The sequence below is a fragment of the Streptomyces klenkii genome, from assembly GCF_003626645.1.
GTDB classification, from domain to species: Bacteria; Actinomycetota; Actinomycetes; order Streptomycetales; family Streptomycetaceae; genus Streptomyces; species Streptomyces klenkii.
Window position 1 is genome coordinate 853,020 of the sequence record NZ_RBAM01000001.1, and the last position, 55,742, is coordinate 908,761.

A 55,742-nucleotide genomic window follows, 5' to 3' on the forward strand; every position below is an offset into this window, starting at 1 on the left:
TACGGGACGCTGCGAAGCCGCTGCGGGCCGGGTTCCGGCACGGCGGCCCGCAGGATCACCGCGGTCACCGTCCCGTCGCCCGGCTCCGGCGCGTACACGTAGACCCGCGCCGACGCATCACGCACTCCCGCCGCGTCCAGGGCGCCGCGGATCCTCTCCCGCACCAGTTCGCCGTCCAGCCCCTCGCCGAAGAGCTCCTTGGTGGCCGTGTCCAGCCGGGTGAGGTGGAAGTCCAGCCCGCGCACCCGGCCGTCCCGGATCTGCATGGCGGTCATGTGCCCGTAGCCGCCCATCAGGGCGAGGAAGAGCGGATCGGCGTCGACGACACGCCCGTCGACCTGGACGTACGGGGTGGGAAGATCGTTCATGCCCCCACCGTACGTCGCCGGAGGAGGGCGGCAGCCGGCCGCCGCGCGCTCAGCGAGCGGCCGTGCGGACGACCCGGGCCGCGTCGTGCGCGACCCCGGTGAGCCACGCCTCGGTGTCGGCGATCAGCAGGATCGCGGCAGGATCCGCGTCCGGCCCCCGCGTCTGCGCCTGTGCGACCGCACAGCGCAACGGCGCTGACTCCGCCGCCGGGTACGGTCCGGAGAGCTCCGGCACGTCCGCACCCGCCGAGCGGACGAGCTGAGTGGCCCGCAGGCAGTCGTCCGCCACGCGATCGGCCAGGGTCATGAGCACAGTGGTCGCGTCAGCGGGCACGTCCGGGCCCTCTCCGTTCCGGCGGGCCGCGAGGAACAGTTCGCCGCCGCTGACGGTGTGGTGGCCGGGCTGCATGGCCGTCTCCCAGGGAGGAGCCGCCCGGTCCCGGCCGGCGTGCTCCGTCCGGTACTGGGTGTGGGCCGCCTGGGCGAGCAGCATCGCGGCGTGGGCCGGACGCAGGGGATCCGCGGAGTGGTTGCCGGCGTGGCCGCGGCCGGGACCGTACCCGATGCCGATGCCGTGGCCTTGCTCGGGGCCGGGGCCGGGGGAGGATCCGGAACCCTGGCACAGCCCGAGCGTCACTGCCTTGCACGCCTCCGCCCCCCGGACCATGAAGTTCACCACGGAGCGCCGCAGTTCGCCGCCCGCACCCTTGGGCCAGGCAAGGAGGCTTGCGACGGCACCCAGGGATCCTCCGATCACCACGTCGAGGAGGCGCATCGCGGGCAAATGCCGGTCCGGGGGCAGGATCTGGGCGAAGAGCAGGATGAGGACGAGGGTCAGCGCGGCCTGCGTCCAGGCGGTGCCCAGTACGGGGCCCACGCTGAAGCCCACCAGGAACACGACGGGCGCCGCGGCGATGTAGAAGGCGGGCGTGTCGCCCACCACGACGAGCATCAGCGTCGCGAGCACCGCGCCGACGGCCACCCCGAGGAAGGCGGGCGGCAAGGCACCCCGGGTGTCCGCGGCCGACGTACGCATCAGGCTGATGATCGTCAGCAGGACCCAGAAGCCGTGCGGCAAGTCCAGGGCGCCAACGATCAGCCGTGCGCCCGCCAGTGCGAGGGCGAGGCGCAGGGCGTTCTGGAGGAGGACCGAGCGCGGAGTCAGGTGCAGCCGCAGCCGCCGCCACCAGCGGGAGGGCGCGCGCAGTTCGGCGTACGGGAACGGGCCGCCCGGCCACTGCCACCGGGCGTCGAGCGGCGCCCCGAACGCGATCCGGGCACCCTCGCCGGCCAGCAGCGCGCCCGTGGCAGCCGCTTGGACGACCGAGTCCTGCCGCAGCCGCAGGGCCGTGACACCCGCCAGCCGCCGGGCACGGTCCGCCCGGAAGGAGGACAAGGCCATGGCCAACGCATCATCGTGCGGCCCGGCAGCTCCGGAGCGCAGCACCCGCCCGGCGTCCCGCAAGGCCGCCGCGGCACGGTCCAGCAGCCGCGCGGCGCCGGGGTCCGGCCCCTCGGCGCCGGCGAGCAGCCGGTCCAACTGAGCCCGTACGTGCCGCACGGCCGCCCGGACGTCGTAACAGGCCCGGTCCCGCAGCGAAGCGGACGTCGGGCGCTCCGTCGGCGCCACCCGGGACAGCAGCGTCGCCTGCAACGCCTGGTAGGCCGCTTCCTGGTCCCGCCGCGCGCCGGAGCGGTCCGCGGCTTCGCCGTCACCCCCACCAGTTCCACCGGAACTACCGGAACCGGTCATGAGGCGTGCGATGGAGGCGCAGTAGCCGGCCACGGCGTCCACCGCGTCGGCGAGGAGGACGCGGTACGGAACCGGCTGCTCGTCACGCCACAGGAGCCGGTCGACGAGGGTGGTCAGCAGGATGCCCACAGTGAGTCCGCCCAGCCGCCCGGCCAGCGCCTCGGGGGCGTAGGGCGGGAAGCAGGGGAGCAGGTAGTACAGCTGGAAGGCGGCGGCCAGCCCGCCCAGGCGCGGGCCGCCGACCCCCAGGAACGAGGCCGTGAACCCCACCACGAACAGGCCGCAGGCGGCGCTCCACGAGTGCGCTGCGAGCAGCGTGCCCGCGGTGACCAGGGCCCAGCCGGCGGGCAGCACCGCGAGGAACGTCCGCGTCCGCTGCTCCGCAGGCCCCGGGACCTGCGCGAACAACGTCAGCGGCAGTGCGCCGAACAGGGCGTAGAGGGCCATGTCGGGCGCGCCGAAGCCGTAGCGCAGGACGTAGAAGCCGGTGAGCCCGGCGACAGTGGCCCACACGGCACGCCGGAGATGTTCCGGCCCCTGATCCTGCCGCAACAGCCACCGGAGCGGGCCGGTCACCTCGACGACGGCTTCGGGCCGTAAGGGGGACGCGTCACGCTTGTCACCCTAGGCGCCCCGCGCACCTGCGCAACCGGAGCCGGCCACCTCACGGACGGCCAGGTCAAGCCGGGCCAGGCCAAGCCGAGGCGATGGCTACCCGCACCGCGTGCCGGCCGCACTCGCCCTACTCAGGGGGCTCGGCGAGTGCCCAGAGGGTAGGCAGCCACGGTCTCGTAGCGGGGACGTTCGCCGGCGGCCCCCGTCCGGGTCCCGGTCCCAGGCAGGTGGCTGCGCATCAGTTCCAGGCGCTCGACGCGCCATCGGCGGCCGCGGAATTCGGCGAGTTCCTCCGCGTAGGGCCTGAGGTTCACATGCCCGGTGACTCGGGCGAGGGTGAGGTGGGGCCGGAAGGGCCGGGCATCGCCCATGTGCACGTCGGCCTGCCGGGCCGCGTCGACGGTGGAGCGGGCCAGACCGGCCAGGGTCTCCAGCGATCCGGTCGCCCCGACCCACAGGATCCGGCCACCGAACCGGCCGCCGCCCGCGAACCGCAGCTCGTGCGCCGGATGCCGGTGGGCAGCATGGGCGAGGCACTCGCCCAGCTCGGGGAGCCGGGCTTCGTCGACCTCACCGAAGAAGGCGAGGGTGAAGTGCCATGTGGCGGGATGGGTCCACCGCAGCCGGCCGTGGCGCTCGGGGAGGGCGGCGCGCAACTGTGCCACTTCGGCTGCCAACTCGTCGACGGCGGCCTGAGGAGGAATCACTGCGGCGAACAAACGCATGAGTCCAGTGTGATACGGACCGGGAGAATAACCGTGCGCCCACGGCGGTGCCGCGCCCGGGTGACGACGGTAGTCATCAGGGCCCGCGTCACAACGGCCCATGCGCCGACCAGAGCCGGACCAGGCGCTCCGGTTCCGTACGCGCAACAGCCCTAAAACCCGAAACGCCACCGCTGGTCGTAGTTGCCGTGGCAGTCCCAGATGACGAGCCGGGTGCCGTTCGCCGTGCTGCCGTTGTCCGCGAGGCCCACACACTTGTTGGCGGCGGCCTGGCTGCGCACGCTGTTGTCGCTGTAAACGGCCCACCGCTGGTCGTAGTTGCCGTGACAGTCCCATACGACCAGCCGAGTGCCGTTGGCCGTGCTCCCGTTGTTGGCGAGCCCTACGCACTTGTTGGCGGCAGCCAGGCTTTGGATCAGCCCTGCCGGGGCACTGGGGGCCCACTGCTGGTCGGGATGTCCGTGGCAGTCCCATAGGACGAGCTCGGTGCCGTTTGCGGTGCTCCCGTTGTTGGCGAGGCCCACGCACTTTTCGAATCCGGCGAGGCTGCGCCACAAAGGGACCGCTGCCGGCGCAGCCGACTTGTCGTGGCTGTGTGCCGTACCGGTTGCCATGCCTGCTGCGGCGAAAACCGCCGCAGCGAGCAGGGCAGGGACACGCATGGATCTCATCTCGACCTCCTGGTGCCGTGATGGGCCGATGCCTGCACCATTCCTCACCTGGTGACGCCCGGCCGTCAAGGCGTCGGTACGAGTTGGGCAGAACCGGTCCCTCGGCCCGGAACGTCGCCCTCTGCCCGTACGGCTGGAAGACCCGGCCGCCGTCCCTGGGCTACAGCGCGTGCTGTCAGGCAATGACGATCCATGAGACTCTCCGGAGAACATTTGACCTTGCCCCTGAGGGCAAGGTTTAGCGTTCGTGGAGATGAGCGGCATGAAAATCGGCGAGTTGGCCAGATGCGCCGGAGTGACGATCAAAGCGGTCCGCTACTACGAATCGCTGGGACTGGTCACCCCGCGCCGCCTGGCCAACGGATACAGGGACTACACCGAAGAAGACGTACGTCTGGTGCGCGAGATCAGGACTCTGAGCAACCTCGGCATCCCGGTCGAGAGCACGCGGCCGTTCCTGGCCTGCCTGGCGACCGGACGGCAGCATGCCGACGACTGCCCGGAGTCGCTGGTCGGCTATCGCGAGGCCATTGACGAACTGACCGAACGGATCGAGGCCCTGACCACCCGCCGTGCGGCCCTTGTGCGCCACCTGAAACAGGCTGCTCATCGCAACAGCAGCATCCCTTTGCCCGACAACGGAGAACACCCCACCATGAGCGACTTGTATCGGCTGCCTGAGAATCTGCCCGTTCCGGAAGACGACGGCGCAGCCCGCCATCTCCCCGGCCTGAAGCTGCCCCGGATCACACTCTCCAGTACCTCGGGCGAGACGGTCGGCCTCGATACGCTGGGCACGGGCCGCACGGTGATCTACCTCTATCCGCTCACCGGCCGCCCGGACACCGATCTCCCGCACCACTGGGACTCCATCCCCGGAGCACGGGGCTGCACTGCGGAAACCTGCGATTTCCGCGACCATCACCAAGAGCTCCTCGCAGCCGGAGCACAGGGGGTCTTCGGCCTGTCCAGCCAGGACAGCGGTTATCAGCGCGAGGTCGTCGAGCGGCTCCGTCTGCCGTTCGCCATGCTCTCCGATCCCCGGCTGAGCCTGGCCGCGGCACTCGACCTGCCCACTTTCGAATTCGCCGGGCTGACGCTGTTCAAGCGGCTCACCCTCGTCATCCGCGATCAGGCAATCGAGCACGCCTTCTACCCGGTCTTCCCTCCCGACGCGCATGCCCAGCAGGTGTTGGAGTGGCTCCGCAGCAACCCTGTGACGTAACTCCAGCACGAGGCCGTAGGCACGTTGAACACGTACTCGTCCGCCTGCCGAAGCAGCCTCAGTCCCTGGGCGCGTTCGTGCCTGCTAGATCATCGGCGATCGCGCTGGTTCCGGCGGGGCGGGGCGGGGGAGGGGCGGTCGGCAGCGGAGGCGGTCGATGCGACGCCCATGAGCATGCCGCTGCCGACAGTGAGAGGGAGGAGGTGCGGCGTAGGTCGGTAGGACGAGGCCATGAAGCCGATCATGCAGCCGGGAAGCGGGGAGGGCGCCACTCCCCATCCCTGTGTTCAGGACAGTCCGTCGGCTGAATCTGGTGTCTCTCGCAGGGCACGTCCCCGCAGTTCCTGTGAGAGGTCGATGAGTTCGCCGGCGTAGAGGGTGACGGTGCGGCTGCGGAATTCTTCGGGTGTCTGTTCCACCACGACGTCGTCGCCGATTTGGCCAGTGATGACGCCTGAGGGAGTCTCCGCTTTGGCTTCGTCGTCCCGGTCTGTGGTGTCGAGGGAGTGCGCGAGTGCGCTGCTGACCGCGGACCGGGCTGACTTGGCGACGCTGAGGTCGTCGAGAGCGAGGGCGATGTAGGCGGCGATCAGCGTGCCGGATGCGTCGACGACGCGGATTGCCTTCGGTATGGCGTTTCCGTCGCGTGCGGTGAGCGTGGCGATACCGTCGTCAGCGCCGGTCAGGGAGAGAACCGCCCGTGACGCCCGTGGGCCGGGGATCCGGTTGTCCGGCTCCTTGCCGGCGAGGCGTTCTGCTTCCCGGCGACCTTCGGCGGCTCCTGTGTCCTTCCGCAGCTCGGCTTCCGCCTCTGCAGTTTTCCACTTTTTTACGGCCATGGCGGCCCCTCCCTGCTCGTTTCTCCGTGTGCCCATCCGCCTACCCGGGCATGGGCCAGCGATGCGGAGAGGCTCCCCGGCGCCGCGGAACCCGCCGCTTCGGAGGCACGGCAACGGGCCGTCAAACGGGGAGCCTCTGCAGGACGAGCCAACCGCAGCCGTAGCGGGCGACCGTACGCGCCCTCACCCGTCACCGGCTCGCGGTTACACGTCCCAGGTGACCGGGAGGCTCTTCACTCCGTAGACGTCCGCGGTCTCCGGGCGCAGGCCGACTTCTTCGGCCGGTACGGCCAGGCGCAGCGTGGGGAAGCGGTTGATCAGTGCGGAGAGGGCGATCCGCATTTCGGTGCGGGCCAGTTGCTGGCCCAGGCACAGGTGGATGCCGTGGCCGAAAGCCAGGTGCCCGCCGTCCTGCCGGTGCAGGTCGAGCGCGTGGGGATCGGTGAAGCGCTCGGGGTCACGGTTGGCGGTGTTGAACGACAGGACGACCGTCGTGCCGGCCTCGATCGTCTGGCCGCCCACCTCGACGTCCACCAGCGCCGTCCTCATGAACGTCTTGGCGACGCTCAGATACCGCAGCAGTTCCTCCACGGCCTGGTCGATGAGCGTGGGGTCGGCGCGCAGTGCGGCCAGTTGCGCCGGGTTCTGCAGCAGCGCGAAGGTGCCGAGGGACAGCATGTTCGCGGTGGTGTCGAACCCGGCCGCCAGCAGGATCAGGCTGATCCCCTGCAACTCCTCATCGGTCAGGTCGCTGTCGGTGAGTTCGCTGAGCACGTCGTCGGTGGGGTTTACGCGCTTGGCGGCCACCAGCTGTGCGAGGTAGTTCCGGGTCGCGGTGTAGGCCGCTATCAGGTCCTCATCGCTCGTCTCTCCGCTCATGAACTTGTCGATCTGTTCCTGGAAGGAGTCCCGGTCCTCATACGGCACCCCCAGCAGCTCACAGATGATGATGGTGGGGATGGGCTTGGCGAACGAGGTCACCAGATCCGTCGTCGGCCCGGCCTTCTCCATGGCGTCAAGGCAGTCGGTAGTGATCTGCTCGATGCGTTCGGTGAGCAGTCGCATCCGTCGTGCGGTGAACTTGCCCACCAACGGCTTGCGGTAGCGCCCGTGCTGTGGTTCGTCCATGAGGAGGAACTCGCCGGGCGGCGCCGGAGGGAGCTCGAAGTCGACCACGTTCATGAGCTCTTTGCGCGAGCTGAACCGAGTGTCAGCAAGGACCGACCTCACCAGGTCGTACCCGGTGATCAGCCAGCCGGGCTTTCCGCCGACGTGGGTGTAGCGGCTGATGGGGCCGTGCCGGCGGGCGTCGATCAGCTCTGCCGGCGGGTCGAAGGGGCAGCCGGGCTGACGCTCCGTCGGCAGTGTCGTGACGGCGTGAAGGGATTCGCTCATGACCATTCCTCATCTCGCGACAGTACGTGTTTGGCGTATCGCGAAAGCTACGTTGCATTTATGGTTACGTCAATCACTCAACTGGCGCTCGCCCCGGTGGATGGCGGTAAATTGATGCAATGAGGTGGAGGTTGAATGCAACGATGCGTTGCAATGGATGGCGGACGAAGGCAACGCTGACGGCGCGGCACGCCGGGAAGACTGTTGGCCCCGCAGGACCGCCAGCCGTCCTGGCCGGACTCACCAACGGGCTTTCCTGCGCCGAGAGCGCCCGGCGATTCGAGCGGCCGCCCTCGACGATCAGCCGGTAGGCCGGGTGCAACGGCGCCCCCAGCACCTATCCCGGCAGATATTGGCCGAAGCAGGAACGACGGTCCAGAGGGCGCGGTGCCGCCCGTCGGGCCCTGGTCGACACCCGCACCAGGAGACGCCGCGCCGCTCCCGGCCACCGCATCACGCGTCAAGCTGTCGCCATGCCTCGCCCCCGCGCGATGCCGGGCCGCCTGGACATCTCGCGTGGGGGTAGGGCGGGTTGCGGCGGTATGGCTTTGGTTCAGGCGGTGAGTGCTTCGTACGTGGCTTGGAGGAGTGTGTGGCTGCGTGGGTCGGTGAGGCCCTTGTTGGTCATCTGGTTCATGACGTAAGCGAAGGTCATGCGTGTGTCGAGGTCGTTGACAACGAGTGATCCGCCCCGTCCGCCCCAGTAGCACGTGTGGGGGTTCGTCGTGCTGATCGGCGAGTCGTCGGCGTGGAGGGCGTAGCCGGTGCCGAAGCGTAGGGGGATGCCGAGCACGAGGTCGGTGCCGTGGGACTGTTCGTCGAAGACCATGCGGCAGGTGGTTTCGGAAAGAAGGCGTGTCGAGGGGGTCGGGCTTGCGGAGGTGAGTACGGATTGGATTGCGGCGACGGATCGTGCGTTTCCGTAGCCTGCTGCGGCGGGGATTTCGGCGCGGCGCCACTGGGTGCTCCAGGTGTCCTGGGTGGTGACGTAGGCGCCGACCGGGATGGTCACCCATGGGTTGGGCGCGGGTGCGGGGTCGGGTGCGGGGATGCCGTTGGAGACGCGGTGATCGTGTTCGGCTGCGAGGCCGATGTGGAAATCGGCGCCCAGCGGGCCGGCGATCTGTTCGGCGAAGAAGGTGCCGATCGGCTGCCTGCAGATGCGGCGGACGACTTCGCCGATCAGGAAGCCGTGGGTGAAGCGGTGGTAGCCGGACCTTGTGCCGGGTTCCCAGTGGGGCGCCTGCCGGGCCAGGAGAGTGGTGGCTTTCTCCCAGTCGCACAGGTCGTCCAGGGTCATGGGCCGGTCCCAGTCGGGGAGGCCGGCGGTGTGGCTGAGCAGGTGCCGGATCTCGACGCGGTCTTTTCCTGCGGTGCCGAATTCGGGCCAGTACTTCGCCACGGGCGCGGACAGGTCGAGTTCGCCGCGGTCGGCCAGGACGAGGGCGCATAACGCGGTCATTGTCTTCGTGGTGGACCATACGTTGGTGATGGTGTCGCGCTGCCACGGCCGAGTCCGGGCCTGATCGGCGTGTCCTCCCCACAGGTCGACGACGGGTTCGCCGTCGAGGAAGACCGCCACCGAGGCGCCGACGTCCGCACCACTGCGCAGAGAGTCGGCGAACGCCTCCCGTACCGCGCTGAACTGATCGCTGCAGCTGCCGTGAATCTCCATGCTGGACAGATTCTCCGATCTCAATGTGACGTTGTGGGGCGGCCGGGGGAGTCGGGGAGCTCAAGAGCGACTGCCACACCGGGCCAGGCCCGGATGAGCTGGTCCCGCAGATCGATGACCACCTGGTCGTCCTGCGTGGTCTGCCGTTGCCGTTGCTGTTGCCGTTCGGCGGACGCCGGGCACTCCCGGCTGCTCTCGTGACGGAAGTGCGGCGCCTGCTTGGCATCCGGCTTGATGGCGCGGAGGATCAGGTCCTGGAAGCAGACCCGGCACATGTAACGGCCGCGCAGGATGCCGGAGGAGTCGTAGTGGCTGCGGGCGAGGCGGATGCCCAGGCCGGCCTCATCGCCCGGTATTTCGATCACCTGCTTGGTCTTGCGGTTCCATGCCGTGTCACCCATGCATGTGATCATGCCGGTACGCCGGGTATCCGACAGGGCTTTCCAAGTGCCCAGTGAATCCGCAACCACAGGAATCGCAGGTCCAGCGCTGGCTGGCCGCCGATGTTCGACCCGGAGGACTACAAGGCCCGGCACGCGGTCGAGTGCGGCATCAACCGCCTCAAGGGGCATCGAGCCGTAGCCACCAGGTACGACAACCTTTGTAGTCCGCTACGAGGCTACCGCCCCCGCTGCCGCCATCAACGAGTGGTCGTGGCGTACTGGTCCGACGACAACTCGAACACCCGGACTCGCCGACCGCCGGTGGGATTGACGGTCTCACGGACCGGATGCATCCCCAGTTTGGTCGTGATCCGTTCGGAGGCGTCGTTGCCGACTTGAGTGATGCTGACGATCCGCTCCAGCCTTCGCTCTTCGAACCCGAACCGTACGGCGGCCGCGGCGGCCTCGGTGGCCAAGCCCTGCCCCCAGTGGGAACGTCCCAGCCGCCAGCCGACCTCAACCGCCGGCAGTACCTCCGGCAGGAAACCGGGTACTGAAAGGCCGGTGAACCCGGCCAGCTCGCCAGTGGACCGGATCTGCACGGCGAACAGGCCGAAGCCCTGTGACTCCCACTCGCTCTCCCATGCCTGGATCCCGCCGCGAGTCTGCTGTTCGTCACGGACGCTGCCGTCACGGATCCACCGCATGACCTCGGGGTCGGCATTGATGGCAGCCATGGGCGCAACGTCTTCCTCGCGCCAGCGACGCAGGATCAATCGGGGAGTCTCAAGCGTGACCATCCAATCATTCTGGATCACAAAATTGGCACTCCGTCATCATCAACATGTGCTCCGGCCAAGGAACACACATGTCCAGCACAAGGCCGCGAGGATGAGTCTGCTGCTGCATCGCGATGCCGGGCGAGAGTCATTGGCGGAACTGTCATGCTTCCGGGGTGAGTTCTACGCCATGTCTCGCTGCGCGTGCGGACGCGTTGTTCGAGCTGGCTGATGCCGTTCTGTGCGGCGACGGTCCGGTGAAGTCGTTGGCCGAGTTGTCGCTGGTGGGTGAACACCGCCGAGGCCACGGCGGGCTCAGCGTGCGGGTTTAGGGGGCGGTTCCTCCGGGCGGAGATGCCGCTGTGTCTGCCCTGGAGGAACGGTCGCCCGCGAGTGCGCCCAGCAGGAACCCGGCGTATCCGGCCAGCAAGAGCAGCAGGATGCGTCCGCTGCCGCCCTCGTCGGTCCGTGGGTAGAGTCCGTCGGCGGCCAGGACGAGGGCGACGTCGAGGAGTTGCCCGATGATCACGACGGCGATGCCGAGACGGGTCCCGCGTCCGGCCGGGAGCAGCCGGCCGGCCAGGGCGCCGATGCCTGTGAAGGCGGTCGCGACCGCCGCTGCAGCCGGTGCGGTCGGAGTGTCCGCGAGGGTGGGCGCCAGGGCTATGACCCCCGCCGAGGCGGCCACCCAGATGATGAAAGCCCCTGTTGTCTCAGGCCACACGTGCACGAGCTCAGGCCACACGCGCACGAGCCGTCGTTTTTCCATCGAGCTGCACCGCCGTTCACCTAGGATGTAGCGTATGTAGCGATCGCTACATACGCTACATGGCGCCCGAGGAGGAGGCACGTGTCCCGTCGCGAAGAGTTGCTGAACGCGGCCATGCGCTACGTGGGGAAACACGGCCTCGCGACGCTCACCTTGCGACCCCTGGCCGCCGCGTTGGGCACCAGCGACCGGATGCTCGTGTACTACTTCGGCAGTCGCGAGGGGCTGGTGGTGGCCCTGCTGGACCGGGCCTTCGCGGACTTGGCCGTCGTGTGGCGGGGGCAGCAGGTTACTAAGCCATCCGATCTGGTACGCGCGCTGTGGCAGGCCCTCGCGGAACCACGGGCCCGTGTGGCCGTGCGGCTGTATCTGGAAGCGGCCTCACTGGCCGAAGCGGATGAGCTGTGGCGCGAGCGGTTGGTGCCGGCCACGTCGTCCTACCTCCGCACTGCGGAGCAGTGGCTCGTCGGCGCCGGCATGTCTCCTGCCCTCGCCCCGGGCGCCGCCCGCCTCGCGTCCGCCGCCTTGGACGGCGTGCTGTTGCAGCTGGGTATCGACGGGGACGGGGCCGCGGCAGCGGAAACCGTGGAGTTGCTGGCCCGCCAACTCGACCAGCTGGCCGACTGAGCTCGCCCCACCCCTCGGACACCCGTGGGACGGTCAGGAGCGGGGCCGCCGGGACACTGCTGGGCATGTGCAGCCCGCTCACTGTGACGCGGGACCGGCCGCCCGCGCATGCAGCTCCGGCGGCCACGGCATGACTCCACCGAGGAGTGAGACCCCCAATCCGCCAGTGCCGTCCGGAGGCCAGGCGCATGCCCGTCGCAGCCCCGCGGCTGCGGGCCGACGAAGCGGTCACCATGCCGTATCCCGAAGCAGTCACCATGCCGTCCCCGTTCCTACCAGAACGCGTATAGGGCGCGACACCCTTGCGGGTGCCGCGCCCTATACGCGTCGTGCGCTATCTATTGTGTGAGATGCGCACTGTGTGCTGCCTGAACCGGGTCAGTAGGCGGAGTTGACGTTGTCCATGGAGCCGTACTTGTCGGCGGCGTAGTTGCAGGACGCGGTGATGTTGGCGACCGGGTCGTAGATGTCCCAGGACGTGCCCTCGACGTGGTACGCCTTGAAGGTCGGGTCGATGATCTGCAGCAGGCCCTTCGAGGGGACACCGTTGACAGCGTTGACGTCCCAGTCGTTGATCGCACGCGGGTTGCCGGTCGACTCACGCATCACGTTCTTCTTGATGCCCTCGTACGAAGCGGGGATGCCCTTGGCGTGCAGGATGTCCAGGGACTCCTGGATCCAGCCGTCCAGGTTGTCGGCGTAAGCCTTCTTCGCCGGGGCGGCCGGGGCGGCGGGCTTGAGGGCCTTGCGCTCGGTGGAACGGTTGGCGCGCTCAGCACCGGCCTTCACCTTGCCGGCGGTCTCCGCGGCGGCCTTGGCATCGGCGCCGGCCTTGTCGGAGGCCTTGGCCAGCTCGCCGTCCTGCGTCACACCGAACTCCTGGGCACTCTGCGCCACGGGCTTCACACCGACGCTGGAGACGTCAGCGGCGGAAGCCTGCGGCACCAGCGCGAACGTCAGAGCGGCGGCACCGGCGACGGTGACGAGACCGGCGGCGGAGAACTTGTGAGCCTTGGGCAGAGCGGTATAGCCGGAGATGGTGGAACGCATGGCTGAGCAGAACCTCTTCCAATCGGGGATGTCGCACCGGGCCTCTTCGGCACGGGAAAGGCGCCGCGTCTCGAACGACGGCGCCCTGCGACTCAGCCATTGTTAGCGGCGCGAAACCCGCCTGACAAAGGGTGTGATCTACGAGGTAATGCCGTAATGCATCCACACTCGATGACCGGAATGCCTGATTTGGTGCCCCTGGTGCTACGACCGGGCATCGTATGTGATCGGGCCCACGTGGGTGCCCTCACGCTCCGAGCCTCCGGTGCCGACTCACCGCGACCAGTCGATTACGCGCACGGAGCGTCCGCGGGAAGGGCGCGCTCACAGGCTGTGCACGAGTGGTGCCACTACGGCCCTGCGGCTCTGCGCCGCACCGCCCGCCACTGCTCTACGTCGCCGGCGACCGCTGATGGCCTGAGGGCGATACCCAGGATCCCGCTGGACCGTGTCCACCCCCGGCTGACCATCCGCTCCGCGTGGATTGACCACACCGGAGAGCTGACTCGTTATCGAGGGCACTCTGATCCGTGTCGAGAGCGACCGCCTGTCCGGCGGCAATGACCCGCTTCCGCTGCGGCTGCGGTCGCGTGTCACCAGCAGGGCGCTGCCCCCGCTGGAGCCGGGGGCAGCGCAGACACCGGAGACCGGATACCGGCGCCCGGCCTCTCGGCTGTTGCGTGCTTGTGTGCCGTCTTGTCGTCCGGGCCGGGGGCCTTGGTATCGGCTGCGTTCCGGGGCAGTGGGTGGCTGTCAGCTGCCGATCGTGGCGAGTGCCGGGCGGAAGGAGGCAAGGGCACCGACCTGCTGCGGCCCCGTCCACGTGTAACCGGTGAGCCTGCTCCTCCAGACCTGCTCGTCGCCCGTGACGCCCTTCCACGCCATGAACGTGCTGCCGTCACTGACGCCGTCCCTCCCGTGCGCGGAAGCTCCGACGCATGGGCGCCCGGTGCGGCGAATCTCTGTACCGCGGCCGCCGCCGCGGCCGCCGTGCCCACGCGCAGAATCCGGCGGCGGCTGGGTAACGCGTGTCTCTCTGTCTCTCTCACTGTTCCCCCTCGGTCTATGAACCCCATCGAGCCGCGCCCACGCAGACGCGGGCACGCCGACTATGCCGAGGTACGGGAGGAAGCCGGCGTCCGGTCGACTCAGCTGAACGGGCAACAGGGCCGCCCGTCTCTTTCGGGCCAGGCCGGATCAGCCCGCGGCATCGGACGCCTCGCCCATCGCGCGGCGAAGTCACGGACGCGGCAGCGATGCATGCGCCCGTGCGCGGCATCGACGTGGCCTCCTGCCTGATCCGCCCCCGGGGGGCCGACCGCTGCGCCGCCGCGTGTTCGGCGAGAAGTCGTGGGCGAGTGAGTGTTCGCTTTGTACTGCTTTGCAGGACCTCAGCCGGACGCGGAATCACGGCTCACCATCGTCGAGTGCCGTTCGATCGGCGGGCGTACGGCTCATCCGGGTCATTGTGCGGCCCGGAGCGCGGTGAGTTGCCGGTCGAGTGTCGCCAGGGCGGAGTCGGTGGTGAGGCGGCCCGTCAGGATCTGCATGCTGAGTCCGTCGGCGAGGGCGATCAGCGTGTCCGCCTCCCCGTCGGCATCGGCGTCGGAGCGGACGTCTCCGGATGCCTGCGCCGTACGGAGCAGCAGGGCGATGAGTTCCGCGAGTCCCTCGTAGTGCTTCCGCTGGACGACTGCCACGGCGGGAGTGACGGCGGAGTGGGCGGCGAAGGCGAGCCAGGCCCGGGTCTCCGCCAGGGTCGGTTCGTCGTGCGGCATGATGCCGGCGAGTGTGTGCTTCAGCATCGTCGCGGCCGAGTCCGGGTCGGCGGAGTCGGCGATCCGGTCCCGTGCGCGCGTGCTGACCCGCTCGTTCATGTCCTCCACGACGGCGGCCATCATCTCTTCCTTGCTGGAGAAACAGCGCTGCACGGCTCCGACCGAGACGCCGGCGCGGGTGGCGACGTCGCGCATGGTCATCCCCTCAAGTCCTTGTTCGCTGACGAGGGCGAAGGCCGCCGCCACGATCCGGCGCCGCCGGCTGTCGTAATCCACCTGTCTGGGCATGCCTCCGATTCTAGTGATACTTTCGTATCGATACGAGCGTATCGAATCGGATCCCGGACGACCGGACGACCGGAGGAAACGGCATGACCGTGACACGCACGAGGCAGCTCCGTCAGAGCAGTTGGCAGCGCACCCGCTGGCTCCTGGGGGTGATCCTGTTGGTGCAAGGCTTCGGATCGGCCCTCACCGAGAGGCTGTGGAGCACCAGCTTCGGCGTGGCCGGCCTCCTCAGAGGCGCAGGACTGCCGCAATGGACCGACCTGGCTGTCGGTGCCGTCGGTGCGGCACTCCTCGGCTGGGCACAGGCCGCACGAGGCGCGGAACGGCGAGCCCGTGCCTGAACCGGCCAACGCTTCCTCTCCCGTCGGGACACCCCAAGAGCACGCCCCGACCCGCGGAGTCAGCCGGCGGCGTCTGCTGCGCCGTGCCGGGACGGTGGTAGCCGCAGCCGGCGCGGGCGCCGCGGCGGGAAGCCTGCTCAGCGCACACTCTGGAACGCAGAAGGGCGCGACGCAGAAAGGCGAGACTCAGAAAGCCGAGAGCAGGAAGCAGCCGACCTTCCTCCTTGTGCACGGCGCCAACAGCAACGCCTACGCCTTCGCCCCCCTGATCGCCGCGCTCACCATGGAAGGCCACCGCGCGCTCGCCGTAGACCTCCCCGGCCACGGCGTGCAGGCGAACTTCCCACCCTCCTACCAGACACCACAAGACTTGACCGCGTTCGCCGCCGCCCTGTCATCCGTCCTCTCCAGGACGACCCTGGAGGACAACGCCCGACATGTCGTGAGCGTCGTGCGCCGCATCGCCCGGCAGGGCCCGGTCATCCTGGTCGGCCACAGCATGGGCGGCGCCACGATCACCAGGGCGGCCAATCAGGTGCCGGACGCGATAGCGCGGCTGGTGTACCTGTCGGCATTCTGCTGCGTCCGGATACGGACCGTTCTCGACTGCTTCCTGGTCCCGGAGGGGAGGACGACGCTGCTCCCCACCATCCCGAGCGTGGGAAATCCCGAACGGACCGGTGTTCTCCGTAACAACTGGCGCTCGGCGGACGCCGGCTTCATCGCCAAGGCGAAGGCCGCCTTCGCCGCTGAGTACAGCGATACGGTCTTCCGTAACGCGCTCAACGCCTTCGAGCCGGACGAGTCGGCCTCGCTCATCCGTGACGACGCCCGCGGCCACCCGGCGACGTGGGGTCGCATCCCCCGCAGCTACCTTCGCTTCACCCTCGACCGCAGCATCCCGCCCGCCCTCCAGGACCGGATGATCAGGGAGGCTGACGCGGCAACACCCGGTAACCGGTTCGACGTCCACTCCCTGCCCGCCCCGCATCTCGGACCCGCCGACCCGGCCCCTCTGGCTACGGTCCTCGCGAGTCTGGTGTGACGACGCCTTGAGTAGTGAAGCAGCGGTACGGTGACGTGCCGGCGTCGGGCGCCGCAGTGAGCACGATTGTCAGGACCGCAGGGGCAGGGCCTGCGCCAGCTCGCGGTACTGCCGCAGAAGCTCGGAGTGGTCCTGTCCTTCGGACAGGACGACTTGCACGGCAACGTGGTCGGCTCCCGCTTTCTGGAACTCCTCGATGCGGAAGCGGACCCGTTCGGCGTCGCCGAATGCGAAGAGGGCGTCGACGAGGCGGTCGCTGCCGCCGCCCTTGAAGTCGTCCTCGGTGTAGCCGGCGCGTGTGAGGTTGTTGGTGTAGTTGGGCAGGGACAGGTAGAGGGTGAGGTAGTCGCGGGCGGTGGCGCGGGCGCGAGCCTGGTCGGTGTCGAGGACGACCTTCATCTCCGGGCCGAGGAACGGCTGAGCGCCCAGGGTTTCCCGGGCCTGGGCGGTGAACTCGGGCGTGACGAGGTAGGGGATGGCTCCCGCCGCGCGGTCACCGGCAAGGCGGAGCATCTTCGGGCCCATCGCGGTCGAAGAGGGAGCCGCCTTCGGCCGGGGTGCCGGTGTCCACGGGCTGGAAGCCGCAGCTGAGAGCCGGCTCGGCCACCTTACGCTTCGCCTCGGCGCCGTCGCCCGCGAGCAGGACGGCGCGGCGCCCGCCGCCGACAGCAGGATCCTTGGAAAGAACCTGGTCCAGGTACGTGTTGAAGCCCTCCGCCGGACGTGCCCCCGGCACCAGCGAGGCGACCACCTCACCGGGCTGACGACCTCCGGTGTCGATGACCTCGATACCGTCCGGGCCGTCGCGCAGTGGGTTGACCGGAGTCAGGACGACCCTGCCCTCCCGGGAGGAGACCGAGGCTGCTGCGCTCTCCTTCCGGCTCCACTGCACGGCCAGGAGCACGATGTCACCGAAGTCGGCGGCCTCCTGCGGCGTGCCGGCCGACGCGTTCGCGCCGAACTCGGCGACGAGCGGGGTCAGGGGTTTCCGGGGCGTGGGAGTTCGCCGGCCTCAGCTGATGCCCGGCCCGGGTGACAAGCCCGGCCAGAGCGGTGCCGATGCGCCCGGTACCGATGGTTCCGACCTTCAGGCACCCACCGTCGCACAAGCACCCGAAGCCCGCTTCCCGGGTGGTGCCGGGCCACCGGGGTCACCGGACGCGGTAGAGCTTGCCGGTCATGTGGAAGAATTTCGTCCCGTAGCCGATGCTGTCGGTACGTGCGACGTGCGACGAAGGCCTCCACCTGGGGGACGTACGCCCCGGCCCCGGGCCGAAAGGCATGCACCTTGGGCGGGCGCCGAGGATCTCACGGGCTGCCGGAGTGCGAGATGCTCCGCACCAACTGGCCCACAACGTTCAGGGCACCCTGCCCGAAATCCGTCGGGGCGACCAGCAGGCCGAAAACCAGCACGATGGTCACGGTCAGCCACTGGTCGGCCCGGCTCCGGGCTTGTACGCGTCGGCGTATTCGGAGGGCAATGATGACGGCCAGCAGGACCGCCACATTGATCGTCATCATCACTCGGTCAGCCCCCTGTCAGGCGCATCGTCGGACCTTGCAGTCTTCTGGATAGCCTGAACCAGGCGATTTGATGGGCTGGTTACCCAGGGCTGGCGACAAAGCTCTCGTCCAGGGCTGGATTTGCTGTGTGGAGCGCTACAGACCCAATTCGTACAGGTGGAAGTCCATGTCGGCGCCGTAGGGGGGAACCTTCGTCGTCCCTGTAGGGTTCGTGACTTTGCTAGCGCTGGTTCCTGCGGAAACGCCGGAATCCGGTCTCAGCGGCGGCTACTGACCGTAACTCTTGCTAAGGGAACCCCGGATTTGCTAAGACGGGCCGCAGGTGGTGGGACTGCGAACACGCCTGATGAGACGTTGTTCGCTGCGATCGTGTACGTGCTGGTCAGCGGGTGTGCCTGGCGTCATCTGCCGCCCTGTTCCGGGGTCTCGAAGCCGACCGTCCACCGCAGGTTCCTGAGCTGGCCGCGGGCTGGGGCGTGGGGCCGGCTGCATGAGGCAGTTCTTCATCGCCTCGACGATGCCGGCCTGGTCGACATGACTCGCGCAGTCTCATCGTGGCCGGTACTTCAAGCCCCAGCCACTGCACGCTGACAAGGCCTACGATCAGCCTGTCCTGCGGAAATGGCTGTGGGGCAAGCACATCGGCGTCCGCATCGCCCGCAAAACCATCGAGCCGAGTGAGCGAATCGGCCGTTGCGGTTGGGTGATCGAGTGCACCATCTCCTGGCTCACCGGCTACCGCCGCCTCACCCGCCGCTACGAACGCGACCCACGCAAGTACCGTCCGTCTCACCACATCGGACACGGTCTTAGCCGTGGGCAGAAGGGCCTTGATCTGCGGTGCCGCAGGTTGCATGAGAGCCCCGCCGTCGGAAGCGGGGCCCGCGGGCGGGCGGCCGAGCCGGTTCTGCTCCGGGCAGCACTGAAGACAGTCCGCCTGGTATGTCGTCCGCCTGGTCCGCGCAGTGCGCGCACTCGAAGTCATGCCCCACGTAACCTTTTCCTGTGCCAGCCTCCCCCTTGCGTCGCGTCGCCGTCCTCGTGCTCGAGGGTGCGAAGCCGCTCGATGTCGGTATTCCCGCGCAGGTCTTCACGACCCGCGCGAGCATGCCGTACGAGGTGCGGGTTTGCGGGGCGGTACCCGGCCCCGTCGCCGGCGGCGATGGCCTCGCGTACTACGTCGCCCATGGCCTCGACGCGCTCGCGTGGGCCGACATCGTCTTCGTCCCCGGCTACCGGCTTCCGGATCGCGACGACCCGCCGCAGGCCGTCGTCGACGCACTGATCGCCGCCCACGACCGGGGCGCGCGGCTCGCCGCCATCTCGACGGGCGCCTTCGCGCTCGCCGCCACGGGCCTGCTTGACGGCAAGCGCGCCACGACGCACTGGCACTACACGCGAGCCCTCGCGGCCAGGCACCCGCTCGTCCAGGTCGACGAGAACGTGCTGTTCGTCGACGAGGGCAGCGTGCTCACTTCGGCCGGCGCCGCCTCCGGCATCGACCTGTGCCTGCACATCCTGCGCGGCGACCTCGGAGTGGCCGCGTCCAACCACGCGGCCCGGCGTCTGGTCGCCGCCCCCTACCGCAGCGGCGGCCAGGCCCAGTACGTGCCGCGCAGCGTCCCCGAGCCGCTCGGTGAGCGGTTCGCCGCTACCCGAGAGTGGGCGCTGCACCGGCTCGGCGAGCCTCTCACGCTCGACATACTGGCGCGGCAGGCCGAGGTCTCGCCGCGCACGTTCTCCCGGCGCTTCGTCGAGGAGACCGGCTACACGCCGATGCAGTGGGTGATGCGCGCCCGCATCGACTTGGCCCGCGAACTCCTCGAACGCTCGCAGCGCAGCGTCGAACAGATCGCCGCCGACGTCGGGCTCGGCACCGGCGCGAACCTGCGCCTGCACTTCCAACGCATCCTCGGCACCACACCGAGCGAGTACCGGCGCACCTTCACCCGGGGCGAGTAACCCGCCCGGCCCCGCCCGGCCCCGCCCGGCTTCCACGTGGCGGGATCCTTTTGAACCGTGGCGATCCCGCCACTGTCAGCGGCGCGAGTCGCGGGCGAACCTGATGGCGAAGAGAAGGGACATCACACATGACTCGCATCGCCATCAACGGATTCGGCCGCATCGGGCGCAATGTGCTGCGTGCACTGCTGGAGCGCGACAGCGCCCTGGAGATCGTCGCCGTCAACGACCTGACGGAGCCCGCCACGCTCGCCCGGCTGCTCGCCTACGACAGCACGGCCGGCCGGCTCGGGCGCCCGGTGACCGTCGACGGGAACGCCCTCGTCGTCGACGGCCGCCGGATCACGGTGCTGGCCGAGCGCGAGCCGGCGCAGTTGCCCTGGGCCGAACTCGGCGTCGACATCGTCCTGGAAGCCACCGGCCGCTTCACCTCGGCCGAGGCCGCTCGCGCTCACCTCGATGCGGGCGCGAAGAAGGTACTCGTCAGTGCGCCGTCGGACGGCGCCGATGTCACGCTGGCGTTCGGGGTCAACACCGACGCCTACGACCCGGCCGTGCACACGATCGTCTCGAACGCCTCCTGCACCACCAACGCGCTCGCGCCGCTGGCCGCGGTCCTCGATGAACTCGCCGGCATCGAACACGGGTTCATGACGACGGTGCACGCCTACACGCAGGAGCAGAACCTTCAGGACGGTCCGCATCGCGACGCCCGTCGTGCCCGGGCCGCCGGCGTCAACATCGTGCCGACCACGACGGGCGCCGCCAAGGCGATCGGCCTGGTGCTGCCGCAGCTCGACGGCAAGCTGTCAGGCGACTCGATCCGCGTACCGGTGCCGGTGGGCTCGATCGTCGAACTCAACACGACCGTCGCCCGCGACGTGACGCGCGACGACGTGCTGGCGGCGTACCGCGCCGCGGCGGAGGGGCCGCTCGCCGGCATCCTCGAGTACTCGGAGGACCCGCTCGTGTCGTCCGACATCACGGGCAATCCCGCCTCGTCGATCTTCGACTCGGCTCTCACCCGCGTCGACGGCCGCCACGTCAAGGTGGTCGCGTGGTACGACAACGAGTGGGGCTTCTCGAACCGCGTGATCGACACGCTGGAGCTGCTCGCTGCCGGCTGACCGGACGCGGGGGCGATGCGCACCAGCCTGGGATCGTTCAGCACCATGCCGTGGCGCCGGCTCTCCCGGCCGGCCTGGAATCCCGGGTATGGCTGGACGAAGGGACGCGTGGGCGGCCATGGCGAGGGTGCCGTGGCGGTGCCGGCCGGGGTAGCGGCTGACCTGGTAGTCGTCCAGGCCGCACTTGCCCTTGGCAGTCCGGAAGCATTCCTCAACCGTCCAGCGAACACCGGCGATGCAGATCATGTATGGCGACTCGTCGGCGAAGGGTGTAGCCCTTTCCTGAGGAGGAGCTACACCCTGCTCGCAATAGCCGGCAGCCTGATCTGCTGGCGGTGCCTCAAGAAGACCCACTCATGAACGTGTTGCGACCTTTACGGGTGCGGTGCAAGAACTCACGCAGGAAAGGAGCGGCGGGAAGCCACTGGTGGCGGCGTTCACCCTCGCGTTTCCTGGACACCGGCCGGCCGCTGCCCGTTGGACACCGGCATCCGAACGTGGCCAGCGGCCTTCCCGGCCCCGTCTCTGCGCATGGCTGTCATGCGCAGCTCGGCCAGATGCGGTACGAGGGACACGTCCAGTTCCTCGACCGGGTGAACCAGCCCGCGCGGGCATGTCTCGGCAGTCCGGACCTGGCAGCTTGCCCTGGGGTAGGCGGGGTTGATGCCGATCTCGCCCTTGGGGAGGGTCCCGTTGAAGGGCGTGGGGATGCCGTGCGCGTTCCAGAAGTCCCACGCCTCCATGGCCTTGGCCTGCTCGAACGCCAGGTAGGGCTGGGGGTAGCGGTCGGTGCACGCGCTCAGCTGCCGGCGCAGATGTCCTCGGCGTAGCGGCCGGCGGCGATCAGGCCCCGTAGCCATGCTGTGGCTGAGGCCTCGTCACCGCCCCCGTACTGCACATGCAACTGCTGGAACGCCTCCCGCACACCTGGCGCCATCCGCCTGCCGTCACCGCAGACGTAGATCCGGGCGGGCGCCGGCTTCGAGTACTCGCCACCACGCAGGATCTCGGCATGACAGAGATCGGCGCGAACCCGTTCGCCCGCCTGGCCCAGTCGTTGCGGCAGCGGCCGGGTGTTCAGTGGCCTAGTGCGGCGCGCAGCGTGATCCCGTGGCGGATGCGCAGGCGGCGCACCTCCCAGACTGAGAGCGCGGTTACTGACAGCGGGCCGCCGAGCATGAAGGTGTACAGCACTTCCGGAGGCGCGGCGACGTCGGGACCGTTGAACATCTGGAACGCGAAGAGCGACCAGACCAGCAGCGGTGAGATGAGCGCCGGGAGCAGTTGGTGCACGTCCCTGGCCATGAAGCACGTGAAGACGCAGGCGTAGGTGGCCAGGAGCGTGTAGACGCTCGAGCCGAGCAGGACGGCGAGGGCCGCGAGCCAGCCGATGGCCAGGGCGAGGAAGGCCAGCACGGTGCAGATGATTCCGGGGCCGGCGAAAGCGGAGAAGAGGTCCTTGAGGTCCTCGCCGTTGATGAGGTCACCCTTGAGGGTCTCGACGGACAGCCAGATGAAGACGGGGCCCGCGGCCAGCATGAGGGCGGCTGAGATCGGCCTGCGCAGGCGCCCGGCGAAGTCACGGCGTCTGTCCGGGGTGCTCGCGACGAGGAAGGCGGTGACGCCGATGATGCTTCCCACCGCCATAATGCCGCAGGAGAAGGCCAGTTCGAGGAGTTTGCCGAGGACGAACTTCTGCCCGCCACCGCTCAGCGGATAGGCCGCGACCAGCCAGACGGCGGCGACCAGGCCGAGTATCGTACGCGCGAGCTGCATCCCGGCGATGAGCTTGTCCTCTACGTGGTCGGCCGTGGGGGTATGCGCACGACCCCCTGCCCAGGAGCGGAAGAACGTCTTCAACGCACCGCCGGAGGCCGCACGGTTGCCGTATGTCGCTCTGGACCCGCTCACTTGCTGTCTCCCCGTAACGCGTGCACTCTCTGTGTTCCGTGGGTCACGCGTGCACCGCCACGAAACGTCGAACACTTTATCGGGTCACGCTTGGGTATTTGCACTATCCGGGTCCGGCGCGAGGAGCCGCCGGTCAACCCGCTCGCCTCACCGCGACCTCGTGTGATGTGCACCGTCCCCGGCGCTCTGGGTGAGGGTCCGGAAGGGGGACGGTGTGCCGCGTGACGTGCAACTTGCCAGCCGGTTCGAGGTGTCATGGCGCTGCTCCAGGGCCCTGACATCGCATCACCGGGCAGCGGCGCGACGCTGAGACGCTCCAAGCGCTCGCGCTGCCCGACCCTCAGGGGATCCCCAGCATGCGGTTCCACTTGCGACCCGAGCAGGGGGGAAGGGGAGGTGTAAGGGCTGGTGTCCGGTGGCTGCTTCGCTGTGCCGCGCGAGCGCTGACATTGCGTCGGACCGGAGGGCCGGCCGGTCTGATGTCGGTGGTCTTCGGCAGCGGCTCTCGTATGCGGTCGCGCAGGTGGGTGGGCTTGCGAGCGTGACCCCTTGGCGAAGCTGATGCGGATCGGCGGCCTGAAGTTCGAATCCACTATTGGTTACACCGTACACAGTGTGTACGGTGTAACCACATCGTCGACCGGAGGATCTGATGACTCAGCAGACTGTTGCGCACGCGTTCGCCGCATTGATGAACGGTCACGACCCCGATGCCGTGGACGGCTTCGTGGCTGAGGACTATGTCAACCACAACCCCTACGTGGAGGACGGCCGGGAGGCCAACCGGGCCTTCTGGGGCCGCTGGTTCGCCGCCTTCCCCGACACCCGTGTGACGCTCGAGGACGTCCTGGTCGACGGCGACCGTGTGGTCGGCAGGTTCACCTACCGTGCCACCCACCTCGGGTCGCTGCTCGGTGAGGAGCCCACAGGCCGCTCGGTGGAGATGCGGTCGCTGGACATCTGGCGGGTACGAGACGGCATGGCGGTCGAGCACTGGGACGAGCTCAACACCGTCGAGTTCTTCACCCGGCTGGGCCTTCTGGCGCCGATGAGCATGCCCGGTAAGCCCGCCGGCGTGCAGAGCCGGGAAGAGGACGATGCGTCATGACTCCTCCTGAGCAGGTGCCCGAGCCCTCCCGGTCCCGGCAGCGCCGGGAGCGGGAACGTGCCGAAGCGCGGACCGAGATCCTGCAAGCCGCCCGTGAGCTGGCCCGCGCCGAAGGCTGGGAAGCGGTGAGCATGCGCCGTCTGGCCGACCGGATCGGCTACTCCGCCAACTACGCCTACCGCTACTTCAAGGGCCGCGATGACATCCTGCTGGCCTTTGTCAGGGACGGCTTTGTCAGACTCGTCGGCATCATGCGCTCAAGCGGTACGTCGGTCCAGGCCGCGGCGGCCGCCTACCTGGACTTCGCGCTGGATGAGCCGGACCTCTACCAGGTGATGTACGGTCTCGGCGGCGTTCACGTGCCCGCCGCCGACACCGTCACCGAAGGCGACGCGGTCGGCGCCGTGATCGCGGAAGCCCTGGGGATCACGGACCCCAACGACGACCGCATCGCCCGCATCTGGGCCACCGCGCACGGCCTCGCCGCCCTGCATGCCATCCGCAAACTCCCCATCGACCGCGCCCACCTGCACCGGCTGCTGGCGGCAAGTGTCGACGACCTGCTCCGCACCCCGCAGCAACCAGATGGAGGCGTCCGGTGACCACCACTCTTGCCGTCCCCGGCCGGTGGACGGCCGACAACATCCCCGACCAGACCGGCCGCACGGCCGTCGTGACCGGTGCCAACAGCGGCCTGGGCTACATCACCGCGCGGGAACTCGCCCGCCATGGCGCCCACGTCATCCTCACCGCGAGAAACATGGACAGAGGCGGAGCCGCGCTGGACAGACTCCGTAGCGAACTCCCCGAATCCGCCGTCGAGCTCCGCTTCCTGGACCTGGCCGACCTGGACACGGTCAAGGCGTTCGCCGACGCCCTCGACACACCCGTGGACGTACTCATCAACAACGCGGGCATCATGATGCCGCCGCGCTCCCTCACCAAGCAGGGATTCGAGTCCCAGTTCGGCACCAACCACCTGGGGCACTTCGCACTGACCGGCCTGCTGCTGGAGCGGCTGCAAGCCGGACGCGACCCACGCGTGGTGACGGTCACGTCGACCCTGCACAAGAACGGAACCATCCACTTCGACGACCTCGACGGCGGGCACTCCTACTCACCGCGCGGGTTCTACGCCCAGTCCAAGTACGCCAACGTGCTGTTCGGCCTGGAACTGGACCGGCGACTGCGTGCGAACACCGTCCCGGTTCTCAGTCTCCTGGCCCATCCCGGATACTCGGCCACGAACCTCCAGTCCTCCGGACCCACCGGGCTGCTCAAGACGATCCTCAAGGTCACCAATCGCCTCGTCGCCCAGGACGTCGAGACGGGCGCGCTCAACCAGCTCTACGCGGCCGCTTCCCCACACGCCCAAGGCGGCCAGTTCATCGGACCCGATGGACGCAACGAGGCCAAGGGCCACCCCACCCTCGTACAGCCGGCCGCATCCGCCACCGATCCCGGCACCGCCCGCCGCCTGTGGGACCTGTCGGAGCAGCTCACAGGAGTCCGCTACGACTTCGCTACGAGTCCGGAAGCTGTGCAAGGTCCCTGAACGGGCAACGCTCGACAACAGGCAACGCTCGACGATGGCCGGCGGGCTGGCTACTGGTACCAGTTTCGACCAGAGAACTCGCTGATCTCCGCTATGTAGCCCCCCGGCCGCCGCTCCGCCGACATTATTCGTCACGGGGGAGCGGCCGCAAGGCTCCCTTCTCCCGGAGCCCCGAGCTCCAGACCGACCGCATCGACGCCGCCCTCCAGCGCCCGCACCCCCTGAACGGCGCGGTGGTCTGTGCCGGCTACCGAGGGTGCGCTGAAGCGTACGGGTATGCCTGGCCGTCGTCGCTGGAAGAGTGAGTCACCGACAACTCGTACGGCCCCTGAAGATCCACCCGCTGAGAGTGGTCAGCAGCTCCGGCAGGGAAGCGCCAGCGGCCCGGGAACTCCCAGGCCCGCTCGGCCGCAGTCTGCCCCTTGTCCTGGGAGGCCGGCCCAGCCGTCTCGAAGGTCGGCTCAGGTTCTGGACAGTCCCGTTGCGAGGTTCTTCTCGGCCAGGGCTTCGAGGTGTGTCGAGCGCACAGTCTCCGAGGCCCTCGGCGGCGTGACGGTGACCGGCTCGCCGTAGGCGGGGATTAGGAACTCGATTGGCTCAGGTGCGACGGTAGGCATGTCCACCACGATCTTTCGCACGTACGGCTTGCCGTCGGCCTTGGCGAAGACGGTCACCGAGTTCCCCCGGTCGCCCTGCCGAAGAGGAGTGAGCCGCTCACCCTCCTCGGTGACCTCCGCGTCACGGTACGCCCCTTTACCAGGTGCCGCCATCTTGTCGGCAATCTCATGCACAGGCGGCAGGGCGCACGTATCCACCATGCTCTTGCGGATCTTGCCGTCCTGGCTCAACTCCAGCCATTTGCCGTGCAACCCCTTGAACAGCTCCGGCCCGTCCTTGCTGAAGCCCGCGTTCAGGTAAGCGTCACTCCACGTCATCCAGGCCCGCCCGCCGCGCTCGATGCGGACACGGAAGACCTCGTTCTGAGCAACGACACTGCAGTTCTTCTCACGGTCCACGGAGATCTCGACAAGTCCACCCATGGCCACCGCGGCCTTGGTCGAGACCCGGACTGACGGTGCGTCCTTGAACAGCTGAAGGGACCGCGACAGCAGGTCACGGTTTGCGCGCTCCTTGTTCGCTTCCGCGCTGCGCGCCCCGCCTCCGCAAGCAGTCAGTGTCAGCGACACCCCCACTGCACCCAGCACGGCCAGCCGTCCAGCCCGACTCTTCACTACAGCCCCACCCCTTCGTTACGAAAACTTCATTGGCCTAAACCTACTGATTATCAGTGTTCAAAGGCACCAAAGAAGCCGCGGGCTCTCAACGGCTGCCCGGTCATCGCACAAGGCTGTAGCCCAGATACAGCCGAAACAGCCCTGAGGCCTCGCGCCATGGACAGCTCAGGCGTGGGTGGTGACGGACGCCCGGTGAGCGTGCGCGGGTCCTGCGCCCGGAAATCGGGCCTGTGGGCTCCTGCCCGGGCGAAACGGCGTGCTGGGGGTCGCGGGAGGTGTGGCCGGCCCCGGCTCGACCCGCCCGGCATCCTGCACTGCCCTGGCCTGTCTCGTGGGGGACTTCCCTCGCGAAGGGGTGGAGCAGGGGGCCGCTTCGCGAGGGGACGGCCTTGCGGGGCTGACCCCGCGGTGTTGCACGGCTCCGTCCGGCGGCCAGGACGCGACGCAAGTGCTAACGGCCCGCCATGCTCCGTCCCTTATCGGACTCGTGGAAGGCGAGGATTTACGACGATGTACGACTATGTACTCGCCGGGCCGGTTCTCGATGTGCTCACCAGCCGGGAGGGGGAGACACTCGGCGGCCCTGGCCTCCTGGGGCTGGGCCCGCCGGCGCCGTACCCGTCGCGTCGGCGCCTGCGCTTGGCTGGGCAGCGCCAAGAGGCCGGGGTGGAGATAGGTCTGGCTGATTCGAAGTTCCATCGAGGCCGTGCCGCCGACTCGGCCTTACTTGTTTCACAGCAGGCCCCGGCCGCCCTCCGTGAAGGTGAGCGGCCGGGGCCTGCTGTGAGTCCGGGAGCGACTCTGCTGCGCAATTCCCGTTAGTCATGTGGTGATCACATCGTGAGGCCGTGCCGGCTCGGGAGCGCTCGGTCACTCACACGGATTTGAGGAGCCGTACTCGTGTACGTGTCATGCCGCGGGCTTTTGCAGCCAGTCTGCTTCGGTGGTCCAGAACATGTGGCGCGCACCGAGGTAGTCCTGAGCGAAGTCCGTGAACCGTTCGCGGGTGTACGGCTGACCTGTCTTGGGGTCCTTGGCATTGATGTCGGGTTCCTGGACGGCCATCGCGACGAGGGGAAGGGCATCCTTGTATTCGTGGAGGAACTTGTAGGAGTTCTCCATCTGGTACTTCCGGTCCGGCAGGGTGTCCGGTCCCCCGATGCCGATCTTCTTGTCCCTGGCGAGATCGAACATCTCCTTCATGCGCTTGTGGTCGTCGTCATCCGGCAGGAAGTTGATGTACTGGATGAACTGCGTCTTGGTGAAGACCTTCTTGCCGTAGCGCATGTTGTCGATCTCGGCATCGATGTAGGACTTCGAGGTGTACTTGGTCTGATCCGTCTTGGTGTCCACCTCGACCGCGGTCTCCGGAAGGTTCACCCCGGCGAGCTTTCCGTCGAACTTCCCCGCCATCGCCTTCAGCATGGCCTGGAAGTCCGCCCGCACATCCTTGTTCCACTGCGCGACCATAGCCCCGTGGGTGGTGGGATTGTCAGGGTTCTCATCGATCGTTGGCGCGACCCCGCCCTCGTCCTTCACATACTGGGGGACGTTGGCGTCCTTCATGGCTACGTCAAAGAACCGGTCCTGAACCTGGACGAACAGCTTCTTGTGACGTTCCTGGAGATACTTCAGGGCATTGTCCAGCCGCGACCACTTGTACTCCCCCTTCTTCCCCTCAAGGGCCTTCCAGGGCACCACCACCTGCACGCCGCCGATGTCCGAACGGTCAATCATGGCCTTGACCTTCGGGTTCTCGCCGGACGTGGCATCCTCGAAATCGCCGAGCGACATGTACAGATTGTCCGCCACCTTGCCGTGGGACACGGCGGCGGCCTTGGCGGGGGCGGGAGCCGCGGAGGCGACTCCGGCGCCAGCTGTCAGGGCGACGGCCGTGAGGACAACAGATCCGACTGCACCACGTTGCGTCATCATGAACGAGACGCTAGGGGAACGTTCTTAGAGAAAGATAAGAGCATCCATTAATGGGTGTGGGCACCTTCGGCTTCAGGCTGGACAGGCCGGGGAGCGTCTTCATCTTCATGCGGTGAGGTGGTAGCTGAGGCGGGTGGGGCGTCTGTACTGCGGGGGTCGCGAGACCCGGGTGGAGCTTCACCCTCTCGATCAGTCCCAGGCGCCGCGGCCGTTGCGGCGAGTGGTGGAGTACCGGACGCTGAACGTGCGCCGCTGGGGGCGCGGGGCGGCTGGTTCGGCGGCCCGGGCCGGGAGTGCTTGCCTATGGAGCAGATGCTCTCAGGCCGCGACTGTCGTCGGCTGGGAAGCCGCAAGATTCGCCGCACGGGTGCGGGCATCCCCCACCGCTGCGGTGTCGTACGGGCGGGCGGCGGTCAAGAGGATGTTCAGGCGGGAGGCGGCGAGGGCGGAGTCAACGCGGGCGGCCTCGTCGAGGGCCTGCTGGGCCGCGGCAGCGCCCTGCTCGGCGGCGTCGAAATGCGCGACCCACTGCGGCACATCGCCCAGGCCGTTCGCGACCAGGTCGTCGGCGGCACCGAGGTGCCGCTCGGCTTAGCACTCCAGTTGCAGTTCGCTATTTCTGCTGGTCAGGCGCTTGTTTCTGAGTGCAGCGAGCTGATGCGCCGTCATGTGGCGGGAGTTTGTGACCGGTGGTGCGGCGTTGGTAGTGGCAGTGCATGGCGGGGGCCTGGTGCCGACGGCGCCAGCGGGACCATCTGAGTGCCTGATCGGTGCGATGAGGGCGGTGGTGTTCTGCGCCGGGGCGGCAAGCTGCCATGAGCCGTCTGATTTCTGCCAGTCTGAGCGGGCCGAGGAAAGATCCGTTTCTGCGGCCCCCCTTTCCCTCCCGGCCTGGGTGGTCGTGGCGGCGAGGAAGCCGTGGGCGAGCATGGCCAGGGTGACGTGCCGATACCAGCCCACGTAGCGGCGGACTTCGTACTCGCCCAGGCCGCACTCGTTCTTCACGCTCTGGAAGCACGACTCGATGGTCCAGCGGCTGTCGGCGACCTTGACCGGCTGGTCGACGGTGGTGCCGGTGGGGGCGTGGGCCAGGTAGTAGGCGATCTCGTCGGGGCGGGCGATGCTGCGGTGGGCCATCACCCACCGGCGGTGAGAGGGCTCACCGCTGTCGAAGAACGGGACGGCGGGAAGCTGGGCGGCCGCCCAGTCGTAGGTACTCGCCGGAGCAGTTCCGGCAGGCCGGCCTGGGCGACCTGGTGCCCACCTACACCGGCGCCGACGCGCAGAAGGGGTGCGAGGAGGCGTTGACGAAGCAGGTGGAGGACGCTTACCGGCTGGCGACGAGGAAGTGCCTGGCCGAGTACGAGAAGCGGCTGCGGGACAACGGCCTGTGGGTGGTGCGCGGCCAGTACGAACTGTGCAAGTACGGGGCGGTGACCGAGGCGCTGATTGAGCCGGCCGACGCGGCCCTGTCCGGCACCACCCGCCTGGTCGACCCGGCTCCGGACCGGGCCCGGGTCGGCTGGGGCCGCGTCGGCGGATCCAACGCCCTGGACGGGTGGCGCGCGGACGCTCAGCTGATCGTCGACATCACCCCAGTTCCCGGCACCACCGACGTCACTGTCACCGCCCGTCTGCGCGGTGTGGGCGTGCGCCGCGACAATGCCGGTGTGTGGAACCGCACCGGCCGGCGCCGCGCGGCGCACCGCACGATGGCCGGGGCGGCAGGAGCAGGCCAATGCTGATGACCTGTCAGTCAGACGATCATGTTTATGGCAGGCTGATCGCCGACAGAGCCGCCCAGCAGAGGAGTGAAGCATGATCGAGCTGCACACGAACTACGGCGTCATCAAGATCGAACTGGCCGCCGACAAATCCCCTAAGACGGTTGCGAACTTCCTTAACTACGTCAGGAAGGGGCACTACGACGGCACGATCTTCCACCGGGTCATCAATGGCTTCATGATCCAGGGCGGCGGCTTCGAGCCCGGCCTGCGGCAGAAGCCGGTCGATGCACCCATCGACAACGAGGCGAACAACGGGCTGCGCAACGACATATACACCGTGACGATGGCCCGTACGAACGACCCGCACTCGGCCACCGCCCAGTTCTTCATCAACGTCAACGACAACGACTTCCTCAACCACAGCTCCCCGACCCCCCAGGGCTGGGGCTACGCCGTCTTCGGCAAGGTCGTCGAAGGACAGGACGTCGTCGACAAGATCAAGGCCGTCAGGACGGGCAACGCGGGATTCCACCAGGATGTCCCTGTTGATGACGTAGTCATCGAGAAGGCCGTTATCGTCTGATCCGCCTCCGACCGGGCGCAGCGCGACGCCGGCACCTGCCGCTGAACAGACGGGGCGCGCGACGTCCTGCCACGGCATGCCTGCACAGGCATGACGCCGATTGCCGGCTACCTGCGCCGGGGCGGGATCGGAAGCGGCTGACCAAGGTGCCTCCGCCGGGGGCCTCGGGTTGTCTTGGGTCCGGTCGGCCTGGTCCGGGCGCGCCTGGTCCTGGAAGACAGTCTCCCGCAGGGCTGCTCACTCCTGACCAAAGTGAACCTTATGAAAGTCAATCGCGTCGCTTATTTCGCTTATGGAAGGATGTTGGGTGGTGAGCAGCAGGCCACTCGGGGTCGACATAAGGAGCGGGGCGATGAAGACAATTGGGCTGATCGGCGGGATGAGCTGGGAGTCGACAGCGGAGTACTACCGATTCTTGAACGAGTTCACGCGCGACCGACTTGGCGGGCTCCATTCAGCCCGATGTGTGATCTATTCGGTGGATTTCGCGGAGATCGAGCAGTTGCAGGTCCAGGGGCGCTGGGCGGATGCCGGCGAGATCCTGGCTGCGGCCGCTCAGTCTCTGGAGGCAGCCGGCGCTGACCTGGTGCTCATCTGTACCAACACCATGCACAAGGTCGCCGACGTTGTTGCGGCAGCGGTGTCCATCCCGCTGCTGCACCTGGCCGACGCCACCGCAGACGCCGTACGGGCATCGGGCCTGCGCCGGGTCGGCCTGCTGGGCACGGCGTTCACCATGGAGCAGGACTTCTATCGAGGCCGCCTCGAAGCGGCCGGGCTCGACGTCCGCATCCCGGATACCGACGGGCGCGCGCTCGTGCACGAAGTGATCTATGAGGAGCTCTGCCTCGGAATTGTGCGGGACGAATCACGCACTGCTTATCAGAAGGTCATCAAGGACCTCGTTGCAGCTGGCGCGGAAGGCATCATCCTGGGCTGCACCGAAATCGAGCTTCTCATCGGTCCTGGGGACAGTCCCGTTCCGGTCTTCCCCACCGCAAGACTTCACGCCCAGGCAGCCGTAGACGCAGCTCTTCCGGACGCCCGGAACGACACCGCCACGACGCCGGCATCCCGCTGACTGGAGTGTGGCCATACGCCCGCGAACTGCTGCGCCGCGCCCACCACCTCATCGACCCCGCCCGCGCCTACACCCGGGCCGGCCGCCGCGAGGACGCCGTCGACGCGCTCCTGGACGCCGAACGCGAGGCAGCGGAGGAGGTGCGCTGCCGCCCGCGGACGAAGCGGCTCGTCGAGCACCTGCGCCTGCTCGGTGCGGGCGCGGACGAGGGACGGTTGCGGGCGCCGGCCGATCGTTGTGGACTGCCCCGGTGACCACGACCCGAACTCTGTACCTGATCGCCTGCGCGGCCCCGCCCGCCCGGCGCCTCGATGTCCCCATCCGCGCGGCCCAGGAGGCCGGCTGGGATGTCTGTGCGATCCTCACGCCGTCCGCGTACCGGTGGGCGAGAGAGGACGCAGACGGCGAGATCGAGGCCCTCGAATCCCTCACCGGACACCCGGTCCGCTGGCAGTACAAGCTTCCGTCACAGGCGGACGTGCTGCCCGCCCCCGACGCGATCCTCGCCGCCCCGCTGACGTCGAACTCCCTCAACAAATGGGCGCTCGGCATCTCCGACACCCTCGCCCTCGGACTCCTCACCGAGGGCATCGGGCTCGGTCTGCCTATCGTCGCGCTGCCGCACTGGAACGACGCCCAGGGCCGGCACCCGGCCGCGCAGGGCAGCGTCGAGATCCTGCGCGCCGCAGGTGTGACCGTGCTGCTCGGTGGCGAGCGCGGGTTCGTCCCGCCCAAGCCACGGCAGGGCAACCTGGACGCGTATCCATGGGATGCCGCCATCGACGCGCTCCCGTCCTGAATCACCCCTCACGCGCCCAGAGTGAGCTCCCCGCGCTGTACGGACACCGGTCGCCCCTGAACTCAGCTGATCGAGGTGAACGGGCGGGCTTGCCTGGGTGCTCCTAACCGGCCCGCGCTGACTGCAGAGTGGAAGTTCCTGTGAAGGGACAGTGTTGGCGCGGATGGCTCCTTGATCGTGTGGGGATCATCGGCGACACGGAGCGAAGGGGGAGGGCTGGACGCGGTGGACCTTGGCACACTGCAGCAGCGGGCTGTCCAGATTCATGATCTCTATGATGAGCTGAACCGGCGCGAGCGTGGCCGGGTCTGGAAGCGCGAGGAGTTCATGCTCGGCTTCATGGGTGATGTCGGTGACCTGGCCAAACTCGTCATGGCTGAGGAGGGTGCGCGGACGGTGCCTGGCGGGCGGCCCGCGCTGGAGCACGAACTCGCCGACTGCCTGTGGTCGGTGCTGATTCTCGCGCACCGCTACGACGTTGATCTGGGCCATGCTTTCTGCCGCACCATGCCGGAGCTCGATGAGGCGATCTCTGCACGGCTCGCGAAGACCGGTGAACCGGCCTGATGTCTTCGGTGGGAGGATCCGCCGCTCAGCCGGCGGCACATGGATGGAGCGGCAAGAGATGGATCTCGATGCCTACGTGTTCCGGGCCCGGACAGGGCCCTGCTTCGTCTGTGCCTTCCTGGCCGGGGATCCTGACTACACCCATGAGACGGTCTTCGAGGACGACGAGAACGTGGCGTTCCTGGACCGGTGGCCCACGCTGCCGGGCAAGGTGCTGGTGGCGCCGAAAGCACATGTCGAACATGCCGTCCGGGACCTGGACGAGGCCGCCTACATCCGGCTGATGCTGTTCGTGCGCAGTGTCGCGCAGGCTGTGGAGCAGGTCTTCGAGCCGGAACGGACCTACCTGCTGTCGCTGGGCAGCCAGCAGGGCAATGCCCACCTGCACTGGCACATCGCCGGGCTGCCCCCCGGCGTGCCGTATGAGCGGCAGCAGCATCATGCGTTGATGGCGGAGAACGGTGTACTGACCCATTCCTCACAGGAGAGGGCCGAGATCATGGCACGGCTGCGCCAGGTGCTCGCGACTGCGAGACCGTGATTCCCTTAGGTCATGCGGCCTTTTTCGTACGCGCCTTACAGGTATCCGAGGGGTCGTCAGGCACGTACGGCATATTCGTGACGTACGGCCCACCCCCCAACTTCATTGGCCGGGTCGCCCGGGCGTCTCAGCCCCGGGCGACCCGACCAGTGTCGAATGCGGGTGCGGGCCGTCAGCCCGGGAACCTGCGATGCCGGGAACGAGGAGAAGGCGTCGGGTCAGCCCGTGACGGTACCAGCCGGGTCCTTCGCCTGCCGCACGGGATCATTCGAGAGGTTGGATGCGTGATCTGCGGCCCACTGTGCCAGCGTGCGGCCCGGCTTGCCCAGGACTTGTTCGACGTCGAGCCGGACCTCGGGTGGCTCTTGCGCATACTCGGCCTGGTAGCCCAGCAGGTATTCGGCGATGTCCCACGGCATCCCGGCCGTGATGTATGCGGCGCGGGCCTGGCCGTACGTCACCGGCTCGAAGCTCAGCGGTCTGCCCAGGCCCTGGGCGATCGCCGCGGCCTGCTCCCGGTGCGTGAGCTGCTGTGGCCCGCTCAGCGAGTACGCGTGCCCGGCGTGGCCGTCTGAAAGGAGCGCGGCGGCGGCCACTTCGGCGATGTCCGCCTCATGGACGGGGACACCGAGCGCGTCGGGGAAGGCGCTGCGCACCATGTTCTCCGCGCGGATCGATGCGCCCCACAGGTCCAGTTTGTTGCTGGCGAACTCGCCCGGCCGGATGTGCGTCCATTCCAGACCTGAGGCTTCGATGACCTCCTCGACGTCGCGCAGCATTTCGTAGCTGCCCGGCCGCCGTACGGTGACGGCGAGGCCGGAGAGGTCGACGATGCGCCTGGCCCCCGCGCCCGTGGCGAGCTCTACGAAGGCGCGGGCCTGCTGTATCGCATGTTGCGGGTCGAGTGCTCCGGACATGTAGTAGACGCCATCCACTCCGTCGAGTGCCGTCGCGGCTCCTGTGAGGTCGGTGAGGTTGCCTGCTACCACCTCGACGGCATCGGGAAGTTGAGCGTTTGCCGGGTTCCTGGTCAGAGCCCGCACTCGCTGTCCGGCCCCGAGCAGCCGGTCGACCAGGACTCGGCCGGTCTTTCCCGTCGCGCCCGTTACGAGAATGGTCATGGGTTCCCTTTCGTAGTGGGTGCCGAACCCGTCGGCGGGCGGCCGACGATAGGCCCGTATGGCTCTTGTGCGCACATCTCATTTGGCGGATCAGCAGGGCGGCCCGTCACGGGCGCGTACGATCACGGGAATGGAGGCACTCGCTCAGCGCCTGGTCCCCGACGAGATGTGGGCGGCGACTCGTCCGCTCCTGCCCGCCCTGCCGCTGCGGCCCCAGGGCGGTGGCAGGGCCGCGGCTGACGCACGCAGGGTCATGGTCGCCGTCGTCTACGTGGTCACCAGCGGCTGTGCGTGGCAGCAACTGCCCTCCTCGTTCGGGGTCAGCGTGCCTACGGCCCACCGCTGGTTCACCCGCTGGAGCGGTGCGAATCTGTGGCAGAACCTGAGCGAGGCGACGTCCCATGCCCCGGCGCTTGCCGCCTGGACCAGGACGATCCACGAGTGTGCAGCACGCCGCGTCTACCGCTGAGGAACTCACCAAACGAGACATGGCGCCGACTTTCGGCGCCCGTCACGGGCGGACCGGCTTGCAGTACCTACGCGCCGGCACCACATGTCCCCGCGTCGCACCAGTCGGGTGCCCGTTCAGCGGTTCGACGGCACTGAGGTCGCTGCCGGTGCGGGATGAGTGCCGCTCTCCGCCACCTCGTCACCACTACCTACGCCGCACCCGGCGGTAGCGCCGTCTCGGGCAGAGGTGCTGGCTCGTCCCGGCCGAACGGGAGCCCAGGAAGCGCTAGCTTCCGCGGCCTGGACAACGATGTACACGACCCCGTGATCGTCACCGCTTCCCAGCGACCCGCGCTTGCAAGCTCACCCCCGGGCAGAGGGCCGCAGACCGAGTCCTCGCTATAGGACGCGCACCGGTCGAACATGGCTTCGCCCGCCTCGAGAACTGACGGGCCCTCACCAAACTCCGCACCGACCGCGCCCTTCCTGACAAACCTCGAAGTCAACCGCCGAGAGGACCTGTGTCTGAACCTGTAATGCCTGGTCAGTGGCGCAATAACGATCTTCCCGCGATAAAGCCGTTCGGATGTCCGTCACAGTGGGTTCCCGGGTCGCTGGGAAGAACTTCCCATTCAGGGTGCCAGGCCCGATTGCTTTGCCAGGAGTACGGTGGACACCCGGTTGTTGGTGCCGAGTTTCCTGTAGACCTTCTCCAGGTGACGGTTGACTGTATGCGGGGAGATCAGCAGACGGCGGGCGATGCCCTGGGTCGTCAGGCCCTCCGCCAGCAGTCCCAGCACGGTCAGCTCGCGCGGCGTCAGGTCGTGTGCGACGGGAGCCGGGGGCGGTGCAGCGGCGCGGAGCCGGTGGAGCTCGCGGGCCTGGCTGTCGGCTGTCAGGAGCAGGGGCTGAATGCGAGTCGCCAGGGCGAGATCGTGCTCGGTGAACTCGCCCTCCCGCCCCAGGATGAGGGAGCGCAATGCCCGTGGGTCGCCGGGGGCGGGCAGGCCGAGCTGCTCCCCGCCCCCGGTCTCCCGGGCTGCGTCGTACCACGGGGAATGCCGCCATCTTTCGCTGATGCGGCTCAGGATCACCGGGTTCGTACCGCCGGACGCCATGTGGAGGGCCAAGGGGTGCTGGACCGGCGTGCGGTAGCGCTCGGTGAGCTCCAAAGCGATAGGGCCGTGGGATTCCGGCGCCCAGACTTCCGTCCGCAGGATGCGCTCAGCGGTGTACAGGCCGGAGAACGTCACCCCGGTGCAGTCGAAGACTTCCCGCACGTGCTCGGTGATCAGGGGCCATGTCGACTCCGGGTCGGGGTTCCCGAGGACCGCCATCACGAGGTCCAGCATGTGCTCATAGTCCCGTACGCGAAGCTGCGCCATGAGAGGAAAGTCTGCGAGGTACCTCCTTGAGGGCACAAGGCCGGCCCTGCGCCCGAGGCAGGGCCGGCGCTCTCTACGCGGTCCAGTGGAGTCCGAGTTCGGCGAGTGTTTTGCGCTTATCGGTGGTGAATTTGGTGCACCGGGTTTTGGCGTTGGAGATCCGGACGCCCAGCTCACCTCCGTGCCGTCTTCCAGCGTCTCGACGTGGCCCGGGGGCAGCGGCACGACACCGAGCGACCGCGAGCCCGGACCATCGGTCCGGGCTCGTTCGCATCCCCACCGGGATCAGATGAGCTTCCTGTTCAGCGTTCGGGGCGGGCAGGACTTCGTTGACGAGCGCCGCCGGCCGGGATGGTGATGGGCCAAGTGGCCCCTGGCCGTCCAGTTCTGCGCAGGGTCCGCGTCGATGGCGCCTACTGCATGACGCGGACGCTCCATACGGGGCGGCCCCTGCCCCGCACAGCCGGTACGACCGGGCCCCCGGAGACGAACTGCGCCCCAGGGGAAGGGCCCTAGAAGTACGCAGGCAGCCGGTACAGCTCAGGCGAGCGGCGGTGCGTAAGGACGGTGACACGCATCATGCTGTGCCCGCTGCTGGTGAGAGGGTCAGAAACTGTGCCGCAACTCCTCGATTTGGTCTTCCGAGGTGGCCGGGGGTCAGCCGTCGCCATGCTGCGAAACTGCTCCCGCGCACCACCAGGCGGGCCCCGTGCGCCGCTGATGCTGCGTGTTCACCTCCGTACGATGCACGGATGAGGCTGCGCCCGCGCTTCCGACCGAGGGCCTACGACCGCGCCCTGGAGACCACGCAGAGCACCGCCCGCCCGGACGGCACCGCCTACCCCACCGGCTGGTACGTGGCCCGGTTCTCCCGGCACCTCAAACGGGGACAGGTCGTCGCGGTCACCTTCATGTCCCGTCACTACGCCCTCTTTCGCACTCGCGGCGGGCGTGTCGGCATGGTCGAGAGCCAGTGCTGCCACCTGGGCGCTGACTTGAGCCGGTGCGGCCACGTCGCCGGCGAGCACCTGGTGTGCGGCTTCCACGCCTGGGCCTTCGACCGATCCGGACGCTGCACGGACATCCCTGGCCAGGACCGGATCCCCGCACGGGCCGGGCAACGCTCCCTGCCGGTGATGGAACAAGCGGGCAACATCTGGTTCTGGCACGGCGAGGGCCCGCCGCACCCCCTGGACACGGCGGCCTTCGCGGACGACCGGCGCCGGTACGTCACCCTCCCCGGGCAGGTGTCCGTCTTCCACGTGGACCTGCTCTCGGTCGCCGAGCACGTGGCCGATCTCGCCCACTGGCCCTACAGTCACCAGGCACGCGAGCTGATGGAGTACGTCCCCGTGCGCGACGAAGGCCCGCACTTCGAGTTCCGCATCCAGCCGGCCGCCGCCCGCGCCTCCCGCAGGATGCAGCGCTTCTTCCGCCCCTACGCGCTGGTCACCATGGCCGGCCCCGCGGCAACGGTCTTCCGGGCCCCGACCGGCCCGGACATCGACCGTGACCGCCCCGCCTTCGCCGCGATCCTCGGCGCGAGCCCCGTCAGGAACGGCGTCACCTTCAGCACTTGGCGCGTCGCGGTCCGCAAACTCGGCCCCGACCTCCCCCTGTGGCCGCTCAACCGACTGCTCGCCGCCCTGGTCTGGCTCGTCGCAGGGCCGGACGCCGTGTGCTGCGGGAGACGGTGGGCGGGCAACTGGAGGGGCTGAAAATCAGCGGGCGTAGGCGTGTTCTTAACGTTGCGTGACGTGGTCACTCTTGACGGTAGTCGGCTGTCGGCGGTTGACTTCAGTTCGCTTACGTTCAGCAGCGCAGTCCCGGGCACCTGGCCCGGTCGACGCGCGAGCGCACCCCCTTCCCCTGTGACCCCGGAGACCCCGTGACTTGTGAAGTGGCTCCTGAACTGCTTACTCCGCTCGACCTTGCTTTCTGGAACATCGAGTCTTCCGGGTATCCCTTGCACATGGGTGGGCTCTTCGTCTTCGACGCCGACACCCCGAACGCCGCGCGGCGTGCCGCCGGGCTGCTCGTGGCCCGCGCTGCCCGCATACCGGGACTGAACACCCGTATCCGCCCCGTCCTGTTCCCCTTCGGCTCCGCTGCCCGCCGCGTGGCCCCTGACTACGATCCGTCGGACCACGTGCACCTTGCAGAGCCGGTGCGGGACTTCCACGCAGCCGCCGGGGTTCTGATGCAGCAGCCGTTGGAGCGGGGGCGGCCGCCGTGGGCGGCGCATGTGCTGCCCGGCGCGGAGGGCATGTCCTTCGCCGTCCTGTTCACCTTCCATCACGCCCACGCGGACGGTATGCGTGCGGCGTCGTACGTCCTGTCGCTCCTGGACCCCGCAGCCACCGACGCAGCACCCGCCCCGGCCGGTGCGCCCCGGCGGCGTGCGGCGGACTCCGCTCTGCGCCTGCCTGATCCGCGTAAGCTGCCCGGCCTGGTGCGCGGTGCCGTCACCGATGCCGGGCGGGCCGTGTCGATCAGTTCCGCGATGGCTCGCGCCGCCTGGGGCGTGCGTTCCTCGCCCGCCCTGACCTCTCGTGCCACCGGTGCTCGCCGCGCCGATGGTGCGGTCGTCGGCCTGCGCGAGGTGAACCGTATCCGCGAGGCCACGGGCGGCACCGTCAACGACATCCTCCTCGCTGTGGTTGCGGGGGGTCTGAGGCGGTGGCTCGACAAGCGTGGTGACGGCAGCGACGGTGTGCAGCCACGCGCTCTCGTCCCTGTGTCGCTGCGCGACCCGGGTGACGCGAGCGCCTCGGGCAACCGGCTCTCCGGATACTTGACCCGCCTCCCCGTCGACGAGGCCGAGCCCCTCGCCCGCCTGCGCACCGTGCGCGAGGCCATGGAACGCAACAAGCAGGTCGGCCCCGCCGACGGCCCGGGCGCCGCGGCGCTGCTCGCCGACGCCATTCCGCCCCTCGGCTACCGCTTCGGCGGCGGCCTGATCGCCCGTTCGGGCCGCCTCTTCTACGACCTGCTCATCTCCAGCGTCCCGCTGCGTGGTGCCGATGGCCTGAGGCTTGCGGGCAGTCCCGTCCGCGAGGCCTACCCTCTCGCCCCGCTCGCGCCCGGGCAGTCCCTGGCCGTGGGGATCACCACGTACGAGGACCGTGTTTGTTACGGCCTGCTCGCCGACGCCGTCGCCGTGCCCGACCTGGACGTGCTCGCCCGGTCGATCGGGGAGGAGGCCGCCGAACTGGTCGCATTCTGCGGGACCTGAACCCTTTCCTCTCCCGTCGCCGGCCGCCCCGCTCCTCCGGCCGGGGCGGCCGATTCGGCAAGGGGCTCGATTCCTCCGGCTTCCCTGACACGCCTCCTCGGCTGATGCCGGGGAGGCGTCGCGTCTAGCCGTGGCCGGGCCGAGGGACTGGGCGGTTCAGGCGATGGTGTCCCCTCCGCCGAGGTGCCGCGGGCGCAGGGCCCGGGCTCGTTCGTGGACCTCCGCGGCACTGCGGTTGGCCGTGTACGGGCGCAGGCGTGCCAGGAGGGTGTGGAGCCGGTCGGTGACGCGGGCGCTCCTGAGGTCCTCGGAGAGGTCCAGGAAGGACGTCCATGTCTCGCACGCGAGGTCGAGGTGTCCGATGTCGAGCTGTGCTTCGGCGAGGGTCGCGAGGCTGAGGGCGCGGCCGCGCCGTTCCTGGCGGGGGCGGTGGCGCAGTGAGGCCCGGAGCCCGGCGGCCTCTTGGCGGCTGTCTCCCCGTGCACGGGCCGCGTACGCCTGCTGCAGGGTCAGGGCGGCGAGGTGGAAGGAGCCGATCGGGGGCTGTCTCTCGGGCTCCGGCTCGTGGAGGTACGCCTCGGCCGTGGCGAAGTGCTCGTCCGAGGCGCGGTGTTCACCGACGCGGGCCCGGGTCAGTGCCAGGTGTCCGAGGAAGAAGGCGCGCTGGTGAGCAGACTCGCTCTGCGGAAGGCCGATTCGTACGGCACGGGCCGCGAGCAGGTCCGCGTCGGTGTCGTGCCCCAGGGACAGGGCCTGGACGCTGAGGCCTCTGGCTGCCATGGCGTATCCGGTGCGGTCGCCGGCGTGCCGTGCCAGTTCGGCGGCGGTGAGGTAGTACCGCTGCGCCGCCGCCTGCAGGTTGGCGTCGAAGTGGGTGAAGGCGCACAGGTAGGCCAGGTGTCCGGCGGTGGTCAGCAGCTCGCGCCGGAAGGAGGGGCGGAGATCCTGCTCCAGCCATGCCGAGACGTTCGTCGCGAGGTAGGCGCGCAGGGCGTGACGGGCGCTGTCGCCGCCGAACCACGCCTCGTGGCGGGAGAAGAGGTCGAGCATGGCGCGTGCGACAGCGAGGTCCGGGGGGCCGGGGGGCGGCGGTGCGGCAGTGCGGTTCCGGGACGGGTGCCATTGTTCCCACAGGGGGAGCATCGAGTCGGCCGGGGAGTGGACGACGTCGTCACAGGCCTCGCCTGGGGAGGCACCGAGCCGCCGCAACCGGTCGGCCGGGGTGTCCGCCCGCTCGTGGGCCGCTGCGCCCTCGTGGAGCGACAGCCCAGTCTCTGCCACGTCGACGCGCCGTCCCAGCCGGCGGGAGAAGGCTTCGGCGGCCAGCTGCGGGGCGGGTGGCCTGGGCCGGGTGCCGGCGAGCCAGTGACTGACCGTACTGCGGTCGTAGTTCAGGCTGCGGTGCTGCTCGCGGGCCAGGGCGTTGATCTCGCGGGCCAGTCGGGCGCCGCTCCAGCCGGCTTCGCGCAGCAGGGATCTCAGTGGCTGGTTGGGGGTGCGCCAGGTGCGCATCGTGGGCCCTCCTCGCTGCCGGCCCCTCCGCGTCCCTGCCGCCGTTTTCAACGTCGGCTCGGATTCAACAATCGTGAGGGGCGTACCGCGTCATGACGCCCGCATTATGGATACATGGGTGCACATCATGTAATTCAACTGGAGAAGGCATGGATCGGTCAATCCATTTGTTCCCAGGGCAAGGGGATTTCTCGGTCACGGCCCTCGCGGCATGTCTGGCCCGTGACGATGTTTTACGGCGCGCCGCCGCCGAGGTGTTCGCGGCAGTCGACGAGGGAGCCGCGGGCCGGGAGGTTCCCGTCCTGTCGTCCTGGCTGCTGGGGGACGCCCCGCCGAGCGGCCGGGAACTGGCCCGTGCGGCCACGGGAACTCCGCAACTCGCCCTGTACGGTGCCTCGCTCAGCGCGCACACGGCTCTCACCATCCGCTTCGGAGCGCCCTCGGCCGTCCTCGGCGTCAGCTTCGGGGAAATCGCCGCGCTCACCGCGGCAGGTGTGTGGTCCGTGGCCGATGGTGCGGCTGTCGCCTGCGACTTGGCGCACATCCTCGCCACGTGCCCCGGCGGCCTCACGCTGCTCGCCTGTGACGAGTCCACGGCGGTCGCGCTGATCGCGGCCGAGGACACGGCGGGTACGGCAGTGGCCTGTGTGAACGACGACACCGAAACCGTCGTCAGCGGCCCGCTCTCCGAACTGCTCCGGGTGGAGGAACGTGCCCGGCGGACCGGAACGGCCGCAACACGCCTGCGACTTCCCTTCAGCTCGCACCATCCGGCACTCGGAGCACAGGCCGAGCAGTTCGCACGAGTCGTACGGGAACGCCTGGGAGCGCCGCCCCGCCGCCCCGTCTATTCCGCGGTGGCAGGGCGGGCGTACGAGCCCCGGGACGACCTTGGCGCCCGGCTGGCGGACTGTCTCGTCCGCCCGGCCCGGCTGCCCGCGGTACTGCACCGCCTCACCGACGACGGCTTCACCACCTTCCGCGAAGCAGGCACCGGTAGCGCGCTCAGCCGCAGCGCGCGCCGGATCCTGCCCGCCGACCGGGCCACGGTGCCGGCCCCACCGGCCGGCTGAACACCACCGTCCGTCACATGACCACGCACCCGCCACTCCCACTGCGGAGAGTGCTCATGACCTCTCATACCCGCCCGGCCCCCGCGGCCGGCCCACTGGACCGGCTGCTCCACGGCGACTGCCCGCCGGACTTCCTCGACGCCCTGCACCGGGCCCTCGCACGGCACGGCTTCCAGGTCGCCACCGACCCCGGCGAACGCGAGGAATACCTCGACGGGCGGCTGCGCACCCTGCACCGCGCGCTGCCGCCCGCTCACCTGCTCCTGCGGGACACCGACCGGCTGGCGGCGGTGGTGGCATGGACGGCGGTCGCCGACCCCCGGCTGTGCATGAGTGTCATCACTCACACCGTCCTGTGCCTGGGGTCGGTGGTCCGCCTGGGCGCGGACGACCCGTCCGTGCGGAGCGCGGTCGAGGCGCTCACGAGCGCCGACGCGAGGGGAAGCTACCTGGTCACCGAAGCCGGCCGGGCCAACAGTCACCTCGCCACCCGCACCGAGGCCGTCTTCGACCCCCGCGACCGCTGCTTCGTCCTCAGCACCCCGGACTCCGCCGCCGCGAAGTTCGGCGCGGTCCCGGCGGGCCGCGGCCGGCGCCTGGCGGTCGTCCTCGCCCGGACGATCGCCGGCGAGCGCGATCACGGCGTGTTCCCGTTCCTGGCCGACCTCGCCGGTACGGAAGGCACCCTGCCCGGCGTCGACTTCTCCCCGCCCCTGGAGCTGAGCTCCCTGCCGCTCACCTTCCGGCTGGTGAGCTTCCACGGCGTGCGCGTGCCGTACGCGGCGTGGCTGCGGGACGGCGCGACCGTCGACGCCGGGGGAACCCTCCACGACCCGCTGGGTTCCCCCGAGGCGCGGCTGCGCCGTTCCCTGTGCGTCGGACAAGAACTGTGGGGCGCCCTGCCGTCCGCGGCCGCCGCCACCGCGCGACAGGCCACCGTTCTGGCTTTGCGCCACGCACGCGCACGCCTTACCCAGGGACACCTCGCGCCGGGAGCGCCGCTGTTCGCCTACCGCAGCCAGCAGCGCGCCCTCCTGGGAGCACTGGCCGACGCCTTCGCGCTGACCTGTGCCGCCGCTCGTGCCCGCGAACTCCTCGGCACCGCTTCGGAGGCCGGCGAGGGAAACGGTTCCCGGTCGCCGGGCACGGCCTTCGCCCCCTGGCCGGCGGTCAGCCTGCCGCTGTCCGCCTACAAGGCGTACACCGTGCGCGCGGCGGAGCATGTCGTCACCGAGTGCCGGCGCCGCAGCGGCTGGCCCGGTCTGCTCGACGTGAACCGGCTGCCGGGCTACCAGGGGTTCCACCAGGCATTCGAGCCGGCGGGCGGCGACAGCCGGCTCATCCTCTACGACATCGGCCGGAGCCTGGCCGACGCCGACCCCTCCGCACCCCGCCCGGCGCGAACCACGGATCCCGCGGATCCGAGCTGGTGGCCCTCCGTCCTCGGCGACCACGAGGACACGCTCGCCCGGCAGCTGCGCCGAGCCCGCGACCACCGCGCGCGGCGGCAGCACGACGACTTCGCCGTGTGGAACCCACTGCTCGACGCCGCCGGCGAACTGGGCGAGACGTACGCGGCCCGGCTGGCCGCCGAGGACGTCCACCGGGCCCTGGAGCACCTCGCCCCGGGCACCGACCCGCCCCTGCGAGAGGCGCTGGAAGCACTGGGCGTGCTGAGCGGCGTACGCGCGGCCCTGCGCCGGGCCGGCTCCCTGCTGACCGCACGGACCCTGCGGCCCCGGGACCTGGCCCCCCTGCCCGGACTCGTCGACAGCCTGTGCGACCGCGTGCTGCCACAACTGCCCGCACTGGAAGCCCGCTTCGGCTTCCCCGACGACATCGCGGGAGCCCCTTAGAGCACACCCGTCACCAGTGCACATCCCAACCCGTCCGCTCCTCTGGAAGGGAAGACCACGCCATGAGCCACCCCCCACCGTCCGGCGGGCACCCCATCGGCATCGTCGGCCTCGGCAGCTACCTGCCCATGAGGGTCCGCACCAACGAAGAGATCGGCGCCGCTCTCGGTGTGACGCCCGAATGGATCCTCGAGCGCACCGGCGTCCGCAAACGGCATATGGCCGCACCTGACGAGGCGGCTTCCGACCTCGCGGCGCCCGCTGTGAAATCCGCCGTCGCGGCCGCGGGCCTCGACATGAGGGACCTGAGCCTGCTGGTCTGCGCGACCTCCACACCGGACGAACTCGGCCCGTCCACCGCCTGCCGGATCCAGGCGCGGCTGCACGCCGGGCGCGCCGTCGCCCTGGACGTCTCCGCCGCCTGCTCCGGCTGGCTGTTCGCCGCCAAGGTCGCCCACGACTGGCTCCGTCAGGAGCGCCGGCCCGGCTACGCGGCCGTAGTGGGAGTCGAGGCCTACACGAAGTTCCTCGACCCCCGGGACCGGGGCACCTCCGTCCTCTTCGCCGACGGCGCCGCGGCCGCGGTGCTGGGCCCCGTCACTCCGCCCGGCGGCTTCACCGACTTCCGCCTCGGGTCCGACGGCTCCCTGGCCGACTGCGTCCTGATCCCCGGAGGCGGCAGCCGGATGCCCGCCGGCACCCGGACCCTCGAACAGGGCGGCCACTACATCCACATGGACGGCCGTGTCGTCAGCCGCTTCATCCAAGCCATGTTCCCCCGGCTCGTGCGAGAGGCCCTGACCCGCAACCGCCTCACCCTCGACGACATCGACTGCGTCATCACCCACCAGCCCAACCCGGTGCTGCTGCGCGGTCTGGGCCGGCAACTCGGGCTGGGCGAGGACCGGCTCGTCATCGTCGGCGACGAGGTGGGCAACATCGGCGCCGCCTGCATGCCCTACGCCCTGGCCGCCGCAGCCGCCCGCCGCGCCGTCGAGCCGGGCGACCGGGCCCTCGTCGTGGTCTTCGGAGCCGGCATGACCTGGGGCAGCGCCTTGCTGCACTGGACCGGTGCCTCCTCCATCCGCATCGCCCCCAGCGCTTCCCGGCTCATGGAGAGGACACCGGTATGAACACCCCCGCCCACCCCGACGCGACGGTGTCCTCCTTCCCCGGGCAGCTGGCCGCCTTCCGCCTCGACGGCGCGCGAGCCCTGGTGACGGGCGCTTCCCGGGGCATCGGCCGGGCCTGTGCCGAGGCTCTCGCGGACGCGGGCTGCGACCTGGCCGTCTCCGCCCGCACCACCGGCGCCCTCCACGACACCGCCGCTGCCGTGGAGCAGCGAGGCCGCAGGGCCGTCGTCATCCCGGCGGACCTGAGCACCCCGTACGCCGCCCGCGACCTGGCCGACGCGGCCGCCGAAGCCCTGGGCGGCCTGGACGTCGTGGTGCACAGCGCAGGCTCCCTGCCCACTGCCGACGGGACCACGCCCGTCCTGGTTCCCTTCCAGCACTCGGAGCAGAAGGACTGGGACCACGTCATCTCCCTGAACCTCAACGCCGGCGCCGAGCTGTGCCGTGCCACCCACCGGTACCTCGCCGCCTCGCCCCGCGCCTCCCTGATCCTCATGTCGTCCGTGGCGGGCCTCATGGCCACGCCGAGGATGGAGGCGTACGCCGCCTCCAAAGCCGGCCAGATCTCGCTGGCCCGCAGTCTCGCCGTGGCCTGGGCCCGCGAGGGAATCCGCGTCAACGCGGTCAGCCCGGGCTGGATCAGGACCACCATGACCCGGTTCGCCACCGGGACCGAACCCGTTTCCGACTGGCTGACGAGCCACGTGCCGCTGGGCCGCTGGGGCGAACCCGAGGAAGTGGCGCGCGCGGTCCTCTTCCTCGCCTCCCCGGCCGCCTCGCTGCTCACCGGCCACGTCCTCGTCCTGGACGGCGGCGTGAGCGTGCCGGACGGCGGCCTGGCAGGCCTCCCCAAGCCGGCCTCCCCCTTCGTGGATCAGTGACCGGGCCATGCGCTGGAACGATTCCACCGCCACGGTCGTCGGCATCGGCTCCTGCCTCCCCGACCGCGTGCTCGACAACGACGACGTCATCGCGCGCGGCAGCCTGGACACCAGCGGCACATGGATCCGGAGCCGCACGGGCATCGGCCGGAGGCGATACGTTCCGCCGGGCGTCAGCACCGGGGACCTGGCCGTGGCTGCGGGGGCCGCCGCCATGAGATCGGCCGGCACCGCACCGGACCTCGTGCTGCTGGCCACGACGACGCCGGACCACCACTGCCCGGCCACCGCACCTGCGGTCGCCCACCGGCTCGGTCTGGACGGGGTGCCCGCCTTCGACCTGAGCGCGGTGTGCTCGGGATTCGTCTACGGGCTCGTCACCGCCACCGCGCTGGTCCGTGCCGGAGCCTGCAACACGCCCCTGGTCATCGGGGCCGAGACGTACTCCGCCATCATCGATCCCCACGACCGGGAGACGGCTCCCCTCTTCGGTGACGGAGCCGGCGCCGTGGTCCTGAGGGCCGGTCCTCCCGGAGCCCCGGGTGCGGTCAGAGCCGCCGACCTGGGGAGCGACGGCAGCGGGGACCAGCTGATCGTGATCCCGGACGGAGGATCCCGCCACCCCCCGCTCTCGTGCACCGGACCGGCCGATCCGTACTTCCGCATGCGGGGCCGGGCCGTCTACGCACACGCCGTCCGCCGCATGACGGACAGCGCCCGGCGCGTGCTACAGGAAGCGGGCTGGCCCGCTTCGTCGGTCCGTGCCTTCATCGGTCACCAGGCCAACCAGCGCATCCTCGACTCGGTGGCCGACCGTCTCGGCATCGACGCCCGCCACCGTTACGGAAACATCGGCGAACTGGGCAACACGGCAGCGGCCTCCATCCCCCTCGTGCTGGCCGACGACCGGGTCCACGCTTCGCTGGAACCGGGCCGCCGAACCCTTCTCACCGCCTTCGGAGGCGGACTGACCTGGGCGTCCGCCGCCCTCACCTGGCCGGCCGCGGCTCCCTGTCACCGGCCCGCATCGCCTGGAACCGGCTCTTCCCCCGCCCACCTCCTCCACGATAGGAGCCCTTCATGAACACCATCCTTGAGCACATCACCACCGTCCTCACCGAGAAGTTCGAGGTCCCTGCCGATCGGATCACTCCCCGGACCATGCTCAAAGACCTCGACCTGGACTCCCTGGCACTCGTCGAGCTGCAAGTCACCCTGCAAGAGGACTGGAACATCCCCCTCGACGAGAGCACCGTCACCCCGGAGCTCACGCTCGGGGAACTCGCCGGCGTCGTCACTGCCCTGGCCGGTCCCGAACAGGAGTCCGGCCATGCCTGAGACGGCGGCCGTCACCGGCCTCGGCCTGGTCACCCCCGCCGGCATCGGCCTGGAGGCGACATGGCGCGCCGTGTGCCGGGGCGGTTCCACGGCCCGCCACCACCCCGAGCTCGAAGCGGCCCCCGTGTCGATAGCCTGCACGGTGCCCGGCTTCGACCCCCGCGTCCACGTCCCCGCTCCCCGCCCGTGGCGACTGGACCGCAGCACCCAGTTCCTCCTCACCGCCGCTCACGAGGCGATGGCGCACGCCGGGCTCTCCACGGAAGAGTGGGATCCGTCCCGGGTGGCGATCGTGATCGGCTCCGCCGCCGGGGGAGTGGCCACGCTGGAGAGCTCCCACTGCAAGCTGCTGGAGAGCGGGCCGGCGCTCCTGTCACCGCTCACGCTCACCGGCTTCCTGCCGAACATGGCAGCAGCGGCCCATCTCGCGCTCGGCCTCGGCGTGACCGGACCCACCCTGCACGTCTCCACGGCCTGTGCCTCGGGTGCCACTGCCCTCGGCACCGCCTGTCTGCTCCTGGCGTGCGGGGCTTGCGACATTGCCCTGGCCGGCGGCACCGACGCCATGGCCACACCGCTGTGCGCGGCGGCCTTCGCCAGGATGGGCGCTCTCTCCCGCCGCACCGGCGAACCCGAGGCCGCTTCACGTCCGTTCGACAAGGACCGTGACGGCTTCGTCCTCGGTGAGGGCGCCGGCGTGCTGGTCCTGGAACGCGCCGGCCACGCCCGGGCCCGGTCCGCGCCCCCGCTGGCGCTCGTCCTCGGCCACGCCGCCACGAGCGACGCCCACGACCCCGTGGCCCCCGACCCCCGGGGCCACGGCCTCCGGTCGGCGGTGCTCCAGGCCCTGCGTCAGGCGGACGCGACGCCCGGGGACGTCGGCCACATCAACGCCCATGGCACCGGCACCCTGCTCAATGACCGGGTGGAGGCCGGTGTGGTCCGCGACCTGTTTCCCGTGTCCGCACCGAGCGTCACCTCGGTCAAGGGCACGCTCGGGCACACGATGGGAGCCGCCGGGGCGATCGAGGCAGCACTCACCGTCCACACCCTGACCACCGGCCTGGTGCCTCCGACCGCCAACTTCCACGCACCGGACGGTGACACCGCCGGAATCGATCTCGTCACCGGCAGCCCCCGCCGGCAGCATCCGAAGCTGGCACTGAGCCACTCGCTCGGTTTCGGCGGGCACAACACGGTCGTTGTCCTCGGCGCGGCCTGAGAGGCAGGCAGGACGACGCCGGTGTCCGCACGCCGTGGAGCGCACGTTGCCTCGTCCCGCTTGCCTATGGGCCCGGCCGGCGGCTGTCCGTCACGACTCGGCGGTCAGCCGGGCGGACCTTGTGTGCAGGCGGGGAACGGCACGCGATCAGCTGCCGGCGTAGACGTCCTCGACGTAGCGGCCGGCGGCGATCAGGTCTTGCAGCCATGCCGTGGCCGAGACCTCGTCACCGCCCCCGTACTGCACGTGCAGTTGCTGGAAGGACTCCCGCACACCCGGCGCCATCCGCCTGCCGTCACCGCAGACGTAGATCCGGGCGCCGGCTTCGAGCGCTCGCCACACTTCCTTTCCCTCGGCGGCGATGCGGTGCTGGACGAACTGCAGGCCGTTCTCCGGCGCCTTGGAGAACACGGGACGCATGGAGACGGCTCCGGCCCGGTCGGCCTCCGTCAGTTCCGGGCTGTGGAGGTAGTCCACGTCGGGGTGGTCGCAGCCGAAGTAGCAGAGTGCAGGGGCGAGTTCTGTCCCTGCCGTGATCAGGGAGCGGCGGTCGGCGATGACACCGCGGAAGGGGGACAGACCGGTACCGGCGGCGATCATGATGATGGGGATCCGGGCGTCGTGGTCGACCCGGAAGGCGTCGCGGCACGGCTGTACGCGTGCGTGGACGGTGTCGCCGGGGCGTATGCGGTGCAGGTACGAGGAGCCGGCGCCCTGGAAGGTTCCGCGGCCGGACCGGGCCGGGGCTTCGAGGAGGGAGACCATGAGGTCGACGTGGTCCGGGGACACCGCGGGAGACGAGGAGATCGAGTAGTGGCGGGGGCGGATCGGCGGGAGCAGGTCCAGCAGGACCGGCCAGGGAAGGCGGCCCCGGAGGGCGGGGTGGTCCTCGACGAGGTCGAGCAGGGTGCGGGCGGCGAGCGCCTCGGGGGCGGCGGCCAGTCGCTCCAGCGCGGTCTGCTCGGGCGGGCAGGGGTTGTGCGCGGCGAGCAGCGCGATCTGCGCGGCGGTCGGGGTGCCCTGGAGCTCGACGTGGTGGGTGAGGAGCTCGCGTGCGGAGACGGGGCGGTCGATGGGCAAGGTGGTGCGGCCGGGCTTGTGAGCGCGGATGTTGAGTACCGTGTCCGGGTCGATGCCGAGCGCCTCGGCCGCGCGTTCGACCAGGCCGGGGGAGTTGACCGGCAGCACGGTCAGGTGGTCGGCGGTGCGGTAGGTGACTCCCTCGGGAAGTCTGATGCGCAGGAAGCGCTTGGACCGGCCCAGGGGGTGGGTGAGGTCCGCGAGGTCGCCGGCCTCGATGACGGTCATGGGCTGGAGGTCATGCCGGCCGGCGAGGGCGTCCAGGGGCGCGCCGGTGAGTTCGGCAACGTCATAGGTGTGGACATCATGGGTGTGGACATCGTGGGTGTGCATGGGTGTGTCGTGTGTTGCGGTGGCTCCGATGGTCGCCGGGTCGCCGTACTCCCGCAGCAGGGTGTGGCGCAGTGCTGCGGTGAAGCGCCGGACCGACCCGGCCAGGTCTCCGGAGGCGTCAGCCTCGGCGCGCTCCATGAGCCGGGTGGCGCCCGCGGCCGCGAGGCCGTTGTCGAGGAGGGTGGGAATGTGCTGGTAGGTGGCGGCCCAGTTGCGGTCGCCGATGCCGAGGACCGCGTACGGGACCCCCTCGGCAGCCTCCGGGCCGGCCTCCGCCAGCCAGGAGACGAACTCGCCCGCGTCGTCCGCGGGCTGCCCGTTGTAGGAGGCGGCGACGATGACGACGGGTGAGCCGGCCGGCAGTGCACCGCCGGCGGCGGCGTCGAGCGGGGCGACGGTGGTCTCGAAGCCCAGCTCGTCGGCCAGGTCGGCGACCTGCTCGGCGTATGCGCGGCAGGTGCCGAAGTTGGATCCGTGCAGCAGGGTCAGGGCGGTGCCGGCCACGGCCCGGGTGGGCAGGCCGGTCTCGGACTGCGAGGCCTGCTGCTCGTCCGGGCCGGCCGCGGTCAGACCGCTGAGCGCACGCCGGTTGCGGGCGCGGTCGCCGGGGGTGCGCCGGGCGAGGGTCATCGTGAAGCCCTCGGGCTTGAGGGTGAGGGTCTCCTTGACCTTCAGGTCGTAGCGGGCGTGGTCGACGAAGCGGTAGCGGTGCACCAGCATGGCGAGGAGCATGGTCGCCTCGTGGAGAGCGAACTGCCTCCCGATGCAGGCGCGCTCGCCGGTGCCGAAGGGCTTGTAGGCGTTCGGGGAGCGGGCGGCCTCCGTCTCGGGGGCGAAACGGTCGGGGTCGAATTCCTCGGGGTTGTCGCCCCAGGCCGGGTCCCGGTGGAGCATCGGGGTGAGGACGACCAGCCGGTCACCGGCCTTGACCGGGTAGCGGCCGCCGATGACGGTGTCGGTGAGCGCCTGGCGCTCGAACGCGGCGGCAGTCGGCCACAGCCGCAGTGCCTCGTTGAGGACCTGGCGTACGTAGCGCAGCTTGCCGATGTCCTCGTAGGCCGGCTCGGGGTCGGGCTCGTCGCCCCAGAGCGCGTCGGTCTCGGCCTGTGCGAGATGCAGGGCCGCCGGGTGCTTGAGCAGGTGGTAGAGGGCGAAGGACAGGGTGCCGGAGGTGGTCTCGTGTCCGGCGATCAGGAAGGTGATCACCTGGTTGCGGATGTTGGCGTCGTCGAGCAGTTCGCCGGATCCGGGGTGCGGGGCGCCCAGCATCAGCCCGAGCAGATCGTCGGTGGAGGTGTCCCCTGCGGCCTTGCGCCGCTCGATCACCTCGTCGACGACACGGGCCAGGAAGGCGGCGTCGGTGGCGAACGCTTCGTCCTCGGCGGTGTGGTCCTCGCCGGGTACGCGGCCCAGTACGGCCTGGCTGTGGGCGAGAGCGCGGACGAGGGCCTGCACGAAGGGGTGCGGATCCTCACGGCGGAAGGACTCGAAGTCGTAGCCGAAGCCGGCCAGGCCGATGGTGTCCAGCGTCATCCTGGTCATGTCTTCGGGGACGTCCACCGGCGCGGACTCCTTCGCACCCTCTCCTTCTCCTTCTCCCTCGGCGAATCGTGCGTCCCAGGAGGCGATGAGGCGCTTGGCCACCCGCAGCATGTGGGGGTGGTAGGTGCGCATCGCGTTCATGGCGAAGGCGGGAAGCAGGATGTCGTGCGCCTTGGCCCAGTTGGGCTCGTCGTTGTACGCGGTGAACAGGCCGTCGGCAGTGATGCCGCGGACGATCTCCAGCGCCGGGCCGACGCCCTTGACGAAGCGCGTCTCGTCGGAGAGCTCGTCGACGAGCTCCAGTGAGCTGACCCAGACGACGTCATGGCCGTGGTACCGCCGGACGTAGAGGGAGCCGTGGCGGCGCGCGAGCCCGACGGCCTGCTGGATCGGGGTGCTGGGCAGGCCGGTTGCCGAGACGTCGACGACGGGCACGGTCCGGTCCGGCGGTTCCGGGAACGCGCGGACGCCGGCGGTGTGCGATTCACTCATGACCTGTACCTCCATGACCTGTACCTCTTCCGGCATGACTTGTCCCTCTTCGGTGGAGTCCTGGGTGGTCAGCGCCCGGCGGGCGGGCGCTGACTCCACCGTCACGCGGCCGGCGCGGCGATCCCGCACGAAAACTACGTATTCTTGTAGTGGGGTTTTCCGTGCCAGGACTTGAGCACAGAGGACAGGAGCGGTACGTGACATGTGCAGAGGACGAAGCAGCCTCGGCGGCGGTCTGGCGCGGCCGGTTCGTCAGCCTGCTCGACCGTGTCCCGGTGCCCCTGGCGATCAGTGATGCGTACGGCAACATCACCGGAGTCAACCCCGCCTTCGCCGCCGTCTGGAGCCTGCAGCCGGGCACAGTGGAGGGCCGGATGCTGCTGGACCTGTTCACGCCCACCAACGAGAAACAACTGCACAGGCTCGACGAGGCGCTGCGCGCCGGCCGCCGGTCCCGCTACCCGGTCGAGGTGTGCTGGGCGGTGCGGGGAGCGATCCACCACGGGCAGGTCACCGTCGAGCCGGTGTCGGACCCTCTGGACGGTCACCCGCACCTGCTGGTGACGCTCCGCCCGGAGGGGGAACGGACCGGGCCTTCCCGTCACGCCACGGCGCGACCGGACGGCCCGGAAGGCGCTGAACAGGAGTTCGCGCACCTGGTGCTGAGCGCGCAGGAGGCCCGGATCCTCCCCCTGGTCGCCGCCGGTGCCACCACCTCGGTCATGGCCCGTACGGTGGGCATCAGCGTGGACGGGATCAACTACCACCTGACGCGGCTGTGCCGCCGGCTGGAGGTGCCCAACCGGCCGGCGCTGGTCGCCCGGGCGTATGTGCTGGGGCTGCTGGACCCGGCGGCGTGGCCGCCACGAGTCATGCCACCGGCCGCACCGCGGGGCGGTCCCGCAACCGGGCGGCGGTGAGGGCGAGGAGCGGGCGACGGCGCCCAGGGCGATCGCCGAGCCCTGCAACTGCCGAGCAGATCCGCCGAGCAGCCCCACCGGGCAGCTTCACCAGGCAGATACGTCAGGACGTAGGCTCGTGATCATGGGAGTGGACATCACGGCGGTCATAGTGGACTGGACCGAACTGGAGAACATCCCCGTTCTCGAACGCGAGTGCGCGCTCATCGAGGCCGCGGAGCCGGACGACTACGACGGATCACTCGATGAGGGCTGGGCCTGGCTGCCTCCCGCTCCCGAACCGTTCCCGGCCTGGTGCGCACGGTACGAGTTCGCCCGCACGCTGGGATCGTTTAAGCCGCACTTTTGGGCGGGCGAACGGTGGGAGGCCGTTCGCGAGCACGTCCCGGCTGACCTGCGCACGGCGCTGGACACCTTCCTTGCCGGACTGACCTGGGTCCTGCCGGGCACGGAAAGCGATCCGCAGGACGAGGACGACGCCGCATTCTGGTACGACGCCATGTGGGCCTACTGCCCGCCTCCCGGCGTACCGGCCCTGGCACAGGCATGGACGACAGCCGGCCCTCGTCTCCCAACGCTGCGTGAACCGTTCGACACCCGTGCAGCCGCCCCTGGGGAGTGGGTCGGTACGTTCGAGGAATTCACCACGCTTCTCCACGGATGGGCCGAGGTCGTCGCGGAAGCCCACCACCGCGGGTGGGGGATCATCGGGCTGCCGATCTGAAGGGCCGCCGGCCACACTCCGAGTCCTTCCTGCATCCGGCCTGCCCCGCACCGCGACAACACAGCCGTCAGGAGTTCACGGGCTTGAGTTCGCCGGTGCCGAAGGGCAGCCAGGACAGGAGGTGCCGGCTCGGTGCGGTGCCCGACCGGCCGATCCTCACCCGGGCGCCCCGGGGGACGACGGCCGTCAGCCGGGAGCCCGGGAACCTCGGATCCTCGGGGTCCGGCGGTGCGTGCCGTGCCTGGACGCTGGTGAGCCGGTCCGTGCCGGCGGCCGAGATCGTGACCGTGAGCGTGGGGGCGTCGTCGCCCGGCGCGTCCTCCTCGGTGACGAGCTGCCCGGTGAGGAGACCGTCCGTCTCCGCCGTGTACGTGAGCTCGTCCGCCTCCCCCAGGTCGAACTCCGCGGGCAGGTGGGTGAGCGTGGTCTTCCCGTGGACGGTGAGGTCGCCGATGGTCAGGTCGGGCCGGGCGACCGTGACGGCGGTCGTCAGTGCGTACTCGGCGACGTTGCCGTCCACGTCCACCTCCACCGTGAGCACGAACACGCTGTCGCGGTGCAGGTTCGGCGTGGGCCAGTTGCGGATGCTGGTGACGTCCACGGGCTCTCCGTCGTGCAGCATCGTGTACGTGGCGCCGGGCCGGCTGGTGCCCCGCCAGGTCAGCTCGGTCGATGAACCGCTCTGGACGAGGATGTACGCGGGGCGGAAGTCGCTCACGGTGAACCCCGCCGGGACCTTCGCCAACGGCCACTCCTCCTGCTGGGGCTCACTCCCGCCCTGGAGTGTTTCGGTGATGGTCAGTTTGCTGGTGCCCACCGCCGGGTTGACCTCGATGCCGGTGATCGACACCTCCACCTGGTCCTTGGGGGGAAAGGGCCGGTTCGGGCGCCTCGGCCGGAGGACGAACGCCGGGGTCTCGGAGTCGCGCTCGAACACCCATTGCTTGCTGTCGTCCAGGCCCGGTACGCCGCTGTCCGGTTTCGCCGTCAGGTCGCCGGATCCACTTCCCACCGGGTAGGAGAAGCGGACCTCCTCGACGGGGACCGGGGTCTGCTGGTGATTGGTGACGGTGATTCGCAGTGTGGCCGTCGCCGGTGTCGTTCCCTGGGAGACCTGGATCGGTGCCGGGTCGGTCTCCACGGTGTAGGTCAGCACGCAGGTGCTGTCTTCGGGGCGTCGTACTCCCATGGCGCGGTTCGCCTCCGTCTCTCCGCTCTCCGCTGTTCCGTCAGCCCCAGGCGGGGCCGATGGCGAGATAGGCGTAGCGCTCCAGCGCCGATCCCAGGGCGAACTCCCCGACCTGCACACCGTCGGACACCCGCAGCTTCTGCACGGAGTCGACGCCCTGACTGGTCACGTAGAGGTACTCCCCGTCCGGTGAGAGCGCGATCGCGTTCGAGCGGTCGCGTACGCGGATGGGCGTCACCTCACGGATGGCGGCGACGTCGATCACCTTCACCTCC

54 protein-coding genes and 7 pseudogenes (2 of these 61 cut by a window edge) are annotated in these 55,742 nt (G+C 69.6%); 31 read left to right on the forward strand and 30 right to left on the reverse strand.

Annotated elements, in window-relative coordinates; genetic code table 11:
• The 4 genes from D7231_RS02990 to D7231_RS36420 form a co-directional block, all read right to left on the reverse strand.
• Positions 1-368: the start of an aminotransferase class IV gene (locus tag D7231_RS02990; protein ID WP_120753300.1), read on the reverse strand. 421 nt of this gene lie to the left of the window's left edge; only the first 368 of its 789 coding nucleotides appear in the window; its start codon is at positions 366-368; its stop codon lies off the left edge, out of view.
• A gap of 49 nt (positions 369-417) precedes the next feature.
• Positions 418-2,634, reverse strand: coding sequence for an FUSC family protein (locus tag D7231_RS02995; RefSeq protein ID WP_120753301.1), 2,217 nt, complete (start codon positions 2,632-2,634; stop codon positions 418-420).
• 233 nt (positions 2,635-2,867) lie between these two features.
• Positions 2,868-3,461, reverse strand: coding sequence for an RNA 2',3'-cyclic phosphodiesterase (gene thpR, locus D7231_RS03000; protein WP_120753302.1), 594 nt, complete (start codon positions 3,459-3,461; stop codon positions 2,868-2,870).
• Between the two features lie 152 nt (positions 3,462-3,613).
• Entirely contained in the window at positions 3,614-4,018 is a 405-nt protein-coding gene (locus D7231_RS36420; protein ID WP_158673715.1) for an RICIN domain-containing protein, read from the reverse strand.
• 376 nt (positions 4,019-4,394) lie between these two features.
• Here D7231_RS36420 and D7231_RS03010 point away from each other — a divergent pair, with 376 nt between their 5' ends.
• A complete protein-coding gene (locus D7231_RS03010; RefSeq protein ID WP_120753417.1) occupies positions 4,395-5,357 on the forward strand; it encodes a MerR family transcriptional regulator in 963 nt (320 codons plus the stop codon).
• 287 nt (positions 5,358-5,644) lie between these two features.
• On the opposite strand, the gene D7231_RS03015 is transcribed toward D7231_RS03010, so the two are convergent.
• From D7231_RS03015 to D7231_RS03030, 4 genes are all read right to left on the reverse strand, one after another.
• Positions 5,645-6,196 carry a hypothetical protein gene (locus tag D7231_RS03015; protein ID WP_120753304.1) on the reverse strand — a complete coding sequence of 184 codons (552 nt, stop codon included), beginning with the start codon at positions 6,194-6,196 and terminating at the stop codon, positions 5,645-5,647.
• Positions 6,197-6,400: 204 nt separating this feature from the next.
• A complete protein-coding gene (locus D7231_RS03020; protein ID WP_120753305.1) occupies positions 6,401-7,591 on the reverse strand; it encodes a cytochrome P450 in 1,191 nt (396 codons plus the stop codon).
• 553 nt (positions 7,592-8,144) lie between these two features.
• Positions 8,145-9,266, reverse strand: a complete 1,122-nt coding sequence (locus tag D7231_RS03025; protein WP_120753306.1) for a serine hydrolase domain-containing protein — start codon at positions 9,264-9,266, stop codon at positions 8,145-8,147.
• Positions 9,267-9,286: 20 nt separating this feature from the next.
• Complete coding sequence (locus D7231_RS03030) at positions 9,287-9,667, reverse strand: hypothetical protein (protein ID WP_120753307.1); 381 nt, start codon at positions 9,665-9,667, stop codon at positions 9,287-9,289.
• A gap of 66 nt (positions 9,668-9,733) precedes the next feature.
• Between D7231_RS03030 and D7231_RS37330 the strand changes: the two are divergent.
• Positions 9,734-9,917, forward strand: a pseudogene (locus D7231_RS37330) (IS5 family transposase); the annotation flags it as partial.
• Here the strand turns inward: D7231_RS37330 and D7231_RS03040 are convergent.
• A complete protein-coding gene (locus D7231_RS03040) occupies positions 9,907-10,449 on the reverse strand; it encodes a GNAT family N-acetyltransferase (RefSeq protein ID WP_120753418.1) in 543 nt (180 codons plus the stop codon). The pseudogene D7231_RS37330 and the gene D7231_RS03040 overlap by 11 nt on opposite strands.
• 91 nt (positions 10,450-10,540) lie before the next feature.
• Here D7231_RS03040 and D7231_RS37335 point away from each other — a divergent pair.
• A pseudogene (locus D7231_RS37335) lies at positions 10,541-10,745 on the forward strand (NF041680 family putative transposase); the annotation flags it as partial.
• An 11-nt stretch (positions 10,746-10,756) separates the two neighbouring features.
• Here the strand turns inward: D7231_RS37335 and D7231_RS03045 are convergent.
• Positions 10,757-11,116, reverse strand: a complete 360-nt coding sequence (locus D7231_RS03045) for a hypothetical protein (protein ID WP_120753308.1) — start codon at positions 11,114-11,116, stop codon at positions 10,757-10,759.
• Between the two features lie 162 nt (positions 11,117-11,278).
• On the opposite strand from D7231_RS03045, the gene D7231_RS03050 reads away from it, so the two are divergent.
• A complete protein-coding gene (locus tag D7231_RS03050; protein WP_120753309.1) occupies positions 11,279-11,824 on the forward strand; it encodes a TetR/AcrR family transcriptional regulator in 546 nt (181 codons plus the stop codon).
• A 378-nt stretch (positions 11,825-12,202) separates the two neighbouring features.
• Here D7231_RS03050 and D7231_RS03055 read toward each other — a convergent pair whose 3' ends face one another.
• Entirely contained in the window at positions 12,203-12,874 is a 672-nt protein-coding gene (locus D7231_RS03055; RefSeq protein ID WP_120753310.1) for a transglycosylase SLT domain-containing protein, read from the reverse strand.
• Between the two features lie 444 nt (positions 12,875-13,318).
• Between D7231_RS03055 and D7231_RS38280 the strand changes: the two are divergent.
• Positions 13,319-13,472: pseudogene (locus D7231_RS38280) on the forward strand (NF041680 family putative transposase); the annotation flags it as partial.
• Positions 13,473-13,627: 155 nt separating this feature from the next.
• On the opposite strand, the gene D7231_RS38070 reads toward D7231_RS38280, so the two are convergent.
• Positions 13,628-13,759 carry a hypothetical protein gene (locus tag D7231_RS38070; protein ID WP_277875532.1) on the reverse strand — a complete coding sequence of 44 codons (132 nt, stop codon included), beginning with the start codon at positions 13,757-13,759 and terminating at the stop codon, positions 13,628-13,630.
• Between the two features lie 578 nt (positions 13,760-14,337).
• Entirely contained in the window at positions 14,338-14,940 is a 603-nt protein-coding gene (locus D7231_RS03065; protein WP_120753311.1) for a TetR/AcrR family transcriptional regulator, read from the reverse strand.
• Between the two features lie 414 nt (positions 14,941-15,354).
• Between D7231_RS03065 and D7231_RS03075 the strand changes: the two genes are divergently transcribed.
• Positions 15,355-16,326: an alpha/beta hydrolase gene (locus D7231_RS03075; RefSeq protein ID WP_422396669.1), complete on the forward strand. Its 972-nt coding sequence runs from the start codon at positions 15,355-15,357 to the stop codon at positions 16,324-16,326.
• A gap of 69 nt (positions 16,327-16,395) precedes the next feature.
• On the opposite strand, the gene D7231_RS03080 is transcribed toward D7231_RS03075, so the two are convergent.
• The 4 genes and pseudogenes from D7231_RS03080 to D7231_RS03095 all read right to left on the reverse strand — a co-directional run bounded on the left by D7231_RS03080 (position 16,396) and on the right by D7231_RS03095 (position 17,847).
• On the reverse strand, positions 16,396-17,082 hold the full coding sequence (locus tag D7231_RS03080) for an LLM class flavin-dependent oxidoreductase (RefSeq protein ID WP_120753313.1): 687 nt from the start codon (positions 17,080-17,082) through the stop codon (positions 16,396-16,398).
• A gap of 67 nt (positions 17,083-17,149) precedes the next feature.
• Positions 17,150-17,308, reverse strand: a pseudogene (locus tag D7231_RS37340) (NAD(P)-binding domain-containing protein); the annotation flags it as partial.
• On the reverse strand, positions 17,235-17,435 hold the full coding sequence (locus D7231_RS38420; RefSeq protein ID WP_120753315.1) for an NAD(P)-binding domain-containing protein: 201 nt from the start codon (positions 17,433-17,435) through the stop codon (positions 17,235-17,237). The gene D7231_RS38420 and the pseudogene D7231_RS37340, both read right to left, overlap by 74 nt.
• A gap of 199 nt (positions 17,436-17,634) precedes the next feature.
• Positions 17,635-17,847: a hypothetical protein gene (locus D7231_RS03095; RefSeq protein WP_120753316.1), complete on the reverse strand. Its 213-nt coding sequence runs from the start codon at positions 17,845-17,847 to the stop codon at positions 17,635-17,637.
• 315 nt (positions 17,848-18,162) lie between these two features.
• On the opposite strand from D7231_RS03095, the pseudogene D7231_RS03100 reads away from it, so the two are divergent.
• From D7231_RS03100 to gap, 3 genes and pseudogenes are all read left to right on the forward strand, one after another.
• A pseudogene (locus D7231_RS03100) lies at positions 18,163-18,631 on the forward strand (transposase); the annotation flags it as partial.
• A gap of 224 nt (positions 18,632-18,855) precedes the next feature.
• Positions 18,856-19,812, forward strand: coding sequence for a GlxA family transcriptional regulator (locus D7231_RS03105; RefSeq protein WP_120753317.1), 957 nt, complete (start codon positions 18,856-18,858; stop codon positions 19,810-19,812).
• A 128-nt stretch (positions 19,813-19,940) separates the two neighbouring features.
• The gene (gene gap, locus D7231_RS03110) at positions 19,941-20,939 is read left to right on the forward strand and encodes a type I glyceraldehyde-3-phosphate dehydrogenase (RefSeq protein WP_120753318.1); all 999 of its coding nucleotides are present in this window, start codon (positions 19,941-19,943) and stop codon (positions 20,937-20,939) included.
• A gap of 99 nt (positions 20,940-21,038) precedes the next feature.
• Here the strand turns inward: gap and D7231_RS03115 are convergent.
• The 3 genes and pseudogenes from D7231_RS03115 to D7231_RS03125 form a co-directional block, all read right to left on the reverse strand.
• Positions 21,039-21,185, reverse strand: a pseudogene (locus tag D7231_RS03115) (IS701 family transposase); the annotation flags it as partial.
• A gap of 191 nt (positions 21,186-21,376) precedes the next feature.
• Positions 21,377-21,799: a hypothetical protein gene (locus D7231_RS03120; RefSeq protein WP_228775165.1), complete on the reverse strand. Its 423-nt coding sequence runs from the start codon at positions 21,797-21,799 to the stop codon at positions 21,377-21,379.
• 217 nt (positions 21,800-22,016) lie between these two features.
• Positions 22,017-22,850 carry a hypothetical protein gene (locus D7231_RS03125; RefSeq protein ID WP_147449679.1) on the reverse strand — a complete coding sequence of 278 codons (834 nt, stop codon included), beginning with the start codon at positions 22,848-22,850 and terminating at the stop codon, positions 22,017-22,019.
• Between the two features lie 652 nt (positions 22,851-23,502).
• Between D7231_RS03125 and D7231_RS03130 the strand changes: the two genes are divergently transcribed.
• The 3 genes from D7231_RS03130 to D7231_RS03140 are packed head-to-tail and all read left to right on the forward strand — an operon-like array spanning position 23,503 to position 25,513.
• Complete coding sequence (locus tag D7231_RS03130; RefSeq protein ID WP_120753320.1) at positions 23,503-23,958, forward strand: ester cyclase; 456 nt, start codon at positions 23,503-23,505, stop codon at positions 23,956-23,958.
• Positions 23,955-24,560, forward strand: coding sequence for a TetR/AcrR family transcriptional regulator (locus D7231_RS03135; RefSeq protein WP_120753321.1), 606 nt, complete (start codon positions 23,955-23,957; stop codon positions 24,558-24,560). The genes D7231_RS03130 and D7231_RS03135 overlap by 4 nt, the downstream gene beginning before the upstream one ends.
• Positions 24,557-25,513 carry an oxidoreductase gene (locus D7231_RS03140; protein ID WP_120753322.1) on the forward strand — a complete coding sequence of 319 codons (957 nt, stop codon included), beginning with the start codon at positions 24,557-24,559 and terminating at the stop codon, positions 25,511-25,513. The genes D7231_RS03135 and D7231_RS03140 overlap by 4 nt, the downstream gene beginning before the upstream one ends.
• A 461-nt stretch (positions 25,514-25,974) precedes the next feature.
• Here D7231_RS03140 and D7231_RS03145 read toward each other — a convergent pair whose 3' ends face one another.
• From D7231_RS03145 to D7231_RS03165, 4 genes and pseudogenes are all read right to left on the reverse strand, one after another.
• A complete protein-coding gene (locus D7231_RS03145) occupies positions 25,975-26,700 on the reverse strand; it encodes a hypothetical protein (protein ID WP_147449680.1) in 726 nt (241 codons plus the stop codon).
• A 957-nt stretch (positions 26,701-27,657) separates the two neighbouring features.
• Positions 27,658-28,683, reverse strand: coding sequence for a hypothetical protein (locus D7231_RS03150; protein WP_228775164.1), 1,026 nt, complete (start codon positions 28,681-28,683; stop codon positions 27,658-27,660).
• Between the two features lie 318 nt (positions 28,684-29,001).
• The gene (locus D7231_RS03160; protein WP_228775208.1) at positions 29,002-29,220 is read right to left on the reverse strand and encodes a hypothetical protein; all 219 of its coding nucleotides are present in this window, start codon (positions 29,218-29,220) and stop codon (positions 29,002-29,004) included.
• Between the two features lie 246 nt (positions 29,221-29,466).
• Positions 29,467-29,895, reverse strand: a pseudogene (locus tag D7231_RS03165) (IS701 family transposase); the annotation flags it as partial.
• Between the two features lie 44 nt (positions 29,896-29,939).
• On the opposite strand from D7231_RS03165, the gene D7231_RS03170 reads away from it, so the two are divergent.
• The 7 genes from D7231_RS03170 to D7231_RS03200 all read left to right on the forward strand — a co-directional run bounded on the left by D7231_RS03170 (position 29,940) and on the right by D7231_RS03200 (position 33,981).
• Positions 29,940-30,428: a hypothetical protein gene (locus tag D7231_RS03170; RefSeq protein WP_120753325.1), complete on the forward strand. Its 489-nt coding sequence runs from the start codon at positions 29,940-29,942 to the stop codon at positions 30,426-30,428.
• A gap of 73 nt (positions 30,429-30,501) precedes the next feature.
• Entirely contained in the window at positions 30,502-30,993 is a 492-nt protein-coding gene (locus D7231_RS03175; RefSeq protein WP_120753326.1) for a peptidylprolyl isomerase, read from the forward strand.
• 352 nt (positions 30,994-31,345) lie between these two features.
• On the forward strand, positions 31,346-32,074 hold the full coding sequence (locus D7231_RS03180) for an aspartate/glutamate racemase family protein (RefSeq protein WP_120753327.1): 729 nt from the start codon (positions 31,346-31,348) through the stop codon (positions 32,072-32,074).
• Positions 32,075-32,079: 5 nt separating this feature from the next.
• Positions 32,080-32,328 (forward strand): hypothetical protein, encoded by a 249-nt coding sequence (locus D7231_RS03185; RefSeq protein ID WP_199739294.1) that lies wholly within the window; start codon positions 32,080-32,082, stop codon positions 32,326-32,328.
• Positions 32,325-32,873: a flavoprotein gene (locus D7231_RS03190; protein ID WP_120753328.1), complete on the forward strand. Its 549-nt coding sequence runs from the start codon at positions 32,325-32,327 to the stop codon at positions 32,871-32,873. Before D7231_RS03185 ends, D7231_RS03190 begins: the two co-directional genes overlap by 4 nt.
• A gap of 225 nt (positions 32,874-33,098) precedes the next feature.
• Positions 33,099-33,440 (forward strand): nucleoside triphosphate pyrophosphohydrolase family protein, encoded by a 342-nt coding sequence (locus D7231_RS03195; RefSeq protein ID WP_120753329.1) that lies wholly within the window; start codon positions 33,099-33,101, stop codon positions 33,438-33,440.
• A 58-nt stretch (positions 33,441-33,498) separates the two neighbouring features.
• A complete protein-coding gene (locus D7231_RS03200; RefSeq protein WP_120753421.1) occupies positions 33,499-33,981 on the forward strand; it encodes an HIT family protein in 483 nt (160 codons plus the stop codon).
• A 218-nt stretch (positions 33,982-34,199) separates the two neighbouring features.
• On the opposite strand, the gene D7231_RS03205 is transcribed toward D7231_RS03200, so the two are convergent.
• Complete coding sequence (locus tag D7231_RS03205) at positions 34,200-35,102, reverse strand: SDR family oxidoreductase (RefSeq protein WP_120753330.1); 903 nt, start codon at positions 35,100-35,102, stop codon at positions 34,200-34,202.
• Between the two features lie 130 nt (positions 35,103-35,232).
• Here D7231_RS03205 and D7231_RS03210 point away from each other — a divergent pair, with 130 nt between their 5' ends.
• Positions 35,233-35,571, forward strand: a complete 339-nt coding sequence (locus D7231_RS03210; RefSeq protein ID WP_143170528.1) for a transposase — start codon at positions 35,233-35,235, stop codon at positions 35,569-35,571.
• A gap of 613 nt (positions 35,572-36,184) precedes the next feature.
• Here the strand turns inward: D7231_RS03210 and D7231_RS03220 are convergent.
• Positions 36,185-36,937, reverse strand: coding sequence for a helix-turn-helix transcriptional regulator (locus D7231_RS03220; RefSeq protein WP_120753332.1), 753 nt, complete (start codon positions 36,935-36,937; stop codon positions 36,185-36,187).
• A 752-nt stretch (positions 36,938-37,689) separates the two neighbouring features.
• On the opposite strand from D7231_RS03220, the gene D7231_RS03230 reads away from it, so the two are divergent.
• Both D7231_RS03230 and D7231_RS03235 read left to right on the forward strand, forming a co-directional pair.
• Positions 37,690-38,655, forward strand: a complete 966-nt coding sequence (locus tag D7231_RS03230; protein ID WP_120753333.1) for a Rieske 2Fe-2S domain-containing protein — start codon at positions 37,690-37,692, stop codon at positions 38,653-38,655.
• 182 nt (positions 38,656-38,837) lie between these two features.
• Positions 38,838-40,172, forward strand: a complete 1,335-nt coding sequence (locus D7231_RS03235; RefSeq protein ID WP_120753334.1) for a wax ester/triacylglycerol synthase family O-acyltransferase — start codon at positions 38,838-38,840, stop codon at positions 40,170-40,172.
• Between the two features lie 156 nt (positions 40,173-40,328).
• On the opposite strand, the gene D7231_RS03240 is transcribed toward D7231_RS03235, so the two are convergent.
• A complete protein-coding gene (locus D7231_RS03240; protein ID WP_120753335.1) occupies positions 40,329-41,684 on the reverse strand; it encodes an NsdA family TPR-like regulatory protein in 1,356 nt (451 codons plus the stop codon).
• 149 nt (positions 41,685-41,833) lie between these two features.
• Between D7231_RS03240 and D7231_RS03245 the strand changes: the two genes are divergently transcribed.
• The 7 genes from D7231_RS03245 (at position 41,834) to D7231_RS03275 (ending at position 49,187) form a co-directional block, all read left to right on the forward strand.
• Entirely contained in the window at positions 41,834-42,757 is a 924-nt protein-coding gene (locus D7231_RS03245) for an ACP S-malonyltransferase (protein ID WP_120753336.1), read from the forward strand.
• Positions 42,758-42,813: 56 nt separating this feature from the next.
• Positions 42,814-44,613, forward strand: a complete 1,800-nt coding sequence (locus tag D7231_RS03250; RefSeq protein ID WP_158673716.1) for an acyl-CoA dehydrogenase family protein — start codon at positions 42,814-42,816, stop codon at positions 44,611-44,613.
• Positions 44,614-44,675: 62 nt separating this feature from the next.
• A complete protein-coding gene (locus D7231_RS03255) occupies positions 44,676-45,746 on the forward strand; it encodes a 3-oxoacyl-ACP synthase III family protein (protein WP_120753338.1) in 1,071 nt (356 codons plus the stop codon).
• Positions 45,743-46,627 carry an SDR family NAD(P)-dependent oxidoreductase gene (locus D7231_RS03260; RefSeq protein WP_120753339.1) on the forward strand — a complete coding sequence of 295 codons (885 nt, stop codon included), beginning with the start codon at positions 45,743-45,745 and terminating at the stop codon, positions 46,625-46,627. Before D7231_RS03255 ends, D7231_RS03260 begins: the two co-directional genes overlap by 4 nt.
• A 7-nt stretch (positions 46,628-46,634) precedes the next feature.
• Positions 46,635-47,711 (forward strand): beta-ketoacyl-ACP synthase III, encoded by a 1,077-nt coding sequence (locus tag D7231_RS03265; RefSeq protein WP_120753340.1) that lies wholly within the window; start codon positions 46,635-46,637, stop codon positions 47,709-47,711.
• On the forward strand, positions 47,708-47,965 hold the full coding sequence (locus D7231_RS03270) for an acyl carrier protein (RefSeq protein WP_120753341.1): 258 nt from the start codon (positions 47,708-47,710) through the stop codon (positions 47,963-47,965). The genes D7231_RS03265 and D7231_RS03270 overlap by 4 nt, the downstream gene beginning before the upstream one ends.
• Positions 47,958-49,187 (forward strand): beta-ketoacyl-[acyl-carrier-protein] synthase family protein, encoded by a 1,230-nt coding sequence (locus D7231_RS03275; RefSeq protein ID WP_120753342.1) that lies wholly within the window; start codon positions 47,958-47,960, stop codon positions 49,185-49,187. Before D7231_RS03270 ends, D7231_RS03275 begins: the two co-directional genes overlap by 8 nt.
• A gap of 147 nt (positions 49,188-49,334) precedes the next feature.
• On the opposite strand, the gene D7231_RS03280 is transcribed toward D7231_RS03275, so the two are convergent.
• Positions 49,335-52,634 (reverse strand): bifunctional cytochrome P450/NADPH--P450 reductase, encoded by a 3,300-nt coding sequence (locus tag D7231_RS03280; protein WP_241999536.1) that lies wholly within the window; start codon positions 52,632-52,634, stop codon positions 49,335-49,337.
• Positions 52,635-52,831: 197 nt separating this feature from the next.
• Here D7231_RS03280 and D7231_RS03285 point away from each other — a divergent pair, with 197 nt between their 5' ends.
• Together D7231_RS03285 and D7231_RS03290 are read left to right on the forward strand one after the other, a co-directional pair.
• Positions 52,832-53,554: a PAS domain-containing protein gene (locus D7231_RS03285; RefSeq protein WP_120753343.1), complete on the forward strand. Its 723-nt coding sequence runs from the start codon at positions 52,832-52,834 to the stop codon at positions 53,552-53,554.
• A 124-nt stretch (positions 53,555-53,678) separates the two neighbouring features.
• Entirely contained in the window at positions 53,679-54,278 is a 600-nt protein-coding gene (locus tag D7231_RS03290) for a hypothetical protein (RefSeq protein WP_120753424.1), read from the forward strand.
• Between the two features lie 67 nt (positions 54,279-54,345).
• Here the strand turns inward: D7231_RS03290 and D7231_RS03295 are convergent, their stop codons facing one another.
• Together D7231_RS03295 and D7231_RS03300 are read right to left on the reverse strand one after the other, a co-directional pair.
• Positions 54,346-55,467, reverse strand: coding sequence for a hypothetical protein (locus D7231_RS03295; RefSeq protein ID WP_120753344.1), 1,122 nt, complete (start codon positions 55,465-55,467; stop codon positions 54,346-54,348).
• Between the two features lie 40 nt (positions 55,468-55,507).
• Positions 55,508-55,742: the final stretch of a cell surface protein gene (locus D7231_RS03300; RefSeq protein WP_120753345.1), read on the reverse strand. 1,352 nt of this gene lie beyond the right edge of the window; 235 of the gene's 1,587 nt are visible here — the last part of the coding sequence; its start codon lies beyond the right edge, outside the window — the gene reads right to left on this strand; its stop codon occupies positions 55,508-55,510.

Excerpts from the sequence above, each read along its gene's own strand:
- thpR (WP_120753302.1), bottom strand. The coding sequence starts at position 3,461 with ATGCGTTTGTTCGCCGCAGTGATTCCTCCTCAGGCCGCCGTCGACGAG.
- D7231_RS03010 (WP_120753417.1), top strand. The coding sequence starts at position 4,395 with ATGAAAATCGGCGAGTTGGCCAGATGCGCCGGAGTGACGATCAAAGCG.
- D7231_RS03015 (WP_120753304.1), bottom strand. The coding sequence starts at position 6,196 with ATGGCCGTAAAAAAGTGGAAAACTGCAGAGGCGGAAGCCGAGCTGCGG.
- D7231_RS03020 (WP_120753305.1), bottom strand. The coding sequence starts at position 7,591 with ATGAGCGAATCCCTTCACGCCGTCACGACACTGCCGACGGAGCGTCAG.
- D7231_RS03025 (WP_120753306.1), bottom strand. The coding sequence starts at position 9,266 with ATGGAGATTCACGGCAGCTGCAGCGATCAGTTCAGCGCGGTACGGGAG.
- D7231_RS03030 (WP_120753307.1), bottom strand. The coding sequence starts at position 9,667 with ATGGGTGACACGGCATGGAACCGCAAGACCAAGCAGGTGATCGAAATA.
- D7231_RS03040 (WP_120753418.1), bottom strand. The coding sequence starts at position 10,449 with ATGGTCACGCTTGAGACTCCCCGATTGATCCTGCGTCGCTGGCGCGAG.
- D7231_RS03055 (WP_120753310.1), bottom strand. The coding sequence starts at position 12,874 with ATGCGTTCCACCATCTCCGGCTATACCGCTCTGCCCAAGGCTCACAAG.
- D7231_RS38070 (WP_277875532.1), bottom strand. The coding sequence starts at position 13,759 with ATGGCGTGGAAGGGCGTCACGGGCGACGAGCAGGTCTGGAGGAGCAGG.
- D7231_RS03065 (WP_120753311.1), bottom strand. The coding sequence starts at position 14,940 with ATGCCCAGACAGGTGGATTACGACAGCCGGCGGCGCCGGATCGTGGCG.
- D7231_RS03095 (WP_120753316.1), bottom strand. The coding sequence starts at position 17,847 with ATGATGACGATCAATGTGGCGGTCCTGCTGGCCGTCATCATTGCCCTC.
- gap (WP_120753318.1), top strand. The coding sequence starts at position 19,941 with ATGACTCGCATCGCCATCAACGGATTCGGCCGCATCGGGCGCAATGTG.
- D7231_RS03120 (WP_228775165.1), bottom strand. The coding sequence starts at position 21,799 with ATGGCTACGGGGCCTGATCGCCGCCGGCCGCTACGCCGAGGACATCTG.
- D7231_RS03130 (WP_120753320.1), top strand. The coding sequence starts at position 23,503 with ATGACTCAGCAGACTGTTGCGCACGCGTTCGCCGCATTGATGAACGGT.
- D7231_RS03135 (WP_120753321.1), top strand. The coding sequence starts at position 23,955 with ATGACTCCTCCTGAGCAGGTGCCCGAGCCCTCCCGGTCCCGGCAGCGC.
- D7231_RS03150 (WP_228775164.1), bottom strand. The coding sequence starts at position 28,683 with ATGATGACGCAACGTGGTGCAGTCGGATCTGTTGTCCTCACGGCCGTC.
- D7231_RS03175 (WP_120753326.1), top strand. The coding sequence starts at position 30,502 with ATGATCGAGCTGCACACGAACTACGGCGTCATCAAGATCGAACTGGCC.
- D7231_RS03180 (WP_120753327.1), top strand. The coding sequence starts at position 31,346 with ATGAAGACAATTGGGCTGATCGGCGGGATGAGCTGGGAGTCGACAGCG.
- D7231_RS03200 (WP_120753421.1), top strand. The coding sequence starts at position 33,499 with ATGGATCTCGATGCCTACGTGTTCCGGGCCCGGACAGGGCCCTGCTTC.
- D7231_RS03205 (WP_120753330.1), bottom strand. The coding sequence starts at position 35,102 with ATGACCATTCTCGTAACGGGCGCGACGGGAAAGACCGGCCGAGTCCTG.
- D7231_RS03210 (WP_143170528.1), top strand. The coding sequence starts at position 35,233 with ATGGAGGCACTCGCTCAGCGCCTGGTCCCCGACGAGATGTGGGCGGCG.
- D7231_RS03220 (WP_120753332.1), bottom strand. The coding sequence starts at position 36,937 with ATGGCGCAGCTTCGCGTACGGGACTATGAGCACATGCTGGACCTCGTG.
- D7231_RS03230 (WP_120753333.1), top strand. The coding sequence starts at position 37,690 with ATGAGGCTGCGCCCGCGCTTCCGACCGAGGGCCTACGACCGCGCCCTG.
- D7231_RS03240 (WP_120753335.1), bottom strand. The coding sequence starts at position 41,684 with ATGCGCACCTGGCGCACCCCCAACCAGCCACTGAGATCCCTGCTGCGC.
- D7231_RS03245 (WP_120753336.1), top strand. The coding sequence starts at position 41,834 with ATGGATCGGTCAATCCATTTGTTCCCAGGGCAAGGGGATTTCTCGGTC.
- D7231_RS03250 (WP_158673716.1), top strand. The coding sequence starts at position 42,814 with ATGACCTCTCATACCCGCCCGGCCCCCGCGGCCGGCCCACTGGACCGG.
- D7231_RS03255 (WP_120753338.1), top strand. The coding sequence starts at position 44,676 with ATGAGCCACCCCCCACCGTCCGGCGGGCACCCCATCGGCATCGTCGGC.
- D7231_RS03260 (WP_120753339.1), top strand. The coding sequence starts at position 45,743 with ATGAACACCCCCGCCCACCCCGACGCGACGGTGTCCTCCTTCCCCGGG.
- D7231_RS03265 (WP_120753340.1), top strand. The coding sequence starts at position 46,635 with ATGCGCTGGAACGATTCCACCGCCACGGTCGTCGGCATCGGCTCCTGC.
- D7231_RS03270 (WP_120753341.1), top strand. The coding sequence starts at position 47,708 with ATGAACACCATCCTTGAGCACATCACCACCGTCCTCACCGAGAAGTTC.
- D7231_RS03275 (WP_120753342.1), top strand. The coding sequence starts at position 47,958 with ATGCCTGAGACGGCGGCCGTCACCGGCCTCGGCCTGGTCACCCCCGCC.
- D7231_RS03280 (WP_241999536.1), bottom strand. The coding sequence starts at position 52,634 with ATGAGTGAATCGCACACCGCCGGCGTCCGCGCGTTCCCGGAACCGCCG.
- D7231_RS03290 (WP_120753424.1), top strand. The coding sequence starts at position 53,679 with ATGGGAGTGGACATCACGGCGGTCATAGTGGACTGGACCGAACTGGAG.
- D7231_RS03295 (WP_120753344.1), bottom strand. The coding sequence starts at position 55,467 with ATGGGAGTACGACGCCCCGAAGACAGCACCTGCGTGCTGACCTACACC.